General features: G+C 68.8%; 53 protein-coding genes and 1 pseudogene (1 of these 54 cut by a window edge). 39 read left to right on the top strand and 15 right to left on the bottom strand.

Annotated features, from left to right (window positions below; genetic code table 11):
• Nucleotides 1–111, bottom strand: the 5' end (the start) of a protein-coding gene (locus ACOYR3_RS22115) for a c-type cytochrome (protein WP_422846641.1). It extends 2,034 nt beyond the left edge of the window; 111 of the gene's 2,145 nt are visible here — the first part of the coding sequence; it begins with the start codon at nt 109–111; its stop codon lies off the left edge, out of view.
• 335 nt (nt 112–446) lie between these two features.
• Between ACOYR3_RS22115 and ACOYR3_RS22110 the strand changes: the two genes are divergently transcribed.
• Both ACOYR3_RS22110 and ACOYR3_RS22105 read left to right on the top strand, forming a co-directional pair.
• Nucleotides 447–1,382 (top strand): LysR family transcriptional regulator, encoded by a 936-nt coding sequence (locus ACOYR3_RS22110; RefSeq protein ID WP_422844446.1) that lies wholly within the window; start codon nt 447–449, stop codon nt 1,380–1,382.
• Nucleotides 1,383–1,454: 72 nt separating this feature from the next.
• Nucleotides 1,455–1,760 carry a flagellar basal body protein gene (locus tag ACOYR3_RS22105; protein ID WP_422844445.1) on the top strand — a complete coding sequence of 102 codons (306 nt, stop codon included), beginning with the start codon at nt 1,455–1,457 and terminating at the stop codon, nt 1,758–1,760.
• Between the two features lie 205 nt (nt 1,761–1,965).
• On the opposite strand, the gene ACOYR3_RS22100 is transcribed toward ACOYR3_RS22105, so the two are convergent.
• Nucleotides 1,966–2,217, bottom strand: a complete 252-nt coding sequence (locus ACOYR3_RS22100) for a DUF2061 domain-containing protein (protein ID WP_422846640.1) — start codon at nt 2,215–2,217, stop codon at nt 1,966–1,968.
• Between the two features lie 300 nt (nt 2,218–2,517).
• Here ACOYR3_RS22100 and ACOYR3_RS22095 point away from each other — a divergent pair, with 300 nt between their 5' ends.
• From ACOYR3_RS22095 to ACOYR3_RS22070, 6 genes are all read left to right on the top strand, one after another.
• Nucleotides 2,518–3,558 (top strand): SPFH domain-containing protein, encoded by a 1,041-nt coding sequence (locus tag ACOYR3_RS22095; RefSeq protein WP_422844444.1) that lies wholly within the window; start codon nt 2,518–2,520, stop codon nt 3,556–3,558.
• Between the two features lie 115 nt (nt 3,559–3,673).
• Nucleotides 3,674–5,185, top strand: a complete 1,512-nt coding sequence (locus ACOYR3_RS22090; protein ID WP_422844443.1) for a DUF4178 domain-containing protein — start codon at nt 3,674–3,676, stop codon at nt 5,183–5,185.
• Nucleotides 5,186–5,257: 72 nt separating this feature from the next.
• Nucleotides 5,258–5,479 (top strand): DUF350 domain-containing protein, encoded by a 222-nt coding sequence (locus ACOYR3_RS22085; protein WP_422844442.1) that lies wholly within the window; start codon nt 5,258–5,260, stop codon nt 5,477–5,479.
• Between the two features lie 289 nt (nt 5,480–5,768).
• Complete coding sequence (locus ACOYR3_RS22080; protein ID WP_422844441.1) at nt 5,769–6,851, top strand: Fic family protein; 1,083 nt, start codon at nt 5,769–5,771, stop codon at nt 6,849–6,851.
• Nucleotides 6,852–6,897: 46 nt separating this feature from the next.
• Nucleotides 6,898–8,454, top strand: a complete 1,557-nt coding sequence (locus tag ACOYR3_RS22075) for a polyamine aminopropyltransferase (protein WP_422844440.1) — start codon at nt 6,898–6,900, stop codon at nt 8,452–8,454.
• Nucleotides 8,455–8,744: 290 nt separating this feature from the next.
• Entirely contained in the window at nt 8,745–10,451 is a 1,707-nt protein-coding gene (locus ACOYR3_RS22070; RefSeq protein WP_422844439.1) for an FAD-dependent oxidoreductase, read from the top strand.
• Nucleotides 10,452–10,638: 187 nt separating this feature from the next.
• On the opposite strand, the gene ACOYR3_RS22065 is transcribed toward ACOYR3_RS22070, so the two are convergent.
• Nucleotides 10,639–10,929, bottom strand: a complete 291-nt coding sequence (locus tag ACOYR3_RS22065; protein ID WP_422844438.1) for a DUF4148 domain-containing protein — start codon at nt 10,927–10,929, stop codon at nt 10,639–10,641.
• Between the two features lie 424 nt (nt 10,930–11,353).
• On the opposite strand from ACOYR3_RS22065, the gene ACOYR3_RS22060 reads away from it, so the two are divergent.
• The 3 genes from ACOYR3_RS22060 to ACOYR3_RS22050 all read left to right on the top strand — a co-directional run bounded on the left by ACOYR3_RS22060 (nt 11,354) and on the right by ACOYR3_RS22050 (nt 13,226).
• The gene (locus ACOYR3_RS22060) at nt 11,354–11,755 is read left to right on the top strand and encodes a YkgJ family cysteine cluster protein (protein WP_422844437.1); all 402 of its coding nucleotides are present in this window, start codon (nt 11,354–11,356) and stop codon (nt 11,753–11,755) included.
• Nucleotides 11,756–11,888: 133 nt separating this feature from the next.
• On the top strand, nt 11,889–12,326 hold the full coding sequence (locus ACOYR3_RS22055; protein WP_422844436.1) for an OsmC family protein: 438 nt from the start codon (nt 11,889–11,891) through the stop codon (nt 12,324–12,326).
• Between the two features lie 105 nt (nt 12,327–12,431).
• Nucleotides 12,432–13,226, top strand: a complete 795-nt coding sequence (locus tag ACOYR3_RS22050; protein ID WP_422844435.1) for a DUF72 domain-containing protein — start codon at nt 12,432–12,434, stop codon at nt 13,224–13,226.
• Between the two features lie 24 nt (nt 13,227–13,250).
• Here the strand turns inward: ACOYR3_RS22050 and ACOYR3_RS22045 are convergent, their stop codons facing one another.
• Nucleotides 13,251–13,553 (bottom strand): acylphosphatase, encoded by a 303-nt coding sequence (locus tag ACOYR3_RS22045; RefSeq protein WP_422844434.1) that lies wholly within the window; start codon nt 13,551–13,553, stop codon nt 13,251–13,253.
• 79 nt (nt 13,554–13,632) lie between these two features.
• Between ACOYR3_RS22045 and ACOYR3_RS22040 the strand changes: the two genes are divergently transcribed.
• The 3 genes from ACOYR3_RS22040 (at nt 13,633) to ACOYR3_RS22030 (ending at nt 15,598) form a co-directional block, all read left to right on the top strand.
• Nucleotides 13,633–13,878, top strand: coding sequence for an ATP-binding protein (locus ACOYR3_RS22040; protein ID WP_422844433.1), 246 nt, complete (start codon nt 13,633–13,635; stop codon nt 13,876–13,878).
• Between the two features lie 74 nt (nt 13,879–13,952).
• A complete protein-coding gene (locus tag ACOYR3_RS22035; protein WP_422844432.1) occupies nt 13,953–14,090 on the top strand; it encodes a hypothetical protein in 138 nt (45 codons plus the stop codon).
• Nucleotides 14,091–14,209: 119 nt separating this feature from the next.
• The gene (locus ACOYR3_RS22030) at nt 14,210–15,598 is read left to right on the top strand and encodes a homoserine dehydrogenase (RefSeq protein WP_422844431.1); all 1,389 of its coding nucleotides are present in this window, start codon (nt 14,210–14,212) and stop codon (nt 15,596–15,598) included.
• 268 nt (nt 15,599–15,866) lie between these two features.
• Here ACOYR3_RS22030 and ACOYR3_RS22025 read toward each other — a convergent pair whose 3' ends face one another.
• Together ACOYR3_RS22025 and ACOYR3_RS22020 are read right to left on the bottom strand one after the other, a co-directional pair.
• Complete coding sequence (locus ACOYR3_RS22025) at nt 15,867–16,496, bottom strand: FMN-binding negative transcriptional regulator (RefSeq protein WP_422844430.1); 630 nt, start codon at nt 16,494–16,496, stop codon at nt 15,867–15,869.
• A 2-nt stretch (nt 16,497–16,498) separates the two neighbouring features.
• Nucleotides 16,499–16,978, bottom strand: coding sequence for an OsmC family protein (locus tag ACOYR3_RS22020; protein ID WP_422844429.1), 480 nt, complete (start codon nt 16,976–16,978; stop codon nt 16,499–16,501).
• A gap of 80 nt (nt 16,979–17,058) precedes the next feature.
• Here ACOYR3_RS22020 and ACOYR3_RS22015 point away from each other — a divergent pair, with 80 nt between their 5' ends.
• Nucleotides 17,059–18,531 (top strand): PLP-dependent aminotransferase family protein, encoded by a 1,473-nt coding sequence (locus tag ACOYR3_RS22015; RefSeq protein ID WP_422844428.1) that lies wholly within the window; start codon nt 17,059–17,061, stop codon nt 18,529–18,531.
• Between the two features lie 12 nt (nt 18,532–18,543).
• On the opposite strand, the gene ACOYR3_RS22010 is transcribed toward ACOYR3_RS22015, so the two are convergent.
• Entirely contained in the window at nt 18,544–19,650 is a 1,107-nt protein-coding gene (locus tag ACOYR3_RS22010; RefSeq protein WP_422844427.1) for an MBL fold metallo-hydrolase, read from the bottom strand.
• Between the two features lie 152 nt (nt 19,651–19,802).
• On the opposite strand from ACOYR3_RS22010, the gene ACOYR3_RS22005 reads away from it, so the two are divergent.
• From ACOYR3_RS22005 to ACOYR3_RS21995, 3 genes are all read left to right on the top strand, one after another.
• On the top strand, nt 19,803–20,528 hold the full coding sequence (locus tag ACOYR3_RS22005) for a TetR/AcrR family transcriptional regulator (protein WP_422844426.1): 726 nt from the start codon (nt 19,803–19,805) through the stop codon (nt 20,526–20,528).
• Between the two features lie 92 nt (nt 20,529–20,620).
• The gene (locus ACOYR3_RS22000) at nt 20,621–21,199 is read left to right on the top strand and encodes a gamma carbonic anhydrase family protein (protein ID WP_422844425.1); all 579 of its coding nucleotides are present in this window, start codon (nt 20,621–20,623) and stop codon (nt 21,197–21,199) included.
• Between the two features lie 131 nt (nt 21,200–21,330).
• Complete coding sequence (locus ACOYR3_RS21995; RefSeq protein WP_422846639.1) at nt 21,331–23,199, top strand: B12-binding domain-containing radical SAM protein; 1,869 nt, start codon at nt 21,331–21,333, stop codon at nt 23,197–23,199.
• 31 nt (nt 23,200–23,230) lie between these two features.
• Here ACOYR3_RS21995 and ACOYR3_RS21990 read toward each other — a convergent pair whose 3' ends face one another.
• Nucleotides 23,231–24,466 carry an MFS transporter gene (locus ACOYR3_RS21990; protein WP_422844424.1) on the bottom strand — a complete coding sequence of 412 codons (1,236 nt, stop codon included), beginning with the start codon at nt 24,464–24,466 and terminating at the stop codon, nt 23,231–23,233.
• Between the two features lie 107 nt (nt 24,467–24,573).
• Between ACOYR3_RS21990 and ACOYR3_RS21985 the strand changes: the two genes are divergently transcribed.
• Nucleotides 24,574–25,527, top strand: a complete 954-nt coding sequence (locus ACOYR3_RS21985) for a LysR family transcriptional regulator (protein ID WP_422844423.1) — start codon at nt 24,574–24,576, stop codon at nt 25,525–25,527.
• Between the two features lie 185 nt (nt 25,528–25,712).
• Here ACOYR3_RS21985 and ACOYR3_RS21980 read toward each other — a convergent pair whose 3' ends face one another.
• The 3 genes from ACOYR3_RS21980 to ACOYR3_RS21970 form a co-directional block, all read right to left on the bottom strand.
• The gene (locus tag ACOYR3_RS21980) at nt 25,713–26,009 is read right to left on the bottom strand and encodes a hypothetical protein (RefSeq protein WP_422844422.1); all 297 of its coding nucleotides are present in this window, start codon (nt 26,007–26,009) and stop codon (nt 25,713–25,715) included.
• A 188-nt stretch (nt 26,010–26,197) separates the two neighbouring features.
• Nucleotides 26,198–27,055 carry a class III extradiol dioxygenase family protein gene (locus tag ACOYR3_RS21975; protein WP_422844421.1) on the bottom strand — a complete coding sequence of 286 codons (858 nt, stop codon included), beginning with the start codon at nt 27,053–27,055 and terminating at the stop codon, nt 26,198–26,200.
• Nucleotides 27,056–27,066: 11 nt separating this feature from the next.
• A complete protein-coding gene (locus ACOYR3_RS21970; RefSeq protein ID WP_422844420.1) occupies nt 27,067–27,414 on the bottom strand; it encodes a protocatechuate 4,5-dioxygenase subunit alpha in 348 nt (115 codons plus the stop codon).
• A gap of 58 nt (nt 27,415–27,472) precedes the next feature.
• On the opposite strand from ACOYR3_RS21970, the gene ACOYR3_RS21965 reads away from it, so the two are divergent.
• The 3 genes from ACOYR3_RS21965 to ACOYR3_RS21955 all read left to right on the top strand — a co-directional run bounded on the left by ACOYR3_RS21965 (nt 27,473) and on the right by ACOYR3_RS21955 (nt 29,146).
• Nucleotides 27,473–28,417 (top strand): LysR family transcriptional regulator, encoded by a 945-nt coding sequence (locus ACOYR3_RS21965; protein WP_422844419.1) that lies wholly within the window; start codon nt 27,473–27,475, stop codon nt 28,415–28,417.
• 120 nt (nt 28,418–28,537) lie between these two features.
• Nucleotides 28,538–28,756, top strand: a complete 219-nt coding sequence (locus tag ACOYR3_RS21960; protein WP_422844418.1) for a hypothetical protein — start codon at nt 28,538–28,540, stop codon at nt 28,754–28,756.
• Between the two features lie 135 nt (nt 28,757–28,891).
• On the top strand, nt 28,892–29,146 hold the full coding sequence (locus ACOYR3_RS21955; protein ID WP_422844417.1) for a hypothetical protein: 255 nt from the start codon (nt 28,892–28,894) through the stop codon (nt 29,144–29,146).
• Between the two features lie 53 nt (nt 29,147–29,199).
• Here the strand turns inward: ACOYR3_RS21955 and ACOYR3_RS21950 are convergent, their stop codons facing one another.
• Nucleotides 29,200–30,087, bottom strand: a complete 888-nt coding sequence (locus ACOYR3_RS21950) for a gamma-glutamyl-gamma-aminobutyrate hydrolase family protein (protein WP_422844416.1) — start codon at nt 30,085–30,087, stop codon at nt 29,200–29,202.
• Nucleotides 30,088–30,380: 293 nt separating this feature from the next.
• Between ACOYR3_RS21950 and ACOYR3_RS21945 the strand changes: the two genes are divergently transcribed.
• From ACOYR3_RS21945 to ACOYR3_RS21935, 3 genes are all read left to right on the top strand, one after another.
• Nucleotides 30,381–33,950, top strand: a complete 3,570-nt coding sequence (locus ACOYR3_RS21945; protein ID WP_422844415.1) for a TonB-dependent receptor domain-containing protein — start codon at nt 30,381–30,383, stop codon at nt 33,948–33,950.
• Nucleotides 33,922–35,937 (top strand): CHASE2 domain-containing protein, encoded by a 2,016-nt coding sequence (locus ACOYR3_RS21940; RefSeq protein ID WP_422844414.1) that lies wholly within the window; start codon nt 33,922–33,924, stop codon nt 35,935–35,937. Before ACOYR3_RS21945 ends, ACOYR3_RS21940 begins: the two co-directional genes overlap by 29 nt.
• Nucleotides 35,938–36,040: 103 nt before the next feature.
• Entirely contained in the window at nt 36,041–36,394 is a 354-nt protein-coding gene (locus tag ACOYR3_RS21935; protein ID WP_422844413.1) for an HPF/RaiA family ribosome-associated protein, read from the top strand.
• Nucleotides 36,395–36,770: 376 nt separating this feature from the next.
• Here the strand turns inward: ACOYR3_RS21935 and ACOYR3_RS21930 are convergent, their stop codons facing one another.
• Entirely contained in the window at nt 36,771–37,736 is a 966-nt protein-coding gene (locus ACOYR3_RS21930; RefSeq protein ID WP_422844412.1) for a PDR/VanB family oxidoreductase, read from the bottom strand.
• On the bottom strand, nt 37,733–38,797 hold the full coding sequence (locus ACOYR3_RS21925; protein WP_422844411.1) for a Rieske 2Fe-2S domain-containing protein: 1,065 nt from the start codon (nt 38,795–38,797) through the stop codon (nt 37,733–37,735). The genes ACOYR3_RS21930 and ACOYR3_RS21925 overlap by 4 nt, the downstream gene beginning before the upstream one ends.
• Before the next feature lie 202 nt (nt 38,798–38,999).
• Between ACOYR3_RS21925 and ACOYR3_RS21920 the strand changes: the two genes are divergently transcribed.
• The 8 genes from ACOYR3_RS21920 to ACOYR3_RS21885 all read left to right on the top strand — a co-directional run bounded on the left by ACOYR3_RS21920 (nt 39,000) and on the right by ACOYR3_RS21885 (nt 46,949).
• Nucleotides 39,000–39,791 carry a GntR family transcriptional regulator gene (locus ACOYR3_RS21920; RefSeq protein ID WP_422844410.1) on the top strand — a complete coding sequence of 264 codons (792 nt, stop codon included), beginning with the start codon at nt 39,000–39,002 and terminating at the stop codon, nt 39,789–39,791.
• A 135-nt stretch (nt 39,792–39,926) separates the two neighbouring features.
• Nucleotides 39,927–41,114 (top strand): ABC transporter substrate-binding protein, encoded by a 1,188-nt coding sequence (locus ACOYR3_RS21915; protein WP_422844409.1) that lies wholly within the window; start codon nt 39,927–39,929, stop codon nt 41,112–41,114.
• Nucleotides 41,115–41,367: 253 nt separating this feature from the next.
• Nucleotides 41,368–42,240, top strand: a complete 873-nt coding sequence (locus ACOYR3_RS21910) for a branched-chain amino acid ABC transporter permease (protein ID WP_422844408.1) — start codon at nt 41,368–41,370, stop codon at nt 42,238–42,240.
• Nucleotides 42,240–43,196 (top strand): branched-chain amino acid ABC transporter permease, encoded by a 957-nt coding sequence (locus ACOYR3_RS21905; protein WP_422844407.1) that lies wholly within the window; start codon nt 42,240–42,242, stop codon nt 43,194–43,196. Before ACOYR3_RS21910 ends, ACOYR3_RS21905 begins: the two co-directional genes overlap by 1 nt.
• A gap of 166 nt (nt 43,197–43,362) precedes the next feature.
• Nucleotides 43,363–44,136: an ABC transporter ATP-binding protein gene (locus ACOYR3_RS21900; RefSeq protein WP_422844406.1), complete on the top strand. Its 774-nt coding sequence runs from the start codon at nt 43,363–43,365 to the stop codon at nt 44,134–44,136.
• On the top strand, nt 44,129–44,854 hold the full coding sequence (locus ACOYR3_RS21895; protein ID WP_422844405.1) for an ABC transporter ATP-binding protein: 726 nt from the start codon (nt 44,129–44,131) through the stop codon (nt 44,852–44,854). The genes ACOYR3_RS21900 and ACOYR3_RS21895 overlap by 8 nt, the downstream gene beginning before the upstream one ends.
• Nucleotides 44,855–44,863: 9 nt before the next feature.
• Nucleotides 44,864–45,844 carry a tripartite tricarboxylate transporter substrate binding protein gene (locus tag ACOYR3_RS21890; protein WP_422844404.1) on the top strand — a complete coding sequence of 327 codons (981 nt, stop codon included), beginning with the start codon at nt 44,864–44,866 and terminating at the stop codon, nt 45,842–45,844.
• Between the two features lie 187 nt (nt 45,845–46,031).
• Nucleotides 46,032–46,949, top strand: coding sequence for a DUF1932 domain-containing protein (locus ACOYR3_RS21885; RefSeq protein WP_422844403.1), 918 nt, complete (start codon nt 46,032–46,034; stop codon nt 46,947–46,949).
• A gap of 210 nt (nt 46,950–47,159) precedes the next feature.
• Here ACOYR3_RS21885 and ACOYR3_RS21880 read toward each other — a convergent pair whose 3' ends face one another.
• Nucleotides 47,160–48,155, bottom strand: coding sequence for a LysR substrate-binding domain-containing protein (locus ACOYR3_RS21880; protein WP_422844402.1), 996 nt, complete (start codon nt 48,153–48,155; stop codon nt 47,160–47,162).
• A gap of 172 nt (nt 48,156–48,327) precedes the next feature.
• Between ACOYR3_RS21880 and ACOYR3_RS21875 the strand changes: the two genes are divergently transcribed.
• From ACOYR3_RS21875 to ligA, 6 genes and pseudogenes are all read left to right on the top strand, one after another.
• On the top strand, nt 48,328–49,020 hold the full coding sequence (locus ACOYR3_RS21875; protein WP_422844401.1) for a substrate-binding domain-containing protein: 693 nt from the start codon (nt 48,328–48,330) through the stop codon (nt 49,018–49,020).
• A gap of 32 nt (nt 49,021–49,052) precedes the next feature.
• A complete protein-coding gene (locus tag ACOYR3_RS21870; protein WP_422844400.1) occupies nt 49,053–50,087 on the top strand; it encodes an amidohydrolase family protein in 1,035 nt (344 codons plus the stop codon).
• 52 nt (nt 50,088–50,139) lie between these two features.
• Entirely contained in the window at nt 50,140–51,504 is a 1,365-nt protein-coding gene (locus tag ACOYR3_RS21865; RefSeq protein ID WP_422844399.1) for an MFS transporter, read from the top strand.
• Nucleotides 51,505–51,544: 40 nt separating this feature from the next.
• Nucleotides 51,545–52,228, top strand: coding sequence for a 4-carboxy-4-hydroxy-2-oxoadipate aldolase/oxaloacetate decarboxylase (gene ligK / locus ACOYR3_RS21860; RefSeq protein WP_422844398.1), 684 nt, complete (start codon nt 51,545–51,547; stop codon nt 52,226–52,228).
• A 79-nt stretch (nt 52,229–52,307) separates the two neighbouring features.
• The gene (locus tag ACOYR3_RS21855; RefSeq protein WP_422844397.1) at nt 52,308–53,234 is read left to right on the top strand and encodes an amidohydrolase family protein; all 927 of its coding nucleotides are present in this window, start codon (nt 52,308–52,310) and stop codon (nt 53,232–53,234) included.
• 2 nt (nt 53,235–53,236) lie between these two features.
• A pseudogene (gene ligA, locus ACOYR3_RS21850) lies at nt 53,237–53,560 on the top strand (protocatechuate 4,5-dioxygenase subunit alpha); the annotation flags it as partial.
• Between the last annotated feature and the right edge of the window lie 125 nt (nt 53,561–53,685).

Below are 53,685 nucleotides of genomic sequence, written 5' to 3'. Positions count from 1 at the left end.
CGCAGGATGGTTGGCGGGCAGGTCGTCAATGACCTGCGGCTCGGCAGCGTGCGGCGACGCCGCGCCCCCCGCTGCGCCCAGGGCCTGGCCGATGACGGGCGGCGCGGCCATGCAAAAGAGCCCCGCCAGCGCCCCCGTCAAGGCCGCGCGGCGAACGAACAGAGAAGGAAGAGGAATGCGAAGGGGGTTTTTCATGGCATGAATGTTGTTATGAAGAGAAAGGGCGCGCCTGGACCATCAGCACAGGCGGGGCCCCCACCGGCACCCGGCACGCCTGCTGTGCTGTTGAAACGATCGTAGGCAGCCGGCGGCCCCCGCATCAGTACCGTTTTGGGGGAGGGGCATAGCCTTTTCGGGCTATTGCGCGGGCGCCCGGTGCCGGGAGGGGCCGGGGCGGCTGGTAGTCTTGGGGCCTCCCTTTGCCCTGCCTGCACCGACTGCGCCCGATGCCTACCCCTTCCCCCCGCGAACGCGCCGTGCTCGGCCAGCTCAGCGACATGGACCTGCGCCTGCTGCAGGTCTTCAAGAGCGTGGCCGAATGCGGCGGCATGGCGGCCGCCGAGCTGGAGTTGAACATCGGCACCAGCACCGTGAGCCGCCACATGAAAGACCTGGAAACCCGCCTGGGCCTGACGCTGTGCCGCCGGGGCCGCGCAGGTTTTGCCCTCACGGCCGAAGGGCAGCGGGTGTACGACGAAACCTTGCGCCTGCTCAGCGCGGTCGATGCGTTTCGCAGCAGCATCGACGACATCCACCGCCGCATGGGGGGGCGCCTGGAGGTGGCCGTGTTCGACAAGACCGCCAGCAACCCGGCCGCGCACATCGGCGACGCGATCGCGCTGTTTGCGCAGCAGGCGCCCGAAGTCAGCCTGCAGATGCACGTGGCGTCGATCCCCGCCATCGAGCGCGGCCTCATCGACGGCAGCTTCCACGTGGGCATCATCCCCGCGCACCGCGCCTCGCAGAGCCTGGTGTACACGCACCTGTTCAGCGAAACCATGCTGCTGTACTGCGGCGCCCACCACCCGCTGTTCGGCCGCGACCACGGCGCCCTCACCTGGGAGGCCCTGCACGCCTACCAGTTCGCCGGCCTGGGCTACCATTCGCCCAACATGGAGCTGAGCCACAGCGCGCGTCTGCCGCGCAAGGCCACCGGCTTTGACCAGGAGTCGATCGCCACGCTGATCCTGTCGGGCCGCTACCTGGGGTTTCTGCCCGACCACTACGCCGAGAGCTTCGAGCGGCGCGGCCTGATGCAGGCCGTGCTGCCTGCGCAGTTCTTCTACCCCTGCCAGTTCGTGAGCGTGCTGCGCAAATCCCCGCAGCCACCCCGTGCGGCGCAGGCCTTTGCGCAATGCCTGGAGCAGGCGCACCGGGGGTAAGGCTTGCGCCTGCTGCGGGGTGGGCGGACAATCGGCGTTCTCGTTTCCCCATCTGAGCGGAGTCCCCCCACCATGGCCAGCATTTCCTCGATCGGCAGTTCCGGCCTGCAGGCCGCCCAGTTGCGGCTGGATGCTTCGGCCAACAACGTGGCCAACATGAACACACCGGGCTACCGCCGCGAAGTGGTGGCCCAGGAAGAAGCGCCGGGCAGCACGGGCGTGCGCGCGGGCGTGCAGCGCGAGCCCCAGGCGGACGGCGTTGCGCTGGAGGAAGAGGCGGTGGAGCAGATGTCGGCCACCTATGCGTTCAAGGCCAACCTGCAGACGATCAAGACACAGGACGCCATGATGGGCTCGCTGCTGGATGTGAAGGCCTGAGCGCCGCCGGGCGCGCACAACACAACAATGCCCCGCTTGGCGGGGCATTGTTTTTGGCGCGGCACAGGTTCAGCCCGCCGAGGCCAGCGCGGCCAGGCGCTGGACCAGCCAGCGCTGAAAGGCCAGGCCCGTGGCGGTGCGGCTGTGCAGGGGAATGGTGTACATGGCGGTCTCCTTCAGGGGATTGAACGGGAAAAGTGAACCTTCAGGCGGCCGCGGCCGCAGCGGTCGCAGGCCGGGCCCGGCGCCGCGCCGCCCGGTCCCACGCCTTTTCGTGGAAGAAGAACGCCACGGCCTGCACCGAGGGTTCCAGCAGGCTCAGGGTGAGCGAGGCCCACAGGTTGCCGGTGACGGCGTAGGCCACCATCGCGGCCACACAAATGTGGATGGCGTAGTAGCTGCCGGTCTTCAGGAGCGTGGTCTGGTTCTGGCGGACGGCTTGGCGGATGCGGGTCATGGCGTTCTCCTGGCGGTGGGCGGTCAGCCCGGCGGTGCACGGCACGGCGTTGGGCATGGAGTGAATGGTAGGCATTCTCAATAGCGAACGCCAATTGATTGCCGCTACCACGCAGATAGGCGCTATCAAGCCGGCAGGCTGCGCGACTGCTCCGCAGGGGGAGCGCACGCCCCCGCCGCCACCGGCCATGCCGCGGCGGGCGCCGCTCAGGCAGGCCCCATGCAAAGCCCCGAAAAACGGGGAGGCCGTTGCTATGATGGCCGCTCTTTCAACCCCTCATCACCACACGCGGGAGCACACATGGCCCTGATGGACTTCATCAAGAAACAGTTCATTGACATCATCCAGTGGACGGAGGAAGGCGACGGCACGCTGGCCTGGCGCTTCCCGATGGCGGGCATGGAAATCCAGAACGGCGGCACGCTGGTGGTGCGCGAGTCGCAGATGGCGGTGTTCGTGAACGAAGGCCAGGTGGCCGACGTGTTCGGCCCCGGCACCTACAAGCTCACCACGCAGACGCTGCCGGTGCTCACGTATCTGAAGAACTGGGACAAGCTCTTCGAGTCCCCGTTCAAGAGCGACGTGTACTTCTTCAGCACGCGCCAGCAGATCGACCAGAAGTGGGGCACGCCGCAGCCCATCACGATCCGCGACAAGGACTTCGGCGCCGTGCGCCTGCGCGCGTTCGGCAACTACGCCTTCCGCATTGCCGACCCCAAGCTGTTCCACACCGAGATCTCGGGCACGCGCGAGTCGTATCCGGTGGCCGACCTGGAAGGCCAGCTGCGCGGCCTGGTGCTGCAGAACATCAGCAACGCCATCGCCGGCAGCGGCCTGCCGTTCCTGGATCTGGCCGCCAACCAGGTGATGTTTGCCGACGCGCTGGCCAAGGAGCTGGCACCCGCCTTCGCCAAGATCGGCCTGCAGCTCGAAGCGATGACGGTGCAGAACGTCTCGCTGCCCGAAGAGCTGCAGAAGATCCTGGACCAGAAGATCGGCATGGGCATGGTCGGCAACGACATGGGCAAGTTCATGCAGTACCAGACGGCCCAGGCCATTCCGAAGTTTGCGGAAAACAGCAGTGGTGGCGGCGGCGTGGCGGGCGACGCCATGGGCCTGGGCGCGGGCGTGGCCCTGGGCCAGGTGCTGGCGCAGAACCTGCAGCAGGGCCTGCAGTCCCCCGTGGCCCCCGCCGCTGCGGCGGCGACTGCCCCTGTGGGCGTGAAGCCCGAGGACGTGATGGCCACGCTGGAGAAGCTGGGCGACCTCAAGGCCAAGGGCATCCTCACGCAAGAGGAGTTCGACGCCAAGAAGGCCGAGCTGCTCAAGAAGCTGGTCTGAGCAGCGCCCATCGATTGCTATCATAAAAATAGCTGCTTGCGCTTGAGGGATAAGCGCTAGAGGCCAAAAAAGGCTTCAAAACCGTCGCTGAGCGGCGCAAGCAGCAGCCCTGCCGATGGCCAACGACCCCACCCAGCGCACCTACCGCGCGCCCTGCCCTGGCTGCGGCGCGCCGGTGGAGTTCAAGAGCGCCCAATCCACCCACGCCGTCTGCGGCTACTGCCAGAGCACCGTGGTGCGCAGCGGCGACGTGCTGCAGCGCCTGGGCAAGATGGCCGAGCTGTTCGACGACCACAGCCCGCTGCAGCTCATGGCCAGCGGGCGCATCGCGCTCGACGGCAAGGACACGCCCTTCACCCTCATCGGCCGCCTGCAGTACAAGGGCGATGCCGGCGTGTGGACCGAATGGATCGCCTTTCTGGAGGACGGCAGCACCGCCATCCTGGGCGAAGACAACGGCGCCTACGTCTTCACGCGCCGCATCGACCCCGGCCGCGAGATGCCGCCGCCCGAGCGCTTTCGCATCGGCAGCACCACGGCCATCAACGGCAAGCCCTACAGCGTGGCCTACACCGGCCAGGCGCAGCTCATCTCCGCCCAGGGCGAGCTGCCCAAGCTGCCGCCGCTGGGCCAGTCGTTCGGCATGGTGGAGCTGCGCAGTGCCGACGGCGAAGTCGTCAGCATCGACTACGGCAACACGCCGCCCAGCGTGGAGCGCGGCCGCGCCGTACTGCTGGAAGACCTGCAGCTCAAGGGGCTGAAGGACGAGTCCGTCAAGGAAGAAAAAGGGCGCCAGTTCAACTGCCCGCACTGCGGCGCCCCCGTGCAGGTGCAGCTGGCCAGCACCAAGAGCATCACCTGCGGATCGTGCGCCAGCATCATCAGCCTGGACAGCGGCGTGGGCGGCGAGCTGCGCGCGGCCGAGCAGGACGAGCCGGTGCAGCCCCTCATCCCGCTGGGCAGCAAGGGCCAGCTGCAAGGCGTGCAGTGGCAGATCGTGGGCTTCCAGCACCGCATGGGCGTGGAACCGGGCGACGACGAGCACTTCGGCTGGAGCGAATACCTGCTCTACAACCAGAAGCGCGGCTTCGCCTTCCTGGTCGATTCGGAAGAAGGCTGGAGCCTGGTGCGCCCCACCACCGGCGCGCCGCAGCTGTCGCCCACCGGCCGCAGCGCCACCTACCTGGGCACCAAATACGACCTCAAGTACACCTACGAGGCCGAAACCACCTACGTGCTGGGCGAGTTCTACTGGCCCGTGACGCGCGGGCAGAAGACCAGCAACCGCGACTTCGCCAGCAGCAAGGGCCTGCTTTCGCTGGAGCAGACCCCGAACGAAATCACCTGGTCTGCCGGCGACAAGCTCACGAGCGACACCGTCGCCAAGGCCTTCAAGCTCGACGACAAGGCGGACGTTCTCAAGCGCGACGACCCGGGGCCCTTCGTGGCCAAGTCCGGCATGGGCTGCGGCACCATCATCCTGGTGGCCATCGTCATCATCATCTTGCTGATCCTGCTCAGCCGCTGCTCCAGCTGCGACCCGCGCGTGGAAAACTGCTCATCGTCCGGCTACCGCAGCTCCGGCGGCTCGTACGGCGGATACTCCTCCGGCGGCAGCCACAAGTAAGACCCCGACCCCTACTACGCCCGCGCCGCCCGCCAGCGGCTCCCGTGCAACCCATTATTTAGGAGATAGAACATGATCGGCATCGAATGGCTCAAGCCCGCAGCGTTCCTCGGTTCCATCCTGTACGCCGTGATCGGCGTCGTCATCTTCTGGCTGTGCTTTGTCATCGTCGACAAGATCACGCCGTATGACCTGTGGCGCGAAATCGTCGAAAAGCAGAACCAGGCCCTGGCCCTGGTCGTGGCCGCGATGTGCCTGGGCATCAGCATCATCGTGGCGGCGGCGATTCATTGACCAGCGAGGCCCCACCCCTGCGTGGGCCCTTGCTGTATCGAGGGCTGCCCCCAGCACGGGTCGCGCAGCCCGCTTCCATTTCCGCGATGGACACCGCCTTCAAAATCCCTTTCAGCGGCAAGCTGGCAGGGTAATCCCGGTCGTAGCGGAAGATTCATTGATCCCTCAGCTTGCACAACCGTGTGACACGAGCATGTGTATAAAAAATCGAATTTTCTATACACATGCTGGCTAACATGTATAGAAAACCAATATTTCTATACACGTCAAAGCCAGTCATAACGTCACCATGCCCTTGCTTCCGCCGCTCCATCAGTTGGACGCCGCCCGCTTCGACACCCCCGCCATCCTGAAAAAGCTGGCCAGCAGCAGCCGCAGGCTGGCCGAACTCAAGGGCATTGCGGCTTCCATTCCCAACCAGGGCATCCTGATCAATACGCTGGGTTTGCAGGAGGCCAAGGACAGCTCGGAGATCGAAAACATCGTCACCACACACGACGAGCTGTTCAAGGACGATGTGTTGCCGGAGGCCTTCGCCAACCCGGCCGCCAAGGAGGTTCTGCGCTACCGCCAGGCGCTGCGGGTGGGGTTTGAGCAGGTGCGGGCCAGCGGACTGCTTACGGCCAACCACATCATCCAGGTCCAGGGCGAGCTGGAACGCAACAACGCCGGTTTCAGAAAGCTGCCGGGCACGGCGCTGAAAGACGGGGCAGGGCACACGGTCTACACGCCGCCGCAAGACCCGGCTGAGATCGTGGCGCTGATGCGGGACCTGGAGCGGTTCTTGAACGACCCGGATGCGCTGGCGGTGGACCCGCTGATCAAGATGGCGCTGGCACACCACCAGTTCGAGAGCATCCACCCGTTCTACGATGGCAACGGCCGCACCGGGCGCATCGTGAATGTGCTGTATCTGGTGAAAGAGGGGCTGCTGGACATTCCGGTGCTGTACCTGAGCAAGCACATCGTGCGCACCAAGGCCGACTATTACCGGCTGCTCCAATCCGTCCGCGATGAGGACAGGTGGGAGGAATGGGTGCTCTACATGCTGGAGGCTGTGGAGCAAACCGCCGCCCACACCCTGTCCACCATCCATGCCATCAAGACAGCGTTGTTTGACTACAAACACCGGATCCGGGCAGAGCACAAGTTCTACAGCCAGGACTTGATCAACAACCTGTTCACGCACCCCTACACCAAGATCGACTTCCTGCAACGCGATCTGCAGGTTTCCCGACTCACGGCCACCAAGTATCTCGATGCGTTGGCGGCTACAGGGTTCGTACAGAAGCAAAAAATCGGGCGCGGCAACTATTACGTCAACCAGGCCCTCAGCGCCATCTTGCTGGGCTCCGCCGAGGCAGGATCATGACCGCAGACCAGCGAAAACACGAAGTGCTGGGACACGAGGGAACGGCATGACCGTGGCGACGACCTCTTCCTCGGCCCCCTCCGCCCCCCGCCCCATCGACATCGCCCTGCTCGCCAGCGTCTTCGTCGTGGCCGCGTGCGGCCTGCTGTACGAGCTGGCGGCGGGGGCGCTGGCCTCCTACGTGCTGGGCGATTCGGTGCTGCAGTTCAGCACCATCATCGGCACGTACCTGTTCGCCATGGGCGTGGGCTCTTGGCTGTCGCGGTACTTCGAGCGGCAGCTGCCCGCGCACTTCCTGCGCATCGAGCTGCTGGTGGCGCTGGTGGGCGGCGCGATGCCGGCCGTGCTGTTCCTGGCCAATGCGTACGTGCCGGGCGCCTTCCGCTTCTTGCTGTACGCCATGGTGCTGGGGGTGGGCACGCTGGTGGGGCTGGAGATTCCGCTGGTCATGCGCATCCTCAAGCGCAATGTGGCGCTCAAGGACCTGGTGTCGCAGGTGCTCACGTTCGACTACCTGGGCGCGCTGGCGGTGTCGCTGGCGTTTCCGCTGCTGCTGGTGCCGCACCTGGGGCTCATCCGCACGGGGCTGGTGTTCGGGCTGATGAACGGCGCCGTGGCGCTGTGGGCGGTGTGGCTGTTCCGGCACGAGCTGCGGCGTCTGCGCGCGCATGTGCTGGCCTGCGTGCTGGTGCTGGGCGCGCTGGTGGCGGGCCTGGCGGGCGCGGAGCACATCACCACGGTGGCCGAAGACAAGTTTTACCAAGACCGTGTGGTGTTCACTGCGGCGTCGCCTTACCAGCGCATCGTGGTCACGCGCGGGCGGCTGGGGCACCGGCTGTTCTTGAACGGCAACCTGCAGTTTGCCGAGTCCGACGAGTACCGCTACCACGAGGCGCTGGTGCACCCGGCGATGGCGGCGCACGGCGCGCCCCAGCGCGTGGCCGTGCTGGGTGGCGGCGACGGCATGGCGGTGCGCGAGATCCTCAAATACCCGTCGGTCACATCGGTCACGCTGGTGGAGCTGGACCCGGCCATGACCCGCCTGTTCACCGAGAACCCCACGCTCGCGCAGCTCAACGGCCACGCGCTGAGCGACCCGCGCGTGAAGATCGTCAACACCGATGCCTTTGGCTGGCTGCAGGCGCAGCAGGAGCAAGCGGGTGCACAGCCGTATGACGTGATCGTGGTGGACTTTCCGGACCCGACGAATTTTTCCATCGGCAAGCTCTACACCAACAGTATTTACGCCCTGCTGGACAAGAACCTGTCGGCCAGCGGCTACGCCGTGGTGCAGACCACCTCGCCGCTGGTGGCGCGCCAGAGCTTCTGGACGGTGGCGCAGACGATTGAATCGGTGGGCTTGCACACGGCGCCCTACCATGCCCATGTGCCCAGCTTTGGCGAATGGGGCTACATCATCGCCAGCCACCGCCCCTGGCGCGTGCCCGAGAAGCTGCCCGAAGGACTGCGCTTTCTGGACGTGGGCTCGCTGCCGCTGCTGTTCGACTTTCCGCGCGACATGGCGCGGGTGCCGGCCGAGGTGAACCGGCTGTCGAACCAGGCGCTTGTGCACACCTACGAGCGCGAGTGGGGGCGGCACTAGGTGTCCCCCCTGAGCCGCTTCGCGGCTTCCCCCGGAGGGGGACGCACCCGGCGGCCTGGCGGAGCCAGTTCCGCGGGTGCACTGGTCTTGGGGGCGCGCCTGTATCGACGAGCCATGGACGCCATGGGGCTTCATGCCTGTGCCCGTAGACGCCAAAAACCGTTCACGCTGAGCCTGTCGAAGCGCTGCGCAAGGCTTCGACAGGCTCAGCCCGAACGGTATTGGATGATGAGCGACCGCAGATCCCGACCAGCGATACCTGATCTGACTGAACAGCACTGACGCTATCTATGCACCGCCGCCACTTCCTCGCCACCGCTGCAGCCAGGGCCGCGGCCACTGCGCTGCTGCCGGGCTGTGACGACGCCCCGCGCACATTGCAGGGCGGCTTTGCGGGCATCGACATGGAGCGTGGCCATGCGCTGCGCGACCGGCTCAAGAAGGGCGCCTGGCCCGAGCCCTCCGTGGTGCGCCGCGCGCAGGTCATCATCGCGGGCGGCGGCGTGGCGGGGCTGGCGGCGGCGCGGTCGCTGCGGCTGGCGGGGGTGGACGACTTTGCGCTGCTGGAGCTGGAAGACACGGCCGGCGGCAACAGCCGCGGCGGCGCGGTGGAGGGCATTCGCTGCCCCCTGGGCGCGCACTACCTGCCCGTGCCGGGCGACGATGCGCGCGAGGTGCAGGACCTGCTGGAAGAGCTGGGCCTGCGCCAGCGCGTGGCCGGGCGCTGGCAGTACGACGAGCGCCACCTGTGCCACAGCCCGCAGGAGCGGCTGTTCCTGCACGGCGAATGGCAGGACGGGCTGCTGCCCCTGCAGGGCGTGCCGGACACCACGGTGGCCCAGTACCGCCGTTTCAGCCAGGCGGTGGACACGGCGGCGCAGGCGGCGCGCTTTCGCATGCCCATGCTGCGAACGCTGGGCCCGGGCAAGCCGCTGGCGCCGTCGCACCTGGCGCTGGACGCGCTGCCGTTTGCGGCATGGCTGCAGCAGCAGGGCTTTGATGACGCGTACCTGCTGTGGTATCTGGACTACTGCTGCCGCGACGACTACGGCGCCGGCATGGCGCGCGTGTCGGCCTGGGCGGGCATTCACTACTTTGCCAGCCGCCATGGCTTCCATGCGCCGGGCGACGCACCGGACGAGCCGCGTGAAAGCGTGCTCACCTGGCCCGAGGGCAACGGCTGGCTCACCCAGCGACTGGCTGCACCCCTGCGGGACGATGCCCAAGGTGGCGGCCAGCTGCGCACCGCCACCAGCGTGCTGCGCATTGCCGAGGGCCGCCACGGCGTGGAAGTGGATGCCTTCAACCACGCCACCGACAGCGTGGAGCGCTGGCAGGCGCCGCGCTGCGTGGTGGCACTGCCGGTGCTGCTGGCCGCGCGCGTGGTGCAGAATCCGCCCGCTTTCCTGGCCGAGGCGGCACGGCGCCTGCACTCGGCCCCCTGGCTGGTGGCCAACCTGCACCTCGCCAGCCCCCTCACCGACCGGCCGGGCGCCGCGCCTGCCTGGGACAACGTGCTGTACGCCGACCCCAACCCCGGCGGCCTGGGCTACGTGAACGCCGGCCACCAGCGCCTGGACACGCGGGCCTCCCTGGCCGGGCCCACGGTGCTGACCTATTACCAGGCGCTGGGCGATGTGGCCGACGGCCGCCAGCAGCTGGCCACCGCCCCCTGGCAGCGTTGGGCCGACGTGGCGCTGGCCGCCCTGGCGGTGCCGCATCCCGACCTGCGCCAGCGCACCACCCGCGTGGAGATCACCCGCTACGGCCACGCCATGGCCATCCCCACGCCGGGGCTGCTGGGGTTTTTCAGTCAAATCGGCCTGCAGCGTCCGACTGTTAAGCGCAAGCAGCTATCAAATGCAGAGCGTGCGCCCTGGATTCCAACACCCGCCACCGCGCGCCTGGCGTTTGCGCACAGCGACTGGTCCGGCTATTCGGTGTTCGAGGAAGCCTTCACCCGCGGGCATGGCGCGGGCCTGGTCGCCGCCGGCTGAACCCCGCGCGGCCGCCGCCTTCCCCCACAAGGCGCTACGGCCCAGCAAAAAAAGGGCTCCCGTGGGGGAGCCCTTTTCGAGGGGAAGCATCGTGTGCTCCGGTGCGGCAAAACACTTGCCCATGGCAGCGGCACCTGCGACATGCCACCGATGTCGCCACCATGGGCAAGGCCCGCAACCGTTGCAATTACATGCTGAATTCGCCCGAAGGGATCTTGCCGGTGCGCAGGGCTTCGGCAGCCTGGGCGCGCACGGCAGCGCGGTCGGCCGTGCTCTTGTAGGTCACCACGCGGGAGCCTGCGGGCTCTTGGCTGCGGGTAGCAGCCACCGTGGCGGCTTCGGAAGCCACTTCAGCGCGGGTGCGGTTGGTCTGGAACTGCGTGGCGAATTGCGAAGCGTCGGCTTCGTCGGCCTGGGCGCCGAAGGAAGCGAAAGCGGCCACGGCAGCGATGGAGAGGATACGTGCGGTCTTGTTCATGATGGATTCCTAGTTAAGCGTCTCAGAAAAGCCGGTGCAAGAACCATTCTTGAACCGGGTTCGGTGAGTCGCCTTGCGGGTTCGGCTCATCGATGGGATGAACTGTACGCCGAGGGGGTTCAGGGAAAAACCACCTGGTCACGAACTAACTATTTCAGTTTTAGGAATAATTAAAGTGATAGGGCGGTGGCCCCGGCAAGGCAACCCGGCGCGATCGGGCGCCGCCGCTCTCTGCGCAGCCGGCACGAGGGCCCGGCACAGGCTAGGGCACAAAGGGGCGGCTGGAACAGGAGCTGTAACCGCAGACACCGTGCCGTGCTTGCCGGGGTGGAAGAAAATAGTGGTTGGGCCTGCGTCCATTGAACCCCTCCTGGGGAGCCTGTCTACGCACAGAAGCGAACCCCCATTGCCACACTTCCAACCCATGCGTTCCCCCATTGCCATCGTTGACGTAGACCGCCTGGACACCTGGACCCGCTACCGCGCGGGCCTGTGCGGCACCTGCGCGGCCAACTGCTGCACGATGCCGCTGGAGGTGCAGCTTTCCGACCTGGTGCGGCTGGGGCTGGTGGATGCGTTCGAGGCCGAGCACGAGGAGCCCCGCCACATCGCCAAGCGCCTGCAGAAGGCGCGGCTGATCGACCACTTCAACCACAAGAATGTGGTGTTCACGATGGCGCGGCGTGCTGATGGGGACTGCAACTTTCTCGACCCGAAGACGCGGCTGTGCACGGTGTACGACCAGCGGCCGGAAACCTGCCGCCTGCACCCGCAGAAGAAAAGCCCCAAGCCGGGGTATTGCGCCTACGGCGCGCGCGGGCGCTGAGCCTTCGAGTCAAAAGGTAAAAGGGCGGCGGACAGCGGTTTGCGCTGCTGTCCCACACGCGGGGCCGGTGCTGCGTGGTGTGATGCGGGGCCGTTCCATCCCCACTTCATCCATCACCCCCCAAGGAGCCACCATGTCCGAAAAGAAAGCCAGCGTTCACTGGGAAGGCGCCGGCAAGGCCGGCCAGGGCCAGGTCAGCACCGAGACCCGCGCGCTGGACAGGTACCCGTATGGCTTTGCCAGCCGCTTTGGCGACGATCGCAAGGGCACCAACCCCGAGGAGATCCTGGGCGCGGCGCATGCGGCCTGCTTCACCATGGCGTTTTCGTTTGCGGCGGACAAGCAGGGGTTCAAGACCGAGAGCGTGGACACCACGGCCAGCGTGCGCTTGTCCCAGGACGGCGACGGCTTTGTCATCGACCGCATTGCACTCACGCTGAATGCCAAGGTGCCGGGGCTGGACGAGGACGCATTCCAGAAGCTGGCGGCCGATGCCAAGGCCAACTGCCCGTTGTCGAAGGCACTGGCCGCGGTGCCCGAGATCACGCTGGCCGCGACGCTGGTGAAGTAGCCTGCGGGGGCAAGCCGTGGGAGCCTCGCACGCGCTGGCTGCCGCGGGTTGCCACCGCAGGTTGCTACAGTGCGCGCCACGCCCCAACGTCCAGGGAGACACGCCGTGGAAGACCGCCTCTCACCGCATGACACGCCGCCCCGCCACCCCCGCATCCGCGTGGGCATCGGCGGCTGGACCTTCGAGCCCTGGCGCGGCAACTTCTATCCGGTGTGCCTGGCGCACAGCAAGGAGCTGCACTACGCCAGCCGCCAGCTCACGGCCATCGAGATCAACGGCACCTACTACAGCACGTTCAAACCGCCCACCTTTGCCAAGTGGCACGGCGAGACGCCCGAGGGGTTCCTGTTCTCGCTCAAGGCCAACCGCTTCGCCACGCACCGGCGGGTGCTGGCGGAGGCGGGCGATTCGATCAAGCGGTTTGTGGAAAGCGGCATCACCGAGCTCAAGGACAAGCTCGGCCCCATCGTGTGGCAGTTCATGCCCAGCAAGGTGTTCGAGCCCGCGGATTTCGAGGCATTTCTGGCCCTGTTGCCGCCGCAGGTGGGCGGCTGCCGGCTGCGCCATGCGCTGGACGTGCGCCACCCGAGCTTTGCCACGCCGCAGTTCCTGGCCCTGGCGCGCCGCTACGGTTGCGTGCCCGTGCACACCGACTCCGAGAAGTTTCCGGCCATCGCCGACGCAGAGGCGGACTTTGCCTACCTGCGGCTGATGCGCGGCCGCAGCGAGGTGCCCACGGGCTATACCCCCGAAGCCATTGCGCAGTGGGCCGAGGGCGTGCGCGCGTGGACCCATGGCGAGCGGCCACGCGATGTGTTCGTGTACTTCATCAACGGCGCAAAAGAGCGTGCGCCCGCAGGGGCGATGGAACTGCTGCGGCAGCTGGGCCTGGGCGCGTAACCGCAGCAACAGGGCAGCCGGGCACTACGCCGTTGCGCGCTGCGCGAAGCCCTGCGGGGCCTCGCCGCCGTCGGGCACATTGCCCACCACCACGCGTTCCACCCGCGCACGCGCGGGCCCCTGGTGGGCCCAGTCGATGAGTGCTTGCACGGCCTGGTCGGGCCCCCAGGCGCAGGCTTCCACCCGGCCGTCCTCGCGGTTGCGCACCCAGCCCGTCACACCCAGGCGCTCGGCGGCCTGGACCATGGACGCGCGGTAGCCCACGCCCTGCACATGGCCGGTGATCAACAGATGGCGGGTGACGGTGGAATTCGGTGCTGCGTTCATGGGGGCACTGTAGCGCGCCTCGTAGCGTGCCTTGTGGCGTGCACGTTCCAGCGGCACACTGGCCACCACACGCCGCGCCATGACCACCCCCGCCCGCAAGGCCCTGCCCTCCATCGACCCCCAGCGCTGCACCGGCTGCGGCTGGTGCGTGGCGGTGTGCCCGCCGCATGTGCTGTCGCTGCAGGTGCAGGGCGGCGGCGCATGGGGCCCCAAGCGCTCCACGCTGCACGATGCGCCCGGCTGCACGGGGTGTGCGCTGTGCGCGGTGCGGTGCCCGTTCGATGCGATCCAGATGGTGCGGGTGGCTGCCACCGCGGCGCCGTGAGGCCGTTGCGCCGCAGGGCCCCAGAGCGGCGGGGTTGACGGCCCCCGGCCTGCATCCGGTACACTGGCCCCTTCATGCCGTACACCACCATCCCCTTCAACGCACGCGCCGCTGCCTTCCAAGGCATGGGCATGATGCCGTCTGCGTTCACGCGGGCGAACCGGGCAATGGGTGCACGAATGATTACCACCATTACCACCGCGGCCACCTGAGCACGCGCAGGTGGCCGTTTCGGCAGCCACCTGGTGATCGCTCTCTTCTCCCCAAGACGAATGCACGAAACCCAGCTCTGGCAGCTGGGTTTTTTTGTTTTCGTCAGCCGGAGAAGTCCATGTACCGCGATCCCGTCCAGTCCCTCGAAGCCCTCTCGTTGCCTGCCGCCGCAGCACCACGCCCCCTGCGCGTGGGCATGATCGGCATTGGCACCGTGGGCGCGGGCACCTTCCGGGTGCTGGCGCGCAACCAGGCCGAGATCGCGGGCCGCGCGGGCCGGGGCATCAAGATGGTGGTTGTCTGCGCCCGCAGCCTGGCCCGCGCCATGGGCGTGGTGGGCACGGACGTGGCCCTGACCAACGACCCGATGCAGGTGGCCACGCACCCCGATGTGGACGTGCTGGTGGAGGCCGCGGGCGGCACCGGCCCGGCGCGCGACTGGGTGCTGGCCGCCATCCGCGCGGGCAAGCACGTGGTCACGGCCAACAAGGCGCTGCTGGCCACGCACGGCAACGAGATCTTTGCCGCCGCGCGCCAGCACGGCGTGGCCGTGGCGTACGAGGGCGCGGTAGCGGTGAGCATCCCCATCGTGAAGGCGCTGCGCGAGGGCCTCACGGCCAACCGCATCGAATGGGTGGCCGGCATCATCAACGGCACCACCAATTTCATCCTGAGCAAGATGCGCGACGAGGGCCTGGGCTTTGCCGAGGCGCTGGCCCAGGCCCAGGCGCTGGGCTATGCCGAGGCCGATCCGACGTTTGACATCGAGGGCATCGACGCCGCGCACAAGATCACGCTGCTGGCCGCCAACGCCTTCGGCATGCCCGTGCGCTTTGCCGATGCGCAGGTGGAGGGCATCACCGCGCTGCAGGGCGTGGACGTGGCCTGCGCGGAGCAGCTGGGCTATCGCATCAAGCTGCTGGGCGTGGCCAAGCGGCGCAAGGAGGGCGACGTGGACGGCGTGGAGCTGCGCGTGCAGCCCGCGCTGGTGCCCGCCACGCACCTGCTGGCGCAGGTGAACGGCTCCATGAACGCCGTGATGGTGAAGGGTGATGCGTCGGGCGTGACGATGTACTACGGCGCGGGCGCGGGTTCGGAGCCCACCGCCTCGGCCGTGATTGCCGACCTGGTGGACATGGCGCGGCTGGACGGCACCCGCGCCGCGCAGCGCGTGCCGCACCTGGGCTTTCACGCCGGCGCGGTCAATGACGGCCTGGCCGTCCTGCCCCGCGCCGCCGTGCGCACGCGCCACTACCTGCGCGTGCCGGTGCACAGCGCGCAGCAGGTCGCGGCCGTGGGCGCATGGCTGGCGGCCCAGCAGGTGCCGGTGGCGCGCATGGAGCTGGCGTGCGAGAAGTCGGCCGGCGCCAACGCAGGCCCCCAGGTGCTGGTGCTGACCGATGCGGTCACGCAAGCCACGGTGGACTTGGCGGCGCATGCGCTGGCCGGGCACCCGGCGGTGGCGGGGCCGGTGGTGGCGCTGCGGGTGGAAACGCTGGAGGGGTGACGGGCGCAAGGCCCGTTCACGCGGAGCCTGTGGAAGCGTTGTGCAGGGCTTCGACAGGATCAGCCCGAACGGATGGGATGGGATGTGCAAGGCCGCAGCCCGTAGGTCGGGTTAGCGCAGCGTAACCCGACACCACCGCCGCGTGCCCGCCGAACGTCGGGTTGCGCCCTTGCGGGCTAATCCGACCTACCATCCGGGTAAAAACCGGCCGCAGCGCTTATTCATCAAGCGCTGGAAGCTATGGTAAAGATAGCAAAAGCGCTGGGTATCACCTCGGCACCCCCACCAGCACCGCCATGTCAGCGGCCGCGGGTGTGCCCTCTGCCAGCAAGCCTTGCACCACGCCCGCGCGGTCCGCATCGGTGCGGTTTTGGCTTACCTTCCAGATGCCCTCCCAGCGCTCCACGGCCAGCTCAATGCCCACGATGGCGCGCAGCAGCTTGTCGATGTAGTCGGGTGGCGCGTCGTCGATGCGCCAGGGCGCGGGGCGGTGCGCCTCGTGCTGCTCGCTCAGGGTGTGCAGAAGGCTGCGCAGCCGCGCCGGGTCGTCCATGGCGGCCAGGGTGCCATGGGCGTGCACGGCGGCGTAGTTCCAGGTGGGCACCTGCTTGCCATCGACGGCCTTGGACGGGTACCACGACGGCGACACATAGGCCTGCGGCCCGTGGAACACCGCCACCGCTGTTTGCGGCAGCAGTGGCCACAGGCCGTTGGCGCGGGCCACGTGGCCGATCAGCGTGCCGTGCGGGCCGCGAGCCGGGTCCAGGTACAGCGGGATGTGGTTGGCGTGCAGTGCACCGCCCTGCGCGACCACCAGCGTGGCCAGGGGCTGCGCACGCACCAGCGCGTGCAGCGTGGCGGCCTCGGTCACGTGGAACTGCCGGTTGGCGTTGGCCATGGTCAGGCACCCTCCACTTCCAGCACGGGCGCGCAGTCGATCTGCGTCTTGACCGAGTTGGCCAGAAAGCACGCGGCGTGTGCGCGGTGGTGCAGGTCGTCCAGCTGCTCGGCGCTGGGCGCGTGGGCCGCATCAAAGCGCGTCACGGGCCGCAACTGCACATGGCTGACGATGAGCTGCCCCTCGGCGTTGCGGTCCATGGTGCCCACGGCCGCGTCGGCATAGCGGTCGAGCCGAAAGCCCGCGCGGCTGGCGAAGTCCATGAACCACAGCATGTGGCAGCTCGACAGCGCGGCCACATAGGCCTCCTCGGGGTCCACGGCCGCCGCGTCGGAATACGGCAGCGGCACCACGTGGGGCGACGACGAGGCGGGCACGACGGCGCCGCCATCGAACTGCCAGGTGTGGGCGCGGTGGTAGCGCTTGTCCAGAAAGTCGTCGGTGCCACGGGTCCAGGTGATGGTGGCGGTGTGCTTGGCCATGGGGAAGGTCTTTCCAGGAAGGTCTTTCTACAATGGTTCTTCAGTCTAGGGCGGCGGTGCCGCGTCGAAGGAACCAATTCATGCCGGCAGCCAGAGCCAATAGCCAGCGAATGCGCCGCGCCCCCGCCGCGGCCCCCGGCCTGCTGCGCCAGCAGGTGTACGAGCAATTGCGCGGCGCCATCGAGCAGGGCCGCCTGCCCGCCGGCACCCGCCTGCCGCCCTCGCGCGAGCACGCGGCCAGCCTGGGCGTGGCGCGCAACACGGTGCTGTGGGCCGTGCAGCGCCTGCAGGCCGAAGGCTATGTGCAGGCGCGGGTGGGCGACGGCACCTATGTGTCGCAGGCCGTCGCGGCAGCGCCCGCCCAGGGCCTGGTGGCGCCGCCGCGCGGGCTGTCGCGGCGCGGGCAGCTCATTGCCGAGACGGCGGCGCGCTGGCGGCCGCCGCACGTGGCGGCGCGCGCGTTCCGCATCGGCGCGCCAGAGGTGGACACCTTTCCCTTTGCGCTGTGGGACCGCCTGGCGCGCCAGGCCAGCGGCCGCCAGCGCAGCGCCCGGGCGCAGTACCTGGACCCGGCCGGCGACCCCGACCTGCGCCAGGCCATCGCGCTGTGGCTGTGGGCCTCGCGCGGCATCCGCTGCGATGCCGCGCAGGTGGTGGTCTGCTCGGGCTCGCAGCAGGGCATCGACCTGATCGCGCGGCTGCTGCTGGACGCGGGCGACGAGGTGCTGGTGGAAGACCCGGGCTACCCCGGCATCCGCGCCAGCCTGCTGGGCCAAGGCGCGCTGGCCCGGCCCGTGGCGCTGGATGCGCAGGGCCTGTGCATTGGCGAAGGCGCGGCGCAATGGCCCGGCGCGCGCATGGCCGTGGTCACGCCCACGCACCAGTTCCCCACGGGCGTGGGCATGGGGCTGGCGCGGCGCCAGGCCCTGCTGCAGTGGGCGCGCACGCACGACGCCTGGGTGGTGGAAGACGACTACGACGGCGAGTTCCAGTACGGCGGCGCCGCCCAGCGCGTGCCCGCGCTGTGCAGCCTGCCGGGCTCGGAGCGCGTGCTGTACGTGGGCACCTTCAGCAAGACGCTGCACCCGGGCTTGCGGCTGGGCTTCGTGGTCGTGCCGCCGGCGCTGGTGCAGGCCTTTGCCATGGCCCGCGCCATCACCGACCGGCATGCGCCGGGGGACTCGCAGGCGGTGCTCGCGCGCTTCATTGCCGAAGGTCACCTGCTGCGCCACCTGCGCCAGATGCGCGAGCTGTACCAGGCGCGCCAGCAGGTGCTCATCGACGCGCTGGCCGACGCGAGCGACGGCGCGTGGCGCCTGCAGCCCAGCGACCGCGGCATGCACCTGCTGCACGAGGTGGCGCCGGGCTGCGACGACGAGTCCCTCAGCCGCAGCGCCCAGGCGGCGGGCGTGATGCTCGCGCCGCTGTCGCGCTACGCCATCCAGTCGTCCCGGCGGGGGTGGCTGCTGGGGTATGCAGGGTATGGCGCGCAGGAGATCCGCGCTGCGGCGCGGGTGGTGGGGGCGCTGGCGCGGCGCGAGGGCGCCGGATAGGGCCGCCTTCGCTCAGCGGACGGCCGCCTGCGCGGTGGCCACGGGGGCAAGCGCCGCATCGGCAGGGGCCGCCGCCGGCACGCTGCGCCACCAGTGGCGCGACAGCGCGGGCGCGCGCACATCAATGCGCTCGCCCATGACGGGCGCCACCAGCGGCACCTGGGCCGCGGCGGCCAGGGCGGTGATGCGCTCGAACGGCTCCGTCCAGGGGTGCAGCGACAGGTCGAAGGTGCCGTTGTGGATCGGGAAGAGGTGGCGGCCCTGTACGTCCCGGTGGGCCTGCAGGCTCTCTTCGGGGTGCATGTGGATGTCCGGCCAGTCGGCGTTGTAGGCGCCGGTTTCGATCAGCGTCAGGTCGAACGGGCCATAGCGCTCGCCAATGGCCTTGAAGCCGTCGAAATAGCCCGTGTCGCCGCTGAAGAAGATGCGCGTCTGCTCCGCGCCGTGGCCTGCGATCAGCACCCAGGAGGCCCACAGCGTGCTGTTGCCGTCGCGCAGGCTGCGCCCCGAGAAGTGCTGCGCCGGCGTAGCCACCAGCTGCAGCCCGGCGAGGGTGGTGCCCTGCCACCAGTCGAACTGCTGCACCTTGGCCGCCGGCACGCCCCAGCCGATGAGGCGGTCGCCCACGCCCAGCGGCGTGATGAAGTGCTCCACCTTGGGCGCGAGCTTCTGGATGGCGGCGTAGTCCAGGTGGTCGTAGTGGTCGTGCGACAGGATCACGCCGGTGATGGGCGGTAGCTCGTCGATGGTGATGGGCGGCGCATGGAAGCGCTTGGGCCCCAGGAACTGGAAGGGCGAGGCGCGCTCGGAAAACACCGGGTCGGTCAGCCAGAACCCGCCGTTGATCTTGAACAGCAGCGTGGAATGCCCCAGGCGCCACAGGCTCAGGTCGGGCGCGGCCAGCAGGTCCGAACGCATCACGGGGTACACCGGCACGGGCTCGCGGGGCACCGAATCGTCGGGCTTGCCGGTGGCAAAGCGCCACATGACCTGCAGCGTCTTGAGGGTGCCCAGCGTGTGGCGGGGTGCCGCATTGCGGAACTTGCCGCCCGCGAACTGGGGCGACTGTTCATGGGCGGGCACCGGCTGGGCGGCGCTGGAGAAAAAGCTGTAGGCCATGGCGATCAGTAGAACAGTGGCGGCACCCAGTGCCGGGAGCAGGCGGTGGCGTGCAGAGGCAAAAAGGGGCACCGGATCTGCGATTTGAAAATTACACTGCACAGTGTAGTTCACTTTTCAAAAAAGTAAACTGCTGGGTGTAAAATTTGCCCATGACCGCCCCCCCGCCCGCAGCCCCCCGCCTGACCGACCGCAAGCGCGACGCCATCGTGCAGGCCGCCATCGGCGAGTTCCGCGAGCACGGCTTCAACGGCACCAGCATGGACCGCGTGGCCGCGGCGGCCGACGTCTCCAAGCGCACGGTGTACAACCACTTCCCCAGCAAGGAGGAGCTGTTCGAGGCCATCCTGCTGCTGATGTGGGAGCGCAGCCAGTCGCCCGACGAGCTGGCCTACGCCCCCGCGCGCCCGCTGCGCGACCAGCTGCTGGAGCTGCTGGCGCAAAAGATGCGCCTGCTCAACGACGCCAGCTTCATCGACCTGAGCCGCGTGGCCATGGCCGACATGATGCACACGCCCGAGCGTGCGCGCGGCATCACGGCCAAGCTCTCTGCCAAGGAAGAAGGCCTGCCGCGCTGGCTGCGCGCCGCCCAGCAGGACGGCCGCCTGCGTGCCGCGATGGACGTGCCCTATGCCGCGCAGCAGCTGCAGGGCATGGTCAAGGCCTTTGCGTTCTGGCCCCAGCTGGCCATGGGCCAGCCACCTTTGAGCGCAGCGCAGCAGCAGCAAGTGCTGGGCGACGCGGTGGACATGTTCCTGGGGTTTTATGCGGTGCGCGCGGCCAAGGCGAAAGCGAAGGCGCCAGGCACTTCCAGGACACCGGCCCCATCCCCGCGCACGGGCCACGCGCCGCCCCGGCGCCCCACCGCGAAGCGCTGACGGATAGCGCCCGGCGTGCGCCTCCTTCCGCACCAGTCGCGCCCGCCGCGCGCGGCGGCTGCCTCCCTCTCATTTTTTTCTCCTGAATCACCATGCCCACCGCCCCCTACCTGGACACCCACCCCACGCTGGACACCGGCGTCTACCTCCACGAATCCGCCCAGGTCATCGGCGACGTCACCCTGGGCCGCGACAGCTCGGTGTGGTGCAACGCCGTGCTGCGCGGCGATGTGAACCGCATCACCGTGGGCGTGTGCAGCAACGTGCAGGACCTGGCCATGGGCCACGTCTCGCACCGCAACGCGGCCAAGCCCGAGGGCTCGCCGCTCGTCATCGGCGACTACGTCACGGTGGGCCATTCGGTCATCCTGCACGGCTGCCGCATCGGCAACGAATGCCTCATCGGCATGGGCTCCATCGTGATGGACGACGCCGTCATCGAAGACCGCGTGATGCTGGGCGCCGGCAGCCTGGTGCCGCCGGGCAAGGTGCTGGAAAGCGGCCATCTCTACATCGGCCGCCCCGCCGTGCGCCAGCGCGCGCTGACTGAGGCGGAGATCGCGTACCTGAAGTACTCGGCTGAGCACTATGTGCGGGTGAAGAACAACTACCTGGCGGGCGCACCGCACGCCGCCGCCGTGCCGCCTGCGCCACTTGCCAGCAAGGGATAAGGCGGCGCCGGGATAATTGCGGGCCCCACGATCCCTGCGGCGGCACCGCATCGCCCACTGCCTGCCTTCCTCACATGTCCGCCGTCGCTTCCTACCTTCCCTCGCAACGCGTGCTCTCCGTCGTCCCCCCGATGACGCAGCTGAACACGCCGTACCCCTCCACCGCCTACCTCACCGGCTTCCTGCGCTCTCGCGGGGTGGAGGCGGTGCAGGAGGACCTGGCGCTGGCGCTGGTGCTGCGGCTGCTGTCGCCCGAGGGGCTGCGCGCCGTGGCCGCGCGGGTGGATGCGTTGCCGCCCCAGCAGCGCAGCCCCGCCGTGCAGTCGTTTGTGGCCCAGCAGGACCGCTACCTCGCCACCATCGGCCCGGCCATTGCCTTCCTGCAGGGGCGCGACAGCACGCTGGCGCACCGCATCGTGGGCCGTCACTACCTGCCCGAGGGGCCGCGCTTTGCCTCGCTGGACGTGTATGTCGATGACGAAGGCGGCGATCCGCTGGGCTGGGCGTTTGGCGCCCTGGGCCTGACGGACAAGGCCAAGCACCTGGCCACGCTGTACCTGAACGACCTGGCCGACGTGCTGCGCGACGCGGTGGACGAACGCTTCGAGTTCGTGCGCTATGCCGAATCGCTGGCGGGCAGCCAGCCCACCTTCGACCCGCTGGCCCAGGCGCTCGCTGCCCCTCCGACGCTGGTGGACGAACTGCTGGAGCAGCTCACGCACGAAGCCATCGCGCGCCACCAGCCCACGGTGGTGCTGCTCTCGGTACCGTTCCCCGGGTCGGTGTACGCGGCCTTTCGCATCGCGCAGGCCATCAAGGCGCGGCACCCGCACATCACCACCGTGCTGGGCGGCGGGTTTGTGAACACCGAGCTGCGCGAGCTGGCCGAGCCGCGCGTGTTCGACCACTTTGACTACGTGACGCTGGACGCCGGCGAGCGCCCGCTGTTGGCGCTGCTGGAGCACCTGCGCGGCGAGCGCGGCCGCCAGCGGCTGGTGCGCACCTTCGTGCGCGGCGACGATGGTGCGGTGCAGTACCTCAACATGATGGAAGCCGACATCGCCTTCGCCGAGGTGGGCACACCCACCTGGGACGGACTGCCGCTGGACCGCTACCTGTCGCTGCTGGACATGCTCAACCCCATGCACCGCCTGTGGAGCGACGGGCGCTGGAATAAGCTGACGGTGGCGCACGGCTGCTACTGGAAGAAGTGCAGCTTCTGCGACGTGAGCCTGGACTACATCAGCCGCTACGAGGGCGCGAGCGCTGGCGTGCTGGCCGACCGCATCGAAGCGATCGTGCGCGAGACGGGCCAGACCGGCTTTCACTTTGTGGACGAGGCCGCGCCGCCCAAGGCGCTCAAGGCGCTGGCCGCCGAGCTGATCGCGCGCGGCACCGGCATCAGCTGGTGGGGCAACGTGCGGTTTGAAAAAACCTTCACCCCCGACCTGGCCGAGTTGCTGGCCGACAGCGGCTGCATCGCCATCTCGGGCGGGCTGGAGGTCGCATCGGACCGGCTGCTGAACCTCATGAAAAAAGGCGTCTCGGTGGACCAGGTGGCCCGCGTGACCAAGGCGTTTGCGGACGCGGGCATCCTGGTGCATGCGTACCTGATGTACGGCTTTCCCACGCAGACGGTGCAGGACACGGTGGACGCGCTGGAGTACGTGCGCCAGCTGTTTGCCAACGGCTGCATCCAGAGCGGGTTCTTCCACCGCTTTGCCTGCACCGTGCATTCGCCGGTCGGAAAGAACCCCGAGGAATACGGCGTGACCCTGGCGCCCCTGCCGCCCGGCGCCTTCGCCAAGAACGACGTGGCCTTCATCGACCCCACGGGCGTGGACCACGACGCGCTGGGCGCGGGCCTGAAGAAGGCCATCTACAACTACATGCACGGCATCGGGCTGGAGGAAGACGTGCGCATGTGGTTCCCCTTCAAGGTACCCAAGACCACCGTGCGGCGGGACCGCATCGAGCGGGCGCTGCGGGAGCGCGGGTAGGCGGCCCACGCGCCCCGCTGGCGCCCGTGCCTCAGCCGCGCCGGCGCAGCCCCCACGCGCCGGCCGACGCCACCGCGCACAGCCCGGCCACGCCCAGCCAGCCGCCGTGGGCCAGTGCCTGGCTGCCCAGGGCAGATCCCAGCGCCATGCCGATGAACATGCCCGTCAGCAGCAGGGCATTCAGGCGGCTGCGGGCGGCGGGCTCCAGCCGGTAGACCAGCGTCTGGTGGCCCACCAGCGCCACCTGCACGCCAAGGTCGAACGCCACGGTCACCGCCACCATCAGGGCCAGCTGCCAGGCCGCGGGCAGCAGCTCGCCGCCCGCCAGCAGGGCGAACGAGGCCGCCACAATCGCCGCACCCCAGCGCACCACGCGCAGCGGGCCGTAGCGGTCGGACCAGCGGCCCGCCCACGGGGCGCCCAGCGCACCCACCACGCCCGCCAGGCCAAAGGCGCCCGCCACCGCGCTGCCCAGGCCGAAGCGCTGCTGCAGCACGATAGCCAGCGTGGACCAGAACGCGCTGAACGCGATGGACAGCAGGCCCTGCGTCCACACCGCGCGGCGCAGTTCGCCATGCGTGCGCCACAGCGAGCCCAGCGACGCCAGCAGCGCCCCGTAGCCCAGCGACGTGACGGGCGCCATGCGCGGCAGGCCGCGTGCGCACACCCCGCCGATGGCCAGCACCAGCACCGCACCCACGCCGTACACCGCGCGCCAGCCGGCCCATTGGCCCAGCAGGCCGCTGAACACGCGCGACAGCAAGATGCCCAGCAGCAGCCCGGTCATCACCTGGCCCACCACCCGGCCCCGCTGCGCATCGGGCGCCAGCGTGGCGGCGGCGGGCACGATGTCCTGCGCCAGCGTGGCCAGCACGCCGGCCACCAGGGCGGCAGCCCACAGCGCATGCACGTCGGGCGCCAGCGCGCACCAGGCCAGCGCCAGGGCCAGGCCCACGGCCTTGGCGCCGATCAGCAGGCGGCGGTCCCACCGGTCGCCCAGCGGCGCCAGCAGCAGGATGCCCAGCGCATACCCCAGCTGCGTGAGCGTGGGCACGGCTCCCACCACCGTGGGGGTGCTGCCGAGGCTGGTGGCCATCAAGCCCAGCAGCGGCTGGCTGAAGTACAGCGTGGCGGCGCCCAGGCCGGCGCCGGTGGCCAGCAGCCACACCAGCGCGGGCGCCAGGGCCCCCGCAGCGGTGGGGGTGGCTGCCGGCGGCGAAGACGCTGGCGCAACAGAAACGGAAGGAGAGGGGGCGGAAACAGACATGGCAGCAGGCGAACCGGGTTCGCGGTGAAAGGACGATGCGTGATTCTCGAAACGTATAACAATCCAGGGTAGATGGCTTCATTGCACATTTGCTATACGCCATACGTATGACCAACCCCGCCGAAACCACCCTGGACCGTCTGGAACTGCTGCACACGCTGGTGCGCATCGTGGACGCCGGCAGCCTCTCGGCCGCTGCGCGGCAGTTGGGCACCACCCAGCCCACCGTCAGCCGCCGCCTGCGCCAGCTGGAGGCCTTCTGGGGCGTGCAGCTGCTGCAGCGCTCCACCCACGCCATGAAGCTCACGGAAGATGGCGACAAGGCCTACCAGCAAGCCAAGGCGCTGCTGGAGCGCTGGCACAGCCTGGACGCCGAGCTGCGGGGCCGCGAGGCCGCCGCCCTGCGCGGCCACCTGCGGGTGCTGGCGCCCACCATCTTTGGGCAGGAGCAACTGGTGCCGGCGCTGGTGGGCTTTTTGCAGGCGCATCCGCAGGTGTCGGTGGACTGGCTGCTCAACGACCGCCTTCCCGACTTCATTGCCGAAGGCATCGACTGCGCCATCCGCGTCGGCCGCGTGGAGGAGCCCAACCTCGTGGCCATCGCCCTGGCCGAGGTGCCCCGCATTGCCATCGGCGCGCCCGGCCTGTGGCCCGCGGGCACCCCCGCGCCGCAGACCCCCGCGGAGCTGGCCGGGCTGCCCTGGCTGGCGCTGCGCACCTTCTACGCGGACGAGGTCAGGCTGCGCCACCGCCACACCGGCGAGGTCGCGCGGTTTCCCATCACCCCGCGCCTGGGCACCGACAACCTGCAGGCCCTGCGCAATGCCGCGCTGGCCGGGGTCGGCGCGGGGGTGGCCTCGGCCTGGGCCGTGGCCGACGACATTGCGCACGGCCGGCTCGTCCACCTGGCCCCCGACTGGGAGGCGCCGCCCTTGCCCATCTACCTGCTCTACCCGCGCAGCAGCTGGCGCTCGCCCCGCCTCAAGGCCTTCATCGAGGCCATGCGGGCCGGCTTTCCCCAAGTGCGCGGCGTGCAGCCGCTGCGCCGCGGTGCGGAGTGACGCGCAGGGCCGCCCGCGGCCGGGCGGCCCTGCTGCGGTCAAGGAATTTAAGGAGAAACGGGCTCCAGCGCTTTAGCAACAAACGCAAGCAGCTATAAAAAGCATAGCATTCGACCTGCGAGGATGCGACGTTGGCCGCTGGCGCTCGCTCGCCCACGCTGGCGCCCAGCGGCTACGTCGCCTGTTCAGCCGGGCTTCTTCTGCTTTTGGTACGCCTGGTGCGCGGGCACACCGCGGTCCGTGTCCTGCAGGCCGCGCTGCAGGTCGTCGTAGGCCTGCTCCACCTCCGGGTGGCGCGCGCCATCGGTCATCCCCACCGCCTCGTCGCGCTCATGCGGCAGGCGTGCCTCCGGCCCGCCCAGGTCCTCCGGCCCGCTGCCGGGCTGCTCCGTAGGCTGGGTGGTGTTGGTGCGCCGCTCCGTGCGGGCGGGCACGGGGGCCGAAGGGGTGACATCTTTTTCTTGCGCAGGAACCTGGGGCATGGGGCCTCCGGATGAGAGACAGATGGCCCGATGCTAGGCACCCGCGCGGCGCACGCCTGTAGGCCAAGGTCTTCTTGCTGCGCGGGCGGGAGGGAACGCGGCCAGGCCGCTAGCCAGTCGCTCTTCGCAAAATCTGGCCGCCGCCTTCGCCGCTGTACTGCGGCGAAAGCGGAGCGGGGCTGGCGGACTCAACCCAGGCCCGAAACAGCCTCCAGCGCCATCACCGCCGTGGCCGTGTTGGAGATCGGGATGTGGTAGTTGCTGTGCACCCGCCGCACGCCCGCGCTGGCGGTGGACAGGGCCCCGCGCATGGCCAGCCACATCAGCAGCTCCACGCCCTGGGTGCCGGTCTTTTCCACCAGCTCGTGCACGCTGAACTGCGTGGCCCATTCGGGGTTGGCGGTCAGGCTCTCGATGAACTGCAGGTCAAATGCCTTGTTGATGAAGCCCGCGCGTTCGCCGTCCAGCTGGTGGCTGAGGCCGCCCGATGCAAGCACCGCCACCTTCTTGGTGCTGTCCCAGCTCTGGATCGCCTGGCCCACGGCCTTGCCCAGCGCGTAGCAGCGCTTGGCCGAGGGCAGCGGGAACTGCACGGTGTTGATGCACACCGGCACCACAGCCACCGGGCAATCGCCCTCGGGCCAGAAGAGCTTGAGCGGCAGCGTGCAGGCGTGGTCCACCAGCATTTCCTGGCAGGTCGTCACGTCAAATTCCTGGCCGATCAGCGTGTTGATGAGGTGCCAGGACAGGTCCACCTCGCCCTGCAGCGGCGCCAGGGTGGGGATGCCCCAGCCTTCGTCGGCGTTGTGGTACTGGGCCGCGGCGCCCACCGCAAAGGTGGGCATCTTGTCGAGGAAGAAGTTCAGGCCGTGGTCGTTGTAGAACAGCACCACCACGTCGGGCTTTTTCTCGCCCAGCCACTGGCGGATGGGCGGGAAGCCGTCGAAGAAGGGCTTCCAGTAGGGATCGTTCTGCAGGCCCTTGTGGATGGCGTTGCCAATGGCCGGAATGTGCGAGGTGCCGAGGCCGCCGATGAGTTGTGCCATGGGATGTCTCCTTACTTGCCTGCGGCCACGAGCTTGGCCTTGAATTCGTCCTTGGTCATGCCGGTCTGCTGCGCGCCGATGTCCTGCATGTCCAGATGAAAGATGCCCGCGAACTTGGCCAGGTAGTAGGCATTGCCGCCCGCGGCGATCAGCTGCAGCACGTTCTTGGCGCGGATGGCGGCGGCCTGCTGCTCGTTCAGGCCGTATTGCTTCATGTACGCCTCTTCGTCGGCCAGGAAGGCCTTGCGGTTGGCCTCGTGGTTGAACGAGAAGCACATCTTGTTCAGCGCATAGCCCTTGCGGGCCTGATCGCCATCGAACGGCGTGGTGCCGGGTATCGGGGGCAGCTTGGAAGGCATGGAAGTCTCCGGGTCTTGATGTAAGTCAGTCCGCAGTGTCAGCGTGCCATTGCCAAAGATGAAGCCCGAAAACATCATCGAATACATGAGCGATTTCGATGGATCGGCGTTGGACGGCCACCTGCTGAAGCTGCTGCTGGCCGTGCTGGAAACGGGCAGCATCACTGCGGCGGCCGAGCGCCTGGGCGTGACCCAGTCGGCGGTGAGCCACCTGCTGGACAAGCTGCGTGCCATCACCGGCGATCCGCTTTTCGTGAAGCGCGGCCGTGGCATCGTGCCCACGGCGCGGGCCGAGGCCCTGGCCCAGCCCGCCCGCGACATGCTGCGGCAGATGCAGCTGTTTGCCCAAGGGGCCGAGTTTGATCCGCGCGCCTGGCAGGCCGAGCTGACCCTTGCCGCCAACGACTTCCAGCGCGACCTGCTGCTGCCGGCCCTGGCCGCGCGCCTGCGCGCCGCCGCGCCGGGCGTCACGCTGCGCATCGTGCCCAGCGGCGCGCCCAGTGCGGAGCTGCTGCGGTCTGACGCCTGCCAGCTCGCCATCAGCCCCCGGCCGCCGGACGGCACCGACATCGTGCAAAAGCGCTTGTTTGAAGACCAGTACCGCGTGTTCTACGACGCTGCCGTGCGTGATGCGCCGGCCACCGAGGCCGATTACCTGGCCGCCGACCATGCCACGGTGGCTTATGAAGCCCACCGGGGGCTCGACCTGGACCGGCAGCTGCTCGCGCGGGGTGTGCGGCGCCGCTTTGCCGTGCGCGTGCCGGGCTTTGCCGCGCTGCCTGCATTTGTGCGGGGCACGCCGCTGCTGACCACGGCGCCATCGTTGCTGGCCCGCACGGCGCTGGCCGGCCTGGCCAGTGCCCCGGTGCCAGTGGTGTGCCCGTCGCTTCCGATGTACCTGATCTGGCATGCGCGCTACCAGCAGGACGCGGCGCACCGCTGGCTGCGGGGCGCTCTGGAGGCGGGGGTCGGGCCCGCGCTGGGGGCGGCGGGTCCGGGCTGATCCCGGCGCGGGGCAGGCCCGCAGGCCGTGCGGCCACGTGCAAAAAAGCAGGTGCAGTCCTACATCCGGCCCGCCTGCCACGCGGCACGCTGGGGGCGACGTCCGCGCCTGCCCCATCGCATGAGCATCACCATCACCATCGCCACCTCGGTCTCCGCAGCCGACTATGCCCGCATCGAACAGCTGGCAGAAGTGCTGCGGGAGAAAGACGGCAACTTCCGCGGCCGGGCCGTGACGGTGGAGCGGGGCCCCACGACGGCAATCACGGACACGCAGGACAAGCTGCGGGGCGCGCTGCTGCAATTGCTGGTGGAAGGCGTGCTGTCCAGAGGCTTCTGAAGCCGGTGCGCTTGTTCACACCAGGTTACACCCCTGTCGCGCAATCCGGGGCAGGCTGGGGTCGGTGTTGATGGCCGCGGGAGCTGGGTCACTTCGCTGTGTTGCAGCAACTCCGCAATCGGGGGCCGTTTTTTCATGGCAATTTCCATTACTGTCGCCCGGGGGGTGCCAGACGACGCGTATGCGCGCGTCGTGGCGCTGACCCGGGAGCTTCAAGCGTCGGACGAGAACTTCCAGGGGGTGGACCTGCAGGTGCAGCGCGGCGACCTGACCGCGGTGGCGCTCAAGGTCAGCGACGGTGACGACGCGATGCGAGAGCGGCTGCTGTGGCTGCTGGTCGCGGACGCGCTCAAGGGGGACCCGGACTCGGTCATGGGCGCACTCTGCTGAGGGGCTTCCCGCCGTTGCCCGGCACCCGCGCGCCCGCGACGCCGGGGCGCGCTCTACCGTGCGAGGGCCCGGTTGCGCTGCAGGGCGCGGCGCAGCAGGCGCGTGGCGCGGTCGCGCAGGCCGGCAGGTTGGGGCGGGGCGCGCCGCACCGGCTCCGCCTTGGCCTGGACGCAGGCGGCCAGAAAATCCTGCAGGATGGCTGTGTCGTCCAGCGTGTCGGCGCCCTGCTTGTGGAACTCGGGATGCCACTGCGTCGCGGCGATGTAGCCGCGGCCCGGCCCCGGCTTGACGCGGATGGCTTCCGGAACACCATCGGGCTCGCTCAGGGCTTCGACCACGAAGTCGGGCGCAACCCGCTTGATGCCCTGGTGGTGGATGCTGTTCACGCGGGCGCGGGGCAGGCCGGGATAGAGCTGCGCCAGCCGCGAGTCGGGCACGATCTGGATGTCGTGGAAGTGCTGGTCATACGCCGTCGCGTTGCGGTGCTGCAGCGCTCCGGGGTGCTGGGTTTCGATGTCCTGGTACAGCGCGCCGCCAAAGGCCACGTTGATGAGCTGCAGGCCGCGGCAGACGCCAAAGATGGGTTTGCCCACCTCGGCAAAGGCCTTCACCAGGGCCAGATCGTAGATGTCGCGCACCCGGTCGCCAATCCACTCTTCACGCAGGGGCTCCTCGCCATAGTTGCCGGGCCACACGTCGGCGCCGCCGTGCATCACCACGCCGTCCAGCCACTGCGCGTAGTGCTGCAGCGTCACATCGCCGCGGGCCGTCTCGCCCGTGGGGCAGGGCACCATCACCACCATGGCCCCCGCGGACATGATCCAGTGGGCGATGGACTGCTCCACGTACTGCAGCGTCTTGTTGGTGAACAGCGGGCGGGTGGGGTCGGCATGCTGGAAGCAGGTGGACAGGCCGATCTTGAGGCGGGGTGCGTCGGGCATAAACAGGGGCTCCGGGGTCACGCACGGCGGGCGTGGGCGGGGAAACAGTGGACGGCTTTCCGTTGTAGCACCGCGGACCGGCGCCGTCTGTAGGAAGGGGCCGTACCCGGCCGCTGCGGTCGGCCGACGGGGCGGCGGGCCCGGAAAATGTGGCTTTCTTCATGAAAATGCAACCAATGGTGGCCCCGGGGGAGGGGGCTGGACGGGGGTTGCTCGCAATAATTTCGGCTGCCCGGGCGCCATGAAGGCGGCGCCTGGGGGTGCCGTTCCCGCCTTCTCCCCGGAAGCCCAACATGTCCCATCCCAAGAACCGCCTGCCGGCGCTCTCCGTGCTGACTGCCGCCCTGGCGTCCCTGGCCTGGCCGCTGGCAGTCCAGGCCGCCGTGCCCCCTGGCGCTGCTGCGGAAATCATCAGCCTGCAAGGCACGGGTGACCAGCGGTCGGCCGCCGCGGCCGACTGGCAACCCGCCCGCCCCGCCCAGCCCCTGGCCACCGGCGACTTCGTGCGCACGCGCCAGGCCGCCAAGATGGCGCTGCTGTTTGCCGACGACACGCAACTGCGCCTGCACCAGAACACGGTCCTGCAGGTCAAGGGCGTGGCCACGCCCGCCCAGCCCGTGACCACGCTGCTGCTGAACGCGGGCCGCGCCTGGACCCAGACGCGCCGTGCCGACGGCAGCCGGCTCAACCTGGAAACCCCGGCCGCCACCGCCGCCATCCGCGGCACGGACTGGGACCTGAGCGTGGAAGACGATGGCCGCACCGTGCTCACCGTGCTGTCGGGCACGGTGGAGTTCTCCAACGCGCAAGGGCAGGTGTCGGTGAGCGCGAACGAGGCGGCCGTGGCTGAAGTGGGCAAGGCCCCGGTCAAGCTGGTGCTGAGCCAGCCGCGCGACCGCATCCAGTGGGTGAACGCGCTGCGTGCGGACCCTCTGCCGGCGCTGGCCGCCGAGCCGGTGCCAGAGACCCTGGCGCCCGTGCAGGCCGCCCTGCGCTCGCGTGACCTGGGCGCCGCACGCGCCGCGCTGGCGCAGGCACGCGCGGCTGGCGCGCCCGCCGGCTGGGTGACAGCCCTGGAGGCGGCCGTGGCGCTGCAGGCCGGCGACCTGCTGGCCGCGCGCGAACTGCTGCAGCGCCAGGGGGCTGCGGGCGACGCGCCGTTGCCCGCCTGGCTCATGCGCTCGGACCTGCAGCTCATGGACGGCGACGGCGCGGGCGCGCTGCAGACGCTGGACAGCGCCGCGCAACGCTGGCCCGCACACCCCGCGCTGGTGGCGCAGCGCGCGCGCGTGCAGCTGCTGGGCGACCGCGTGGACGCCGCCGCCGCCACGCTGGCGCCCGCGCAGGGCACCGCGCACGCCGAGCTGGCCCTGGTGCGGGCCGAGCTGGCGCGCCGCCGCGGGGACGCGCCCGCCACCCTGGCCGCGTACACCGAGGCCACGCAGCTGGCCCCGGCGGACGCGCGCGGCTGGCAGGGCCTGGGCAGCGCCCACACCGAGCGCGAGGACGCCCGGCCCGCCCGCAGCCACCTGCACCAGGCGCTGGCGCTGGACCCGCAGAGCCCCGGCGCCTGGGGCGAACTGGGCACGCTGGAGACCTTTGCCAACCAGTTCACCGAGGCCGGCCAGGCCTTTGCCACCGCGTTGGGCGACAACCCGGCGGACTACATCGCGCTCACCGGCCAGGGGCTGCTGCACCTCAAGCAGGGCCACCCTGAAGCGGCGCTGGACGCCTTTCTGCGCGCGGGGGTGATGGAGCCGCGCTATGCCCGCGCCAAGACCTGGACGGCCGTGGCGTACTACCAGCTCGGCCGCCACCAGGATGCCCTCGTCACGCTGCGCCAGGCCAGTGCCCTGGACGACAAGGACCCCGTGCCCTACATGCTGCTGGCGCAGATCCACACCGATCTGTTCGAGTCTGGCGAGGCGGTGGCCGCCGCCCGCGCTGCCGTGGAGCGCATGCCCTACCTGAAGTCCCTCAACCAGGTGGCCAACGACCAGAAGGGCAGTGCCAACCTGGGCGCATCGCTGGCCTTCTTCGGCATGGAAGACTGGGCGCTGGAGCTGGCCCAGCAGAGCTTCTACCCCTACTGGGGCGGCAGCCACCTGTTCCTGGCCGACCGCTACCAGGGCGAGTTCAACAAGAACTCGGCGCTGTTCCAGGGCTTTCTGACCGACCCCATGGCCTTTGGTGCGAGCCAGCGGTATTCGTCGCTGCTGCAGCAGCCGGGGGCGCATGGTGCGGTGGGTGTCACGCTAGACAAAGACCTCTACCGCATGCGCGCTCCGGCCGTCACGCTCAACGGCATGGACAACAGCCGCGTGCCGGTGTCGTGGTTCTTCAAGGCGCAGTCGGCCAACGCCAGCGAGTTCCCGTTCGATCTCCAGGCCAATGACGCCCCGGCCTTTCGCGGGGGCGTGGGCGATGTGCGGGCGCATGCCGTCACTGTCGGGGCGGGCATGCAGCCGACTGAACGCATCAACCTGTTTGCCTACGTGAACCAGTTCGACATGCGCCTGCGCAGCCAGAACCTGTTCGAGACGTCCATGGACAACACGAGCACCCAGGGCGCCCTGGGCATGGCCTACCGGTGGGGGCCCACCGAGCAGACCTGGATCAAGGTGGGGCGCAGCGTGGAGAACATCCTGCTGCAGCGATACCCCACGCTGCAGATCGACCCGCCGTTCGTGAGCCTGATGGGCGTGGGCAGCGAGCCCAAGAAGCAGTTCAACGACCTGCAACTGCGCCACACCGTGGACACGGCCCCGGGCAGCCGCTGGAGCCTTGCCCTGGAGCACGTGCGCGAGCGGCAGAACAATCTGATCGGTGGTGAGGCGCTCGTGGGCGCCGACATTCCCGGTGTGGGGTCCTACCGCGATGTGCTGATCTTGGGGGGGTACAACCATGTGGACCGGCGCTACACCGGCCTCACGCTGGCTACCACGCAGCAACTGGACAAGGCACTGAGCCTGGACGCGGCCCTGGGCCTGCAGCAGATCCGCCACCGCGTGGACGGCCTGACGCAAAGCTACCTCGTGGGCCTGGACCGCCTGTCCGAGGAGCAGGCCGGCCGGGCCGATACCGAACGGACCGTCACCCCCCGCGTCGGCCTGGTCTGGCAGCCGCGCGCCGGCACCACCGTGCGCATGGCCTACCAGGACTGGCTGCGGCCGCTGAGCGTCTCCACCCTCACCAGCGTGGAGACGGCGGGCATCCCTGTGGAAGACCGCCTGGTCGAAGCGGGCGGGCGCCACAAGCGCACCGTGGCGCAGGTGGGCATGGAGCTGGGCGCGAACACCTTCCTGAGCCTGCGGGCCGACCACCTGCGGGTGCGCAACCCGGGCACCATCGGGGTGGACCTGCGCACGCCCAGCCTGCCGTTCCTGGAGGAGATGCGCAACACCCAGCTGGTGAACCTGTCCAACACCGACTTGCTGGAGAGCACGCCCAGCTTTGACACCGGGACGCTCAAGACGCTGGGGGCGGGCGTCAACCACATGTTCAGCCGCCGCTGGTCGGCCTATGCCAAGTACCTCTACCAGGGCAGCGAAAGCCATATCTACGACACGGAGGGGCCCGCGGGCCGCATCCCCTACATCCCGCGCCACACGGCCGTGCTGGGGGTCACCTGGGTCAGCCCGCAGCGGTTCTATGTGAGCGGCCGGGCGGTGTACCGGTCCGAGCGGTTCGAGGACAAGCAGAACCTCACGCGCATCGCGCCGGGCTGGGGCGTGGACCTGATGGGCTTCTGGGAGTCGCAGGACAAGCACTGGGTGGTGGGGGCGGCGGCCATGAACCTGTGGGCGCCCAAGTCGGACCGCCGAAAGACCCGGTATGTTCTGGACGCGCGCTACCGCTTCTGACCCCGCTTCGCCCACGGCGCGCCGGCAGGCGCGGCTGGCGGCGCTGGCTGCCAGTGCGCTGGCGCTGATGCTGGTGGGCGTGGCCACGTTCAGCCCCACCTGGCACGCGCTGGAGTTCAAGACGTTTGACGTGCTGACGGGCCTGACCGCGCCGCGCCGCACGGACTTGCCGGTGGTGGTGCTGGCGATCGACGAGCCCACGTTCCAGGAGCTGCAGCAGGCCTGGCCCTTCCCGCGCAGCCTGCACGCCGCGCTGCTGCGCCGCCTGCACGACGAAGGCGCCGCCGCCGTGGGCATGGACATCGTGTTTGCCGACCCCTCCACCGAGGCCGAGGACGCCGCGCTGGCCCAGGCCATTGCGCAGGCCGCGCCTGTGGTGCTGGCCGCCACCCGCGAGAAGATCGACAGCGGCAACGCCGCCATGTGGATGAACATCACGCCGCTGCAGCGCTTCCTGGACGCGGGCGCAGACGCCGGCGACGCGGGCGTGGAGCCGGACGACGACTTCGTGGTGCGCCGCGCCCCGCTGGCGCGCGACGGCTTTGCCCTGCGCCTGGCGCAGCGGGCCGCCGAATCGTGGGGCGTGCGTCCAGTATTGAAGCACTTCAACTGGATCGGCTACCGCGGCCCGCGCGGCACCTTCGACACGCGCTCGTACTACCAGGCGCTGGAGCCCGGCCTGCTGCCCGACGGTTTCTTCAAGAACAAGATCGTGCTGGTGGGGCGCTCGGCGCGCACGGCCGCCGAGCTGTCGCGCTCGCAGGCCGACCTGTTCAATTCGCCGTTCGGCACCGTGGGGGGCGAACGCCTGTTCCCGGGGGTGGAGCTGCAGGCCACGCTGGTGGACAACTACCTGCGCGGCGGCGGGCTGCGCAGCGTGTCCGAGGGCTGGACGCTGGCGCTCACCGCGCTGCTCCTGCCGCTGCTGCTGTGGAGCAACCGCCGGCTGCACCCGGCGGGCGCGGCCGCGCTGGCGGCGGCGGTGGTCGTGGCCATCGGGGCGGCGTCGTGGCTGCTGGTGGCGCAGCTGCGCCTGTGGTGGCCGCCGCTGCTGCCGGCTGCGGCGGCGGTGGCCATCTACGGCGCGGCGGCGCTGGTGGGCTACGCCACCATGCGCCAGCGCGCGCGCCAGACGCGGGCCATGTTTGCGCAGTACGTGCCGCCCGCCGTGGTCTCGCGCCTGATTGCGCAGCCCGAGCTGATGCGCCTGGGCGGCGAGGCGCGCGAGGTCACCGTGATGTTCACCGACCTGGCCAACTTCACCACCCTGTCCGAGCAGCTTACCGCCGAACAGACGGTGGAGGTGCTGACCGGTTACTTCAACGCGATGACCCCCATCGTGCACGCCACGGGCGGCACCGTGGACAAGTTCATCGGCGACGCGGTGATGGCCTTCTGGGGCGCGCCGCTGTCCGACCCGCAGCACGCCGCCCACGCGCTGGAGGCGGCGCTGGCCATGCAGCAGGCCATGCAGCCCCTGGTGGCCGACCTGCGCGCGCGCGGGCTGCCGCCCATCCACATGCGCATCGGCCTGCACAGCGGCCGGGTGGTGGTGGGCAACGTCGGGTCCGAGCAGCGCTTTTCGTACACCGCCATCGGGGACGCGGTCAACCTGGCTGCCCGGCTGGAGGGGGCCAACAAGGCCTTTGGCACGGGCATCCTGCTGTCGGGCGCCACGGCGGCGCTGCTGCCACCGCACCAGGCCGCCGGGCTGCGGGCGCTGGACGACGTGATCGTCAAGGGCAAGACGGAGCCGGTGCGGGTGTTCACCCCTTGCGGTGACGCCGAAGTGCGCGAGGCCAGCCTGGCGGCCCTGGCGGCCTTCCACGCCCGCGACTGGGACGCGGCAGCGCCGCTGCTGGACCGTGTGCTCGAGCGCCTGCCCGGCGATGCGGCGGCCGCGCGGCTGCGGGAGCGGCTGCTGGCCGCCCGCGCGCTGCCCGCGGATGCGCCCTGGACCCCGGCCGTCGCCCTCGACAAGCTGTGAGTGAACATCCTTTGACATGTGTTGACCGGGGTCATGCTCCACAGTGCCATCATGGCGGTGGGCTGAACCCACACACCGTTTTGAAAACTCACAAGGAGCCACCATGCAAGTACAAGTGAACACCGACGACCACATCCAGGGCGGGGAATCCCTCGCGCAGTGGATCACCGACGAGTCCAAGAGCCGCCTGGCGCGCTTCCAGGACTACGTCACGCGGCTGGAAGTGTTCCTGAGCGACCTGGACGCCGGCAAGTCCGGCGCCAACGACAAGCGCTGCCGCATCGAGGCGCGCGTCACGGGCCGCCAGCCGGTGACCGTGACGGACGAGGCCGACAAGATGGCCAACGCCTTCATCGCCGCCGTGGACAAGCTCGCCCGCGCCCTGGACGCCGACCTGGGCCGCGCCAAGGACCGCAACGGCCGCGACACCATCCGCGCCGCGGATGCGGGTGAGTGAGCGAGTTTTGATGAAATTGCCTGATTAGCGACCTAACTCAGACGCTTTCTCTTCCCCACCCGTTCGGGCTGAGCCTGTCGAAGCCTTGCACGCGCGCTGCAAGCCCTGGCTTCGACAGGCTCAGCCCGAACGGGTGGAGTGGTATCTGAGATAAGTAACTAATCAGGTGAAATTGGCTGCTGGCGCTTGAAGGATAAGCACTGAAAGCTATCAATTTGATAGTTTTTAGTCTGAAGCAAACACCTTGAATCCGTTCACGCTGAGCTTATCGAAGCGCTGCGCAGGGCTTCGACAAGCTCAGCCCGAACGGGTCTCAAAGTCATAGAAAAGCCGCTGCAGCGCCCCCGTTGCAGCAGCTTTTTCTTGTGGCGAACGCCTACAGGTCCAGCACCAGCAGCTTGCTGCGCGCCCGCGAGCAGCAGGGCATGAACTGTTCGTTGGCGGCCTTTTCCTCGTCCGTCAGGTACATGTCGCGGTGGTCCACCTCGCCCTCCAGCACGCGGGTGATGCAGGTGCCGCACACGCCTTGCTCGCACGAGGTCAGGATGTCGATGCCTTCCTTGCGCAGCGCTTCCACCACCGACACGTCGGGCGCAACGGCGTAGGTCTTGCCGGTGCTGGCAATGCGCACCTCAAAGCTTACGTCCCCGGAGGTGTCCTGCGCCGGGGCGCCAAAGTACTCCAGGTGGATGCGGTCCTGCGGCCAGCCCAGGCCCTTGGCGGTGTTCACCACGTAGTCGATGAAGCCCGCCGGGCCGCACACGTACAGCCGGGCGTCCGGGCCGGGCTGCGCCAGCACGGCGGGCAGGTCCAGCTTCTGCTCGGGCGCGCCCGCGTCGAAGTGGAAGTGCACGTGCGGGGCCATGCCGGACGCGCCGATTTCCTCGACAAACGCCGTGCGCTCGGCCGAGCGGGTGCAGTAGTGCAGCGCGAACTGGGCCCCCGTGCGCGCCAGCCGGTCGGCCATGCACAAGAGCGGCGTCACGCCGATGCCGCCCGCCAGCAGCAGCGTGCGTTCTGCCGGGTGCAGCGCAAAGTGGTTGCGCGGCGTGCTGATGGTGATGAGGTCGCCCTCGTTCACGCGGTCGTGCATGGCGACCGAGCCGCCGCGCGAAGCCGGGTCGCGCAGCACGGCGATGCGGTAGCGGTGCGATTCGTGCGATGCGTTGCACAGCGAGTACTGCCGGGTCAGCCCGCCCGGCAGGTGCACGTCGATGTGCGAGCCCGCGCTGAAGGGTGGCAGCGGCGCGCCGTCCGCGCGCGCCAGCTCGAAGCTGGCGATGCCCTCGGCCTCGGCGCGCTTTTGGACGACGCGGACCTGCAAGGTCTCCTGGGCGGTCATGCGGGCTGCCCTGCGGCGGTGGCGGTGGCCTTGGCGGCTTGTTCAGCCGCAATGATGCGGTCCAGGATCTTGCGCGACTGCACGCCGCCCGCGTCGATGTTCAGCATGAGCAGCTTGCGGTCCGGGTAGCGCAGCAGGTTCTCTTGCTGCTGCTCCAGCATGTCCTGGTCTTCGGCAAAGATCTTGCCCTGGCCTTCGCGGATCTGCGTGGTGAGCGACGGGTCCTGCGGCTTGAAGTTGCGCGCCATGCCCCAGAAGTAGTGGATGGAGGTCTCCGTCTCGGGCGTGATGAAGTCCACCACGATGCTCGACGCCTTCTTGTCGGCCGGGGCGTTGTAGCCGCCGTGGCCGGCCAGCGCCACGCCCACCTCGATCAGCACATGGCTGGGGGGCGTGAAGTGGCAGATCTGCCAGCGGTCCACGGGCTGGTCGTCGGGCAGGCCGTTCATGCGCAGCGCCATCTTCCAGAAGGGCGGCGGCTGGATGTTGTCCATGAAGCGGCTGGTGATCACCTCGTCACCCTCCACGCGCGTCTTGCAGGGCACCTCGTCGATCTCCTTCTGGCCGATGCTGGTGGAGTGCACATAGGTCTCGTGCGTCAGGTCCATCAGGTTGTCGATCATCAGGCGGTAGTCGCAGGCGATGTGGTACAGCCCGCCGCCATAGGCCCACTCGGGGTTGTCGGCCCAGGGCAGGTGGTGGATGGTGGCCGGGTCGGCCTGGTCGGCATCGCCGGGCCACACCCAGATGAAGCCGTAGCGTTCCACCACCGGAAAGCTGCGCGCCCTCGGAAAGCCCTGCACGCGCTGGCCGGGCATGGACACCGACTTGCCGTCGCAGCCCACCTTCAGGCCGTGGTAGCCGCACATCAGCTCGCCGCCGCACACGCGGCCCAGCGACAGCGGCGCGCCGCGGTGGGGGCAAAAGTCTTCCAGCGCGGCGACCTGGTCGGGCGCGGGGCGGTAGAACACGATCTTTTCGCCGCAGACGGTGCGGCCCAGCGGCTTGTCGCTGATCTCGTGGGGCAGGCACGCTACGTACCAGGCATTCTTGGGATACATGTTGTCTCTCTCCAGGTCGTGGGATGGAGCGCAATGGGATTGCGCCGCTGGAGCGATTGTGGGGAAAGTGCCGAGCGTTGTATACAGAAAAAATAGACAAAGCAGTTATTGAAAACTGAGATACCTGTAAGTAATTGATTTTTCAGGTGTATTGCAGCGCAGAACTGGCTTTTTGGATTTGTTGTGTATACATTTCAGCGCCATGCCTGCCACTCTTTCCGCTGATGCTGCCGAAGACCGCGTGACCGCCCCGCCGTCGCCCTTGCCTGCTGCCGAAGCCGGGGCCTCGCAGTCGGTCAAGGCCCAGCTGCGGCTGCGCGAGATGATCCTGGCCGGCGCCCTGCCGGGCGGCGCCCGCGTGGCCGAGCTGGCCCTGGTGGAGGCGCTGGGCGTGTCGCGCACGCCCATCCGCGCCGCGCTGATGCGGCTGGAGCAGGAAGGCCTGTTGCACCGGCTGCCCGGCGGCGGCTATGCCGTGCGCACCTTCTCGGAAACCGATGTGGCCGACGCCATTGAACTGCGCGGCACCATGGAAGGGCTGGCCGCCCGCCTGGCGGCCGAGCGGGGCGTGGCCCCCGAGCTGCTGGCAGAGGCGCACGCCTGCCTGGATGCCATCGACGCCGCGCTGGCGCCGCCCACGCTCGACGACGAGGGCTTCTCGCGCTACGTGGACCTCAACGCCCAGTTCCACGGGCTGCTCAGCCGCATGGTGGGCAGCGAGGTGGTGGCGCGCGAGCTGGAGCGGGTCAAGGGCCTGCCCTTTGCGTCGCCCTCGGCCTTCGTGGTGGTGCAGGCGCATTCGCGGCAGGCGCGGGACATGCTCGTCGTGGCGCAGGACCAGCACCGGCAGGCGATCGACGCCATCGAGCGGCGCGAGGGCGGCCGGGCCGAAGCCATCCTGCGCGAACATTCGCGCATCACCCGCCGCAACCTGCTGGCCGCCGGACAGGCGCCCCATGTGCGCGGCTTGCCGGGTGTACAACTCATCCGCTGAAGGGCGGTCGGGCCGGGGCTGGGTATGCCGTTTGTCGATACCTGAATGCTCGAATTTGCTCTTGTGCAATAACGCAAGCCGCGCCAGACTGCGCCACCGTCCTGTATACAACGATTATTTCCACCGGAGACAACGATGCAAAAACGCCATCTTCTGCGGGCCTCTGCGGCTGCGATCCTGACCCTGGCCGGCGGCCTGGCTGCCCTGCCTGCGGCCGCCCAGGACAGCAACGTGTTCAAGATCGGCCTGATCCTGCCCATGACCGGCCAGCAGGCCACCACGGGCCGCCAGATCGAGGCCGCGGCGCGCCTGTACATGGCGCAGAACGGCGACACGGTGGCGGGCAAGAAGGTGCAGCTCATCGTCAAGGACGACACCAGCCTGCCCGACGTGACCCGCCGCCTGGCCCAGGAGCTGGTCGTCAACGAAAAGGTGAACGTGCTCGCCGGCATGGGCATCACGCCCTCGGCCATGGCCACCGCGCCGCTGGCCACGCAGTCCAAGACGCCGCTGGTGGTGATGGCCGCTGCCACCTCCAGCATCACCGAAGCCTCGCCCTATGTGGTGCGCACCAGCTTCACGCTGCCGCAAGTCTCCGTGGCCCTGGCCGACTGGGCGCCCAAGAACGGCATCAAGAAGGTGGTCACGCTGGTGAGCGACTATGGCCCCGGCATCGACGCCGAGAAGTTCTTCAACCAGCGCCTCACGTTCAACGGCGGCCAGGTGACCGAAGCCCTGCGCGTGCCGCTGCGCAACCCCGATTTCGCCCCCTTCCTGCAGAAGGTGCGCGACGCCAAGCCCGACGCGCTGTTCGTCTTCGTGCCCTCGGGCGCAGGCGCCGCCGTGATGAAGCAGTTCCTGGAACGCGGGATGGACAAGGCCGGCATCAAGCTGATCGCCACCGGCGACGTGACCGACGACGACCAGCTCAACGACATGGGCGACGGCGCCCTGGGCGTGGTCACCTCGCACCACTACTCGGCTGCGCACCCCTCGCCCCTGAACAAGAAGTTTGTGGAAGCGTTCGAAAAGGCCAACAAGGGCCTGCGCCCCAACTTCATGGCCGTGGGCGGCTACGACGGCATGCGCGTGATCTATGAAGCGCTCAAGACCACCAAGGGTGCTGGCGGCGGGGACGCGCTGCTGGCCGCCATGAAGGGCCAGGTCTTCGAGAGTCCGCGCGGCAAGGTGTTCATCGACGCGCAGACGCGCGATATCGTGCAGGACGTGTACCTGCGCAAGGTCGAGCGCGTGAACGGCCAGTTGTACAACGTGGAGTTCGACGTCATCAAGGACGTGAAGGATCCCGGAAAAACCAAGTAAGCCCCCCTGAGCCGCTGCGCGGCTTCCCCCAGAGGGGGACGCCGCCAGCGCGGCGGGGCGGCCCTTGCGCGGCGGCTGCTGGTCTGGGCCGCGCCAGTTTTTGGGGGCGGGGGCTTTCTCGCGAGCCGTTCGGATTCGGACTGAGCTTGTCGAAGCAGGGCGCGCAGGTTAGCGTCCAGTCTTGGTAGTTCCCTGCACCGCACCGCCACAGCCTCAACGCAGTGGCCCATCTTGTCTTCAATGAAGTGATTTCATGCTGACCATTCTTTTCGACGGCGTGGCCTACGGCATGCTGCTGTTCATCCTGGCGGTGGGCCTGGCGGTGACCATGGGGCTGATGAACTTCATCAACCTGGCCCATGGCGCCTTTGCCATGGCGGGGGGGTACATCACGGTGCTGCTGATGCAGCGGCTGAATGTGCCCTTTCTCGTCTGCCTGCCGATTGCCTTTGTGGGCACGGCCCTGCTGGGCGGCGTGCTGGAGCGCACGCTGTACCGCCCGCTGTACCACAAGCCCCACCTGGACCAGGTGCTGTTCTCCATCGGCCTGGTGTTCATGGCCGTGGCCAGCGTGGACTATTTCGTGGGCTCCACGCAGCAGATCATGCAGTTGCCCGAATGGCTCAAGGGCCGTACCGAGATCGGCAGCGGGGCCCTCATGCTGGGCATGGGCCACTACCGGCTGTTCATCATTGCGGTGTGTGCGGCGCTGACGGTAGGCCTGCAGTATGTGCTCACCAAAACCCGCTTCGGCAGCCGCCTGCGCGCCAGCGTGGACGACCAGCGCGTAGCCGCCGGCATGGGCATCAACGTGAACATCGTGTTCTTGTCCACCTTCGCGTTCGGCTCGGGCCTGGCGGGCCTGGGCGGTGCGCTGGGGGCGGAAGTGCTGGGGCTCGACCCGAGCTTTCCGCTCAAGTTCATGATCTACTTTTTGATCGTGGTGGCCGTGGGCGGCACCTCGTCCATCACCGGCCCGCTGCTGGCCGCGCTGCTGCTGGGCATTGCGGACGTGGCCGGCAAGTACTACATCCCCAAGCTGGGCGCCTTCATTGTGTACAGCCTCATGATCCTGATCCTCATCTGGCGCCCTCAGGGCCTGTTCGTCCGCAAGGGAGGCAAATGATGGCGGACGCGCAAAACACCCTGCTGCAGGCCCGGCGCTTCCGCTGGTGGGAGCCCGTGCTCTGGCTGCTGGCCTTCGCCGCGCCGCTCGCGCTGCCCAGCCATGCGCTCATCATCAACGAGATCGCCATCGTGGCGCTGTTCGCCCTCTCGCTGGACCTGATCCTGGGCTACACCGGCATCGTCTCGCTGGGCCATGCAGCCTTCTTCGGCCTGGGCGGCTACGCGGCCGCGCTGTTTGCCAAGCATGTGATGCCCGACCCGCTGGTGGGCCTGGCCGTGGGCATGGGGGCGGCCACCCTGCTGGGTGTGGTGGCGTCGTTCACCATCCTGCGCGGCACCGACCTGACCCGCCTCATGGTCACGCTGGGCGTGGGCCTGGTGATGCTGGAGCTGGCCAACAAGCTCGACTGGCTGACCGGCGGCGCCGACGGCCTGCAGGGCGTGATGATGGGGCCGCTGCTGGGCCGGTTCGAATTTGACCTGTACGGCCGCACGGCCGCGTGGTACTCGCTTACCGTGCTGCTGGTGTTTTTCTTGCTCGCGCGGCGCATCGTGCAGTCGCCGTTTGGCGCCACGCTCAAGGCCATCCGCGACAACCGGCTGCGCGCCATGGCCATCGGCATCCCCGTGACGGCCAAGCTGGCGCAGGTGTACACGCTGGCCGCCGCGCTGGCCGGTGTTGCGGGCGCGCTGCTCACGCAGACCACGGGCTTTGCCTCGCTCGACCTGTTCGAGTTCCACCGCTCCGCCGACGTGTTGCTGATCCTGGTGATTGGCGGCGTGGGCTGGCTGTACGGCGGCATCCTCGGCGCCATCGGTTTCAAGCTGCTGCAGGATGTGATCTCGTCCATCACGCCCCAGTACTGGACCTTCTGGGTGGGCCTGTTCCTGGTGGTACTGGTGCTCGTGGGGCGTGACCGCCTGTTCCGCCCCTGGACCTGGTTGAGGAAATGAAACACCCCCTGAGTCGCTTCGCGCCTTCCCCCTCTCTCTACGCGCTGCGCGCTAGGGGAGGGGGACGCAGCCAGCGCGGCGGGGCGGCCCTTGCGCGGCTGCCCGCGCAATGCTCCGCGCCAGTTCCACGGGTTGCATGCTGTACGCGATGCAATGGACCACTGACATGAATATTTCTACCCCCAACACCGTGCTGTCGGCACAGGGCCTGGTGAAGCGGTTTGGCGGCATCACGGCCACCAACAACGTCACGCTGAACCTGCACAAGGGTGCGCGCCACGCGCTCATCGGCCCCAACGGCGCGGGCAAGACCACGCTGATCAACCTGCTGACCGGCGTGCTGGAGCCCACCGAAGGCTCCATCACCCTGGAAGGCCAGGACATCACCCGCCTGGCCCCGCACCAGCGCGTGCAGCGCGGCCTGGTGCGCACCTTCCAGATCAACCAGCTGTTCGACACCCTCACGCCGCTGGAGACGCTGGCGCTCACCGTGTCGCAGCACCAGGGCCTGGGCGGCAAGTGGTGGCAGCCGCTGGGCGCGCGCAAGGCCGTCACGGAGCGCTGCGAACAACTGCTGGAGCAGTTCCACCTGACGTCCGTGATGGCCGAGGAGACGCGCGTGCTGGCCTACGGCAAGCGCCGCCTGCTGGAGATTGCCATTGCGCTGGCGTGCGAGCCGCGCGTGCTGCTGCTGGACGAGCCCGTGGCCGGCGTGCCCGCGGGCGAGCGCGAGGAACTGCTGCAGACGGTGGCGGCCTTGCCCGCCGATGTCTCGGTGCTGTTGATCGAACACGATATGGACCTGGTTTTCAGTTTTGCCAACCGCATGACGGTGCTGGTCAACGGCACCGTGCTCACCGAAGGCGACCCCGAAACCATCGCCAACGACGCGCAGGTGAAGGCCGTGTATCTGGGCCATGGGGAGGACGCGCATGTCTGAGCTGCTGCGCATCGAAGGCCTGAGCGCAGGCTACGGCGAAGCCGTGGTGCTGCAAGGTATTTCGCTGGCCCTGCCCGAAGGCGACACGCTGGCCCTGCTGGGCCGCAACGGCACGGGCAAGACCACGCTCATCAACGCGCTGGCCGGCGCCACGCGCCAGCACGCGGGCACGGTGAGCCTGGGCGGCGTGGCCCTGCACAAGCTGCCGCCGCATGAGCGCGCGGCCGCCGGCATCGGCTGGGTGCCGCAAGAGCGCAACATCTTCAAGTCGCTGACCGTGCACGAGAACCTCACGGCCGTGGCGCGCCCGGCCCGCCAGGGCTCCACCGCCCGGCAGTGGACGCCCGAGCGCGTGTACGAAATGTTCCCGCGCCTGGCCGAGCGCAAGACCAACCTGGGCACGCAGCTGTCGGGTGGCGAACAGCAGATGCTGGCCGTGGGCCGCGCGCTGGTGCTCAACCCGCGCCTGCTGCTGCTGGACGAGCCGCTCGAAGGCCTGGCGCCCATCATCGTGGAAGAGCTGCTGCGCGCCATCCGCCGCATCACGCGCGAAGAGGGCCTGTCGGCCATCATCGTGGAGCAGCACCCGCAGGCCATCCTGGCCATCTCGGACCACGCCGCCGTGCTGGACCGGGGCACCGTGGTGCACACCGGCAGCGCCGCCGAGCTGAGCGCGCAGCCCGAGCTGCTGGACCGCCTGCTGGGCGTGGCACGGTAGCGCGCAACCATGGGCAGCGCCGTGCACCGCAGAACCCTCCTGACATGGCTGGCAGCGTCGTTCGGCGGTGCGGCCAGCGCGCAGGCCGGTTATCCCTCGCGCCCGCTGCGCATCGTGGTGCCCAATGCCGCGGGCGGCGCGGCCGACATCACGGCGCGCACCGTGGGCCAGAAGATCGCCGGCCCGCTGGGGCAAAGCGTGGTCATCGAGAACAAGCCCAGCGCGGGCGGCGTGGTGGCGGGCGAGCAGGTGGCCCGCGCCGAACCCGACGGCCACACGCTTCTGCTGGTGAGCAGCGGCACGGCGGTGAGCGCGGCGCTGTTCCAGTCGCTGCCGTTCGACACGCTCAAGGACTTTGCGCCCGTCTCGCTGCTGGCCACGTTCGACCTGGCCGTGGTGGCGAAGGAGGGCGGGCGCTTTCGCACGCTGGCCGACCTGCTGGCGTATGCGCGCGCCCACCCGGGCCAGCTCAACATCGGAACGCCGCAGATCGGCACCACGCAGAACCTGGCGGCCGAACTCTTCAAGGTGACGGCAGGCATCGACGCGCAGGTGGTGCCCTTCAACGGCACGCCGCCAGTCATCACGGCGCTGCGGGGCGGCGAGATCGACGTGATGGTCGACATCCTGGGCGGCCTCATGCCGCAGATCGGCTCCAAGGCGTTGCGGCCGCTGGCCGTGATGGGCGCGCAGCGGGCGCCGCAGCTGCCCGATGTGCCCACGGTGCGCGAGAGCGGCGGGCCGCTCGCGGGCTTCAACGTCACGTCGTGGAACGGCCTGGCCGTGCCTGCCAAGACGCCCGCCGCCGTGGTGGAGCGCCTCTCGCGCGAGGTGCAGGCCGCGCTGGCCCAGCCCGACGTGAAAAAGCGCCTGCTGGAGCTCAACCTGAATGCCCAGGGCAGCACCCCCGCGCAGCTGGGCGAGCACCTGGCGGCTGATGTGCGCCGCTGGAGCGACGTGATCGCCAAGGCCAAGATCGCGCGGCAGTGAACCCACGGCAGCCAATGATGCCCCGGACACGCTGATGCCAGACGGATCCAAACCGTAAAAATCCGCTCGCGCTGAGCTTGTCGAAGCGTTGCGCGAGGCTTCGACAGGCCTGTCCTGAGCCCGTCGAAGGGCGCAACCCGTACGGCTCAGGTAAGTCGAACGTTCACCCGCACGAAAGGAACATCGAATGAACATCACACACATCGGCCTCGTGGGCTATGGCGAGGTGGGCAAGATCTTCAGCGCGGGCTTGCGTGTCCAGCCCGGCGTGGCCTCCGTTGCCGCTTGGGACCTGAAGCTGGCCAGCCCCGCGCACCGCGACGCCCTGCAGCAGCACGCCGCGCAGGCAGGTGTGGTGGCGGCGGATTCCTTGCAGGCGCTGTGTGCGCGCTGCGATTGCATCCTCTCGGCCGTCACCGCGTCGAACACGCTGGCCGTGGCGCAGGAGGCGGCGCGGCACATCCGCCCCGGCTCCGTGTTCCTGGACCTCAACTCCGCCTCGCCCGGCACCAAGCAGCAAGCGGCAGCGCTCATCGAGGCGCGGGGCGCCCACTACGTGGAGGCGGGGGTGATGACCTCGGTGCCGCCCTACGGCATCCGCGTGCCCATGCTGCTGGGCGGCGCGCAGGCTGCCGCGTTGGCCGCCGTGCTGACGGGCTGGGGCATGGATGCGAAACCCGTCAGCGAGCAACTGGGCGTGGCCAGCGCCATCAAGATGTGCCGCAGCATCATGATCAAGGGGCTGGAGGCCCTGGTGGTCGAGAGCTACGCCACGGCCCGCCACTACGGCGTGGAAGACCATGTTCTGCCCACGCTGGCCGAGACCTTTCCGTCCATCGACTGGCACGAACAGGGCCGCTACTTCTTCAGCCGCGTGGTGCAGCACGGCCAGCGCCGCGCCGAGGAGATGCGCGAGTCCGCCCACACGGTGCGCGAGGCCGGCATGGAGCCGCTGATGGCCTCGGCCATCGCCGCCAAGCAGCAGTGGGTGGCCGACCTGGCGCGCGAAGGCGTCTTTAAAGCCCTGCCCAAGGACGCGCGCTGGCAGGACTATGCGGACCGGGTGCTGGGCAGTTTGGACCGGGATGATGCCGCTCGGAATTGAGGTTGCATCGGTCTGCGCAGCCTCCGCTTGCACCACTCCCCGCCCGTTCACGCTGAGCCTGTCGAAGCGCAGCGCGAGGCGCAGGCGGGCCCGCAGGTCGGGTTAGCGCAGCGTAACCCGACGCCGCCGGGTGCCCCCTAGGCGTCGGGTTACGCCCTTCGGGCTAACCCGACCTACGGACTGCTGCGCCAAAACCACGGGAGCAGGGCATCAGCCCGGCGTCTTGTACAGCGCCACCAAGGTCGTGCGAATCAGCTCCGCCATCGCCTGCTGCGTCAGCGTGGCCGGGCGCTGCGAGCTGACGGCCATGAACAGCTTGCTGCGCAGCCGGGTGCCGCCGCCTTCGCTATCGCCTTTGCCATCGCCTTCGCTCTCGCCCGCCTCACTGCTGTCGCTGCTCGCGCCGTGAATGGGCCGCGTGCTGAACACCTCCGGCTTGCCCGAGGTGGTGACCGCGTTCATGGGCAGCACCGCACAGCCGGCGCCGTCGGCCACCAGGTCCAGGATGGCGGCCACGCCGTCGATCTCCAGGCTGATCTGCGGGCGCTTGCCGCGCGCGGCCAGCTCCGACTCCACCAGCATGCGGATGGAGTTGGGGCGCGTGGGGATCACCAGCGGAAAGCGCGGCAGCTCGTCCAGCGGCAGGGGCGTGCGGGCCAGGGCGTCGGCCGCGGCCTCGCTCAGGCCCGCGTCGCGGCGCTGCACCAGGAACAGGTCTTCCTCCAGCAGCGCCGTCGTCTCGATGCCCGGCGCGGGCGTGGTGTTGTAGAGCAGGGCAATGTCCAGCAGCCCCGTGGTCAGCGATTCGCGCATGGCCACCGACAGCCCCTCGCTGATGGCCAGCGCTGCATCCGGCAGCTTCACGCGGAAGGCGCGGGTCAGCGGCACGGTGAGCACCTTGGCAATGCTGGGCGGCAGGCCGATGGCCACGCGCCCGGCCAGCGCGCCGCGCACACGGCCCAGCTCCTCGCGCGCGCGCTCCACCTGGTGCAGGATGCCGCGGCCGTGCTCCAGCAGCAGCTTGCCCGCCTCGGTGGGCGTGGCGCCCCGGCCGTTGCGCACCAGCAGGTTCTGGCGCAGCTCCACCTCCAGCAGGCGCACCTGGCGGCTCAGTGCGGGCTGGGCAATGTCCAGCACCACCGAGGCGCGCGTGAAGCTGCCCAGCTCGGCCACGCGCACAAAGTATTCGATCTGCTTGAGGTCCATGGGCAAGGCTCTCTGATATAGCTGCGTACCAACGATCAAGGAATGATATATCTGGTAGTGCCGGGGCCGTCTTCATGTTTGCGCGCGGGCTGCCCACAATCGCGCCACAACCCTGGGCAAAAAGGCGCTGCCGCGCCGCCCGGACACAACATCCCGCAGGAGACAAGCCACCATGACGACGCCCGCCCTTCGCGGCATTTCCTCCATGGCCACGCGCCAGGTGCTGGCCGATCTGGTGGCCGGGTTTGCGCAGCAGTCGGGCACGCAGGCGGCCATCGAGTCGGTGGGCGGCGTGGACGCGGCCAAGCGCGTGGCGGCCGGCGAGGTGTTCGATGTGGTCATCCTCGCGTCCGACGCCATCGACAAGCTCATGGCCGCAGGCCATTTGGTGCCCGGCAGCAAGGTGGACTGGGTCCACTCCGGCGTGGCCGTGGCCGTACCCTCAGGCGCGCCGCTGCCCGACCTTGGCAGCGAAGACGCCGTGCGCGCTGCCGTGCTGGCCGCGCCCAGCATCAGCCTGTCCACCGGCCCCAGCGGCGTGGCGCTGAGCAAGCTGTTCGAGCGCTGGGGCATGGCCGAGCAGATCGCCCCGCGCATGGTGCAGGCGCCCCCCGGCGTGCCAGTGGGCTCGCTGGTGGCCCAGGGCGAAGTGGCGCTGGGCTTTCAGCAACTGAGCGAGCTGCTGCACGTGCAGGGCATCCAGATCGCGGGCCCGCTGCCGCCGGCCATCCAGATCACCACCACGTTTTCCGCAGGCGTCGGCGTGCATTCTCAACAGGTGGATGCGGCGCGCGCCTTGCTGGCCTACCTGGCCTCTCCCGCCGCCGCTGAAGCCAAGCAAAAGCAAGGCATGACGCCCGCCTGATCCATCACAAGAACACATTCCAGGAGAACCCCATGAGCCTCATCATCGACTGCCACGGCCACTACACCACGGCCCCCAAGGCGCTGGAGAACTGGCGCAATGCGCAGATCGCCGGTATCAAGGACCCCGCCGCGATGCCCAAAGTGGCGGACCTGAAGATCAGCGACGACGAGCTGCGCGAGTCCATCGAGACCAACCAGCTGCGCCTGATGAAGGAGCGCGGCAGCGACATCACGCTGTTCAGCCCGCGCGCCAGCTTCATGGCCCACCACATTGGCGACTTCAACGTGTCCAGCACCTGGGCGGCCATCTGCAACGAGCTGTGCTTTCGCGTCTCGCAGCTCTTCCCCGACAACTTCGTGCCCGTGGCCATGCTGCCGCAGTCGCCCGGCGTCGACCCGGCCACCTGCATCCCCGAGCTGGAAAAGTGCGTCAAGGAATACGGCGCCGTGGGCATCAACCTGAACCCCGACCCCTCCGGCGGCCACTGGACCAGCCCCCCGCTGACCGACAAGCACTGGTACCCCATCTACGAAAAGATGGTGGAGTACGACCTGCCCGCCATGATCCACGTGAGCACCAGCTGCAACGCGTGCTTCCACACCACCGGCGCGCACTACCTGAATGCCGACACCACGGCCTTCATGCAGTGCATCCAGGGCGACCTGTTCAAGGACTTCCCCACGCTCAAGTTCCTGATCCCGCACGGCGGCGGCGCGGTGCCGTACCACTGGGGCCGTTTCCGCGGCCTGGCGCAGGAGATGAAGAAGCCGCTGCTGGAAGATCACCTGCTGAACAACATCTTCTTCGACACCTGCGTGTACCACCAGCCCGGCATCGACCTGCTGAACACCGTGATCCCGGTGAAGAACGTGCTGTTCGCCAGCGAAATGATCGGCGCGGTGCGCGGCATCGACCCCACCACCGGCCACTACTACGACGACACCAAGCGCTACATCGAGGCCAGCAAGATCCTGAGCGCCGAAGAGAAGCACCAGATCTACGAAGGCAACACCCGCCGCGTCTTCTCGCGCCTGGATGCACGCCTGCGCAGCCAGGGCCGCTGAGCCGCCCGGTCCCTTCCGCCCCAAGACCTCATAACAACACGAGACACACGCCATGACGATCCCCGGCCAGGACATGGACGTCCAGACCTTCTTCAACCGCAACCGCTTCTCGGGCATGCAGTGGCTCACGTTTGCCCTGTGCTTCCTGGTGGTGTTGCTGGACGGCTTTGACACGGCCGCCATCGGCTACATCGCGCCCTCGCTCATCAAGGAGTGGGGCGTGACCAAGCCGGCGCTGGCCCCCGTGCTCAGCGCGGCCCTGTTTGGCCTGGCCGCAGGGGCGCTGCTGGCGGGCCCGCTGGCCGACCGCCTGGGCCGCAAGCGGGTGCTGACCGGCTCGGTGCTGCTGTTCGGCGTGGCCTGCCTGGTGTCGGCCTACAGCCGCGACCTGACCGAACTGAGCGTGCTGCGCTTCATCACCGGCGTGGGCCTGGGCGCCGCCATGCCCACGGCCGTGACGCTGACCAGCGAATACTGCCCCGAGCAGCGCCGCTCGTTGCTGACCAACGCCATGTTCTGCGGCTTTCCGCTGGGCGCGGCCTTCGGCGGCTTCCTGGCCTCGTGGATGATTCCGCACTGGGGCTGGCGCAGCGTGCTGGAGCTGGGCGGCTATGTGCCCCTGGCGCTGGGTGTGCTGATGCTGGTGCTGCTGCCCGAGTCGGTGCGCTACCTGATTGCCCGCAACGCCCCTGTGGAGCGGGTGCAGGCCATCCTGCGGCGCGTGTCCGCATCGGCCGACCAGGTGCGCCGCTTCGTGCTCAGCGAAACCCGCCCTGACGCCGGCGCGCGCAACGGCCTGGGCGTGGTGTTCTCGCCCGAGTACCGCGTGGGCACGCTCATGCTGTGGGTGGGCTACTTCATGGGGCTGGTGGTGTTCTATGCCCTCATCAACTGGATGCCCGTGCTGTTTGCCGAGGTGGGCCTGGCGCCGCAAAAAGCCACGCTGATTGCCGCGCTGTTCCCGCTGGGCGGCGTGGGCGCGGTGTTCTTCGGCTGGCTGATGGACCGCTTCAACGCCAACCGCATCATCGCGCTGGGCTATGCGCTCACGGCCGTGTCCATCTATGCCATCGGCCAGGCCGCAGGCAACGTGGGCACGCTGGTGGTGGTGGTTTTCGTGGCCGGCACCATCATGAACACGGCGCAGTCGTCCATGCCCGCGCTGGCCGCGGCCTTCTACCCCACCAGCGGCCGAGCCACGGGCGTGTCCTGGATGCTGGGCGTGGGCCGCCTGGGCGGCATTGCGGGCTCGTTCCTCGTGGCGCAGCTTTCCGCGCTGCACCTGGGGTTCAGCCAGATCTTCGCCGTGGTGGCCGTGCCGGGCCTGATCGCCATGGCGGCGCTGCTCATCAAGCAGGCCTCGCACCCGGACGGCGGCGGCGGGCCTTCCGTTCGCGGCGGGGTGTCCGCGCACTGAGCGTGCCACCCGCCCATCCTCAATTTCAGGAGCATCCGACATGTATGAACTAGGCGTTGTCTACCGCAACATCACCCGCGCCGACCGCGCAGCCGCCGACGGCCTGGGCGCCCTGGGCTCGGCCACCGTGCACGAGGCCATGGGCCGCGTGGGCCTGCTCAAGCCCTACATGCGCCCCATCCAGAAAGGCGTGCAGGTCAGCGGCACGGCCGTCACGGTGCTGCTGCACCCCGGCGACAACTGGATGATGCACGTGGTGGCCGAGCAGATCCAGCCCGGCGACATCGTGGTGGCGGCCATCACGGCCGAGTGCACCGACGGCTACTTTGGCGACCTGCTGGCTACGTCGTTCCAGGCGCGCGGCGCGCGGGCGCTCATCATCGACGCCGGCGTGCGCGACGTGAAGACGCTCAACGAGATGAACTTCCCGGTGTGGAGCAAGTGCATCTCCAGCAAGGGCTGCATCAAAGCCACCATCGGCTCGGTCAACATCCCCGTGGTCTGCGCGGGCATGCTGGTCTCTCCCGGCGACGTGATCGTGGCCGACGACGACGGCATCGTGTGCGTGCCGGCCGCGCGTGCCGCGCAGACGCTGGAAGCCGCGCAGAAGCGCGAGAGCTTCGAAGGCGAGAAACGCGCCAAGCTGGCCAGCGGCGTGCTGGGCCTGGACATGTACAAGATGCGCGAGCCGCTGGCGGCTGCGGGGCTCAAGTACATCGATTGACCAAGAGTTTTAAGTCTTTTTGGCCTCTGGCGCCCGTCCATCAAGCGCAAGCAGCTATCAATTTGAGAGTATCACTGCCATGAGCGAATTCACCAAAACCCCCGGCTGGCTCGACTGGTACGCCGGGCCCGCCAAGCCCCGCTTCCAGGTGCCCGCAGGCGCTGTGGACGCGCACTGCCACGTGTTCGGCCCCGGCGCGGAGTTCCCCTTTGCGCCAGAGCGCAAGTACACGCCCTGCGACGCCAGCAAGGCGCAGCTGTTTGCACTGCGCGACCACCTGGGTTTTGCCCGCAACGTGATCGTGCAGGCCACCTGCCACGGCGCCGACAACCGCGCCATGGTGGATGCGTGCCAGGCCAGCGCTGGCCGTGCGCGCGGCGTGGCCACGGTGCGCCGCTCCATCACCGACGACGAACTGCAACAGCTGCACGCAGCGGGCGTGCGCGGCGTGCGCTTCAACTTCGTCAAGCGTCTGGTGGACTTCACGCCCAAGGACGAGCTGATGGAAATCGCCGGCCGCATCGCCAAGCTGGGCTGGCATGTGGTGATCTACTTCGAGGCGGTGGACCTGCCTGAGCTGTGGGACTTCTTCACCAGCCTGCCCACCACCGTGGTCGTGGACCACATGGGCCGGCCCGACGTGAGCAAGCCCATCGACGGGCCGGAGTTCGAGCTGTTCCTGAAATTCATGCGCGAGCATCCCAACGTGTGGAGCAAGGTCAGCTGCCCCGAACGCCTGTCTGTGACCGGCCCCAAGGCGCTGAACGGCGAGCAGAAGGCCTACCAGGACGTGGTGCCCTTTGCCCGTAAGGTGGTCGAGGAGTTTCCTGACCGCGTGCTGTGGGGCACCGACTGGCCCCACCCCAACCTCAAGGACCACATGCCCGACGACGGCCTGCTGGTGGACTTCATCCCGCAGATCGCGCCCACGGCCGAGCTGCAGCGCAAACTGCTGGTGGACAACCCGATGCGGCTCTATTGGCCCGAGGAAGTGGAGGTGAAGTAACCATGGCCCTGGACAAACCCTACAAGGACGTGCCCGGCACGACCATCTTCGACGCGGAGCAAAGCCGCAAGGGCTACTGGCTCAACCAGTTCTGCATGAGCCTGATGAAGGCCGAGAACCGCGCGCGCTTCAAGGCCGATGAAGACGCCTACCTGGCCGAATGGCCCATGACCGACGAGCAGAAGGCGGCCGTGCGCGCGCGCGACCTGAACTGGGCCATGCGCACGGGCGGCAACATCTACTTTCTGGCCAAGCTGGGCGCGACGGACGGCCTCTCGTTCCAGCAGATGGCGGGCAGCATGACGGGCATGAGCGAGCACGCCTACCGCGACATGATGATTGCCGGCGGCCGCAGCCCCGAGGGCAACCGCTACGTGGGTGAGAACGGCAACGCGCAAGGCCCCGCCGCGCAGTCGCAGGCGTGGAAGGATTGGGAGCTGACGCACCAGGA

The organism is Acidovorax sp. M2(2025), from assembly GCF_049330835.1.
GTDB lineage: Bacteria > Pseudomonadota > Gammaproteobacteria > Burkholderiales > Burkholderiaceae_C > Acidovorax.
The sequence above is the reverse complement of the archived record's forward strand: the minus strand, read 5'-3'. Positions and strand labels throughout refer to the sequence as shown.

What these genes read in the sequence shown, in the direction of transcription:
- ACOYR3_RS22110 (WP_422844446.1), top strand. Translation starts at nt 447, where the DNA reads ATGCCTACCCCTTCCCCCCGCGAACGCGCCGTGCTCGGCCAGCTCAGC.
- ACOYR3_RS22105 (WP_422844445.1), top strand. Translation starts at nt 1,455, where the DNA reads ATGGCCAGCATTTCCTCGATCGGCAGTTCCGGCCTGCAGGCCGCCCAG.
- ACOYR3_RS22100 (WP_422846640.1), bottom strand. Translation starts at nt 2,217, where the DNA reads ATGACCCGCATCCGCCAAGCCGTCCGCCAGAACCAGACCACGCTCCTG.
- ACOYR3_RS22095 (WP_422844444.1), top strand. Translation starts at nt 2,518, where the DNA reads ATGGCCCTGATGGACTTCATCAAGAAACAGTTCATTGACATCATCCAG.
- ACOYR3_RS22090 (WP_422844443.1), top strand. Translation starts at nt 3,674, where the DNA reads ATGGCCAACGACCCCACCCAGCGCACCTACCGCGCGCCCTGCCCTGGC.
- ACOYR3_RS22085 (WP_422844442.1), top strand. Translation starts at nt 5,258, where the DNA reads ATGATCGGCATCGAATGGCTCAAGCCCGCAGCGTTCCTCGGTTCCATC.
- ACOYR3_RS22080 (WP_422844441.1), top strand. Translation starts at nt 5,769, where the DNA reads ATGCCCTTGCTTCCGCCGCTCCATCAGTTGGACGCCGCCCGCTTCGAC.
- ACOYR3_RS22075 (WP_422844440.1), top strand. Translation starts at nt 6,898, where the DNA reads ATGACCGTGGCGACGACCTCTTCCTCGGCCCCCTCCGCCCCCCGCCCC.
- ACOYR3_RS22070 (WP_422844439.1), top strand. Translation starts at nt 8,745, where the DNA reads ATGCACCGCCGCCACTTCCTCGCCACCGCTGCAGCCAGGGCCGCGGCC.
- ACOYR3_RS22065 (WP_422844438.1), bottom strand. Translation starts at nt 10,929, where the DNA reads ATGAACAAGACCGCACGTATCCTCTCCATCGCTGCCGTGGCCGCTTTC.
- ACOYR3_RS22060 (WP_422844437.1), top strand. Translation starts at nt 11,354, where the DNA reads ATGCGTTCCCCCATTGCCATCGTTGACGTAGACCGCCTGGACACCTGG.
- ACOYR3_RS22055 (WP_422844436.1), top strand. Translation starts at nt 11,889, where the DNA reads ATGTCCGAAAAGAAAGCCAGCGTTCACTGGGAAGGCGCCGGCAAGGCC.
- ACOYR3_RS22045 (WP_422844434.1), bottom strand. Translation starts at nt 13,553, where the DNA reads ATGAACGCAGCACCGAATTCCACCGTCACCCGCCATCTGTTGATCACC.
- ACOYR3_RS22040 (WP_422844433.1), top strand. Translation starts at nt 13,633, where the DNA reads ATGACCACCCCCGCCCGCAAGGCCCTGCCCTCCATCGACCCCCAGCGC.
- ACOYR3_RS22035 (WP_422844432.1), top strand. Translation starts at nt 13,953, where the DNA reads ATGCCGTACACCACCATCCCCTTCAACGCACGCGCCGCTGCCTTCCAA.
- ACOYR3_RS22030 (WP_422844431.1), top strand. Translation starts at nt 14,210, where the DNA reads ATGTACCGCGATCCCGTCCAGTCCCTCGAAGCCCTCTCGTTGCCTGCC.
- ACOYR3_RS22025 (WP_422844430.1), bottom strand. Translation starts at nt 16,496, where the DNA reads ATGGCCAACGCCAACCGGCAGTTCCACGTGACCGAGGCCGCCACGCTG.
- ACOYR3_RS22020 (WP_422844429.1), bottom strand. Translation starts at nt 16,978, where the DNA reads ATGGCCAAGCACACCGCCACCATCACCTGGACCCGTGGCACCGACGAC.
- ACOYR3_RS22015 (WP_422844428.1), top strand. Translation starts at nt 17,059, where the DNA reads ATGCCGGCAGCCAGAGCCAATAGCCAGCGAATGCGCCGCGCCCCCGCC.
- ACOYR3_RS22010 (WP_422844427.1), bottom strand. Translation starts at nt 19,650, where the DNA reads ATGGCCTACAGCTTTTTCTCCAGCGCCGCCCAGCCGGTGCCCGCCCAT.
- ACOYR3_RS22005 (WP_422844426.1), top strand. Translation starts at nt 19,803, where the DNA reads ATGACCGCCCCCCCGCCCGCAGCCCCCCGCCTGACCGACCGCAAGCGC.
- ACOYR3_RS22000 (WP_422844425.1), top strand. Translation starts at nt 20,621, where the DNA reads ATGCCCACCGCCCCCTACCTGGACACCCACCCCACGCTGGACACCGGC.
- ACOYR3_RS21995 (WP_422846639.1), top strand. Translation starts at nt 21,331, where the DNA reads ATGACGCAGCTGAACACGCCGTACCCCTCCACCGCCTACCTCACCGGC.
- ACOYR3_RS21990 (WP_422844424.1), bottom strand. Translation starts at nt 24,466, where the DNA reads ATGTCTGTTTCCGCCCCCTCTCCTTCCGTTTCTGTTGCGCCAGCGTCT.
- ACOYR3_RS21985 (WP_422844423.1), top strand. Translation starts at nt 24,574, where the DNA reads ATGACCAACCCCGCCGAAACCACCCTGGACCGTCTGGAACTGCTGCAC.
- ACOYR3_RS21980 (WP_422844422.1), bottom strand. Translation starts at nt 26,009, where the DNA reads ATGCCCCAGGTTCCTGCGCAAGAAAAAGATGTCACCCCTTCGGCCCCC.
- ACOYR3_RS21975 (WP_422844421.1), bottom strand. Translation starts at nt 27,055, where the DNA reads ATGGCACAACTCATCGGCGGCCTCGGCACCTCGCACATTCCGGCCATT.
- ACOYR3_RS21970 (WP_422844420.1), bottom strand. Translation starts at nt 27,414, where the DNA reads ATGCCTTCCAAGCTGCCCCCGATACCCGGCACCACGCCGTTCGATGGC.
- ACOYR3_RS21965 (WP_422844419.1), top strand. Translation starts at nt 27,473, where the DNA reads ATGAAGCCCGAAAACATCATCGAATACATGAGCGATTTCGATGGATCG.
- ACOYR3_RS21960 (WP_422844418.1), top strand. Translation starts at nt 28,538, where the DNA reads ATGAGCATCACCATCACCATCGCCACCTCGGTCTCCGCAGCCGACTAT.
- ACOYR3_RS21955 (WP_422844417.1), top strand. Translation starts at nt 28,892, where the DNA reads ATGGCAATTTCCATTACTGTCGCCCGGGGGGTGCCAGACGACGCGTAT.
- ACOYR3_RS21950 (WP_422844416.1), bottom strand. Translation starts at nt 30,087, where the DNA reads ATGCCCGACGCACCCCGCCTCAAGATCGGCCTGTCCACCTGCTTCCAG.
- ACOYR3_RS21945 (WP_422844415.1), top strand. Translation starts at nt 30,381, where the DNA reads ATGTCCCATCCCAAGAACCGCCTGCCGGCGCTCTCCGTGCTGACTGCC.
- ACOYR3_RS21940 (WP_422844414.1), top strand. Translation starts at nt 33,922, where the DNA reads ATGTTCTGGACGCGCGCTACCGCTTCTGACCCCGCTTCGCCCACGGCG.
- ACOYR3_RS21935 (WP_422844413.1), top strand. Translation starts at nt 36,041, where the DNA reads ATGCAAGTACAAGTGAACACCGACGACCACATCCAGGGCGGGGAATCC.
- ACOYR3_RS21930 (WP_422844412.1), bottom strand. Translation starts at nt 37,736, where the DNA reads ATGACCGCCCAGGAGACCTTGCAGGTCCGCGTCGTCCAAAAGCGCGCC.
- ACOYR3_RS21925 (WP_422844411.1), bottom strand. Translation starts at nt 38,797, where the DNA reads ATGTATCCCAAGAATGCCTGGTACGTAGCGTGCCTGCCCCACGAGATC.
- ACOYR3_RS21920 (WP_422844410.1), top strand. Translation starts at nt 39,000, where the DNA reads ATGCCTGCCACTCTTTCCGCTGATGCTGCCGAAGACCGCGTGACCGCC.
- ACOYR3_RS21915 (WP_422844409.1), top strand. Translation starts at nt 39,927, where the DNA reads ATGCAAAAACGCCATCTTCTGCGGGCCTCTGCGGCTGCGATCCTGACC.
- ACOYR3_RS21910 (WP_422844408.1), top strand. Translation starts at nt 41,368, where the DNA reads ATGCTGACCATTCTTTTCGACGGCGTGGCCTACGGCATGCTGCTGTTC.
- ACOYR3_RS21905 (WP_422844407.1), top strand. Translation starts at nt 42,240, where the DNA reads ATGGCGGACGCGCAAAACACCCTGCTGCAGGCCCGGCGCTTCCGCTGG.
- ACOYR3_RS21900 (WP_422844406.1), top strand. Translation starts at nt 43,363, where the DNA reads ATGAATATTTCTACCCCCAACACCGTGCTGTCGGCACAGGGCCTGGTG.
- ACOYR3_RS21895 (WP_422844405.1), top strand. Translation starts at nt 44,129, where the DNA reads ATGTCTGAGCTGCTGCGCATCGAAGGCCTGAGCGCAGGCTACGGCGAA.
- ACOYR3_RS21890 (WP_422844404.1), top strand. Translation starts at nt 44,864, where the DNA reads ATGGGCAGCGCCGTGCACCGCAGAACCCTCCTGACATGGCTGGCAGCG.
- ACOYR3_RS21885 (WP_422844403.1), top strand. Translation starts at nt 46,032, where the DNA reads ATGAACATCACACACATCGGCCTCGTGGGCTATGGCGAGGTGGGCAAG.
- ACOYR3_RS21880 (WP_422844402.1), bottom strand. Translation starts at nt 48,155, where the DNA reads ATGGACCTCAAGCAGATCGAATACTTTGTGCGCGTGGCCGAGCTGGGC.
- ACOYR3_RS21875 (WP_422844401.1), top strand. Translation starts at nt 48,328, where the DNA reads ATGACGACGCCCGCCCTTCGCGGCATTTCCTCCATGGCCACGCGCCAG.
- ACOYR3_RS21870 (WP_422844400.1), top strand. Translation starts at nt 49,053, where the DNA reads ATGAGCCTCATCATCGACTGCCACGGCCACTACACCACGGCCCCCAAG.
- ACOYR3_RS21865 (WP_422844399.1), top strand. Translation starts at nt 50,140, where the DNA reads ATGACGATCCCCGGCCAGGACATGGACGTCCAGACCTTCTTCAACCGC.
- ligK (WP_422844398.1), top strand. Translation starts at nt 51,545, where the DNA reads ATGTATGAACTAGGCGTTGTCTACCGCAACATCACCCGCGCCGACCGC.
- ACOYR3_RS21855 (WP_422844397.1), top strand. Translation starts at nt 52,308, where the DNA reads ATGAGCGAATTCACCAAAACCCCCGGCTGGCTCGACTGGTACGCCGGG.